The sequence below is a fragment of the Terriglobia bacterium genome, from assembly GCA_020072845.1.
Classification (GTDB): Bacteria; Acidobacteriota; Terriglobia; order Terriglobales; family Acidobacteriaceae; genus JAIQGF01.
Genome location: JAIQGF010000011.1, coordinates 171,050 through 228,720, shown reverse-complemented (window position 1 = coordinate 228,720; position 57,671 = coordinate 171,050). Strand labels below are relative to the sequence as shown.

Sequence of the window (57,671 nt, the reverse complement as noted above, 5' to 3'; positions counted from 1 at the left end):
CTTTGGATATCTGAAGAAGATAACGCCCGGGCTTAATAATGCGGCAAAGGGCACTCCGTTCATACTTCTAACAGATCTGGACTTAGGGAATTGCGCACCGGACCTACTCGCCGAGTGGCTAAAAGTACCGAGGCACCCAAACTTTCTTTTCCGTGTGGCGGTTCGGGAGGTCGAAGCTTGGGTGCTGGCGGACAGGCGCGGGTTTGCTAAGTATGTCTCGGTCAGGCAGGCGGCCGTTCCCGAAAGCGTTGATGACCTGCCCGATCCCAAGGAAAAGTTGTTGGCAATCGCGGCGAAATCCCGAAAACGAGAGCTGAAGATAGATTTGCTTCCGCGGAAAGGAAGTACCAGCAAGATCGGTCCAAACTACAACGGCCGATTAACGCATTATGTACATACAAATTGGGATGTTCGCGTGGCAGAGCAGCATTCTCCCAGCTTGGCGCGCGCGATGCGCGCCCTGCGCACCTTCACCCCTGTCTGGTAATTTCTGCTGCATTCGTCGTATCGAGCGAATCGACAAAATTAGACTCGCATCCGCTTTGGATGCTTTGCTGCATCTCCGCTACGTCCTCCTGCGGAATTGAACCCCTGAACGCTAGAAACGCCTGCGGGCTGCTGCGATCGTTTCTTGGGACCTGGCCGGTCGGCTGCGCGTTTATTGCACTCCACACCGTCATAGCGGATACCCTCAGCGGCTGAAGCCGTCTAGTCTTCTGGCCTGAGTGGCACGGCTGATGCCGTGCCCTTCCCAGTGCTGTCTCGCAACAACGTGCGCTACATTACCGGCAGCGTCGGCTCCCCGTTGTCCACCTCTTCCTTCGGGATCACCACCGCCGCTGCCACCTTGTCGTCGGAATCCAGTTGCAGCAACCGCACCCCCTGGGTCGAGCGCCCGGCTTCGCGGATCTGGTTGGTCGCGATGCGGATGATCTTGCCGTACTGCGAAATCACCATCGCTTCGCTCTGGTCGCTGACCAGCAGAATCCCCACCACCTTGCCGTTCCGCGCCGTGGTCTTGACGTTGATCACGCCCTTCCCGCCGCGCGTCTGCAGGCGATACTCGTCCACCCCGGTGCGCTTGCCGTAGCCCATCTCCGTGATCGACAGGATCAGGTTCGGCGTCGGTTCGGCTTCCCCACTCTCGTCCTTGCCGTTTTTCTTGCCGCCGTCCACCCGCGCTTCGCTCTTCGGCGTCACCGCCATGCCGACGATGTAATCGCCCTTATCCAGGTCCATGCCGCGCACGCCGTACGCCGGACGTCCCATCGGCCGCACGTCTTCTTCGCCGAAGCGGATCGCCATGCCTTCGTGCGACGCCAGGAAGATGATCTGGAAACCGTCGGTCACCGCCGCCGCCACCAGTTCATCGCCCTTGTCAATTCCGATGGCGATGATGCCGCGCGACATCACGTTGCTGAAGTCCTTCAGCGGCGTCTTCTTCACCGTGCCGTTCCGCGTGGCGAAGAAGATGTGCTTGCCTTCTTCCTCCAAGTCACGCACCGGCACGATCGTGCGCACGCTCTCGCCCGGCTGCAGCGCCACCAGGTTGCCGATGTGCTTGCCCTTGCCGGCGGCGCCCACGTCGGGCACCTCGTATACCTTCAGCCAGTACACCCGCCCGGTGTTAGTGAAAATCAGCAGGTAGGCGTGCGTCGAGGCGATGAACAGGTGCTCGACAAAATCCTCCTCGCGCGTCTTCATCCCGGTGCGGCCCTGTCCGCCGCGGCGTTGTGAGCGGTAGGTGGTGAGCACCGTGCGCTTCAGGTAGCCGCCGTGCGAGACCGTGACCGCCACCTGCTCGTCCACGATCAGGTCTTCGAGCTGGATTTCGGCGGCTTCGTCCACGATCTGCGTGCGCCGCTCGTCGCCGAACTTCTTCTTGACCTCCTCCATCTCCTTCACGATCACGCCGCGCAGCTTCTTTTCCGAGGCGAGAATCGTTTCGTACTCCCCAATCCGGTCGCGGACTTCCTTCAGCTCGTTCACCACTTCGTCGATGGAGAGCCGCGTCAGGCGGTGCAATTGCAGTTCCAGGATGGCTTCGGCTTGCTTGGCGTCGAAGCCCCTCTCCGGCTTGTTGCGCCCCACCGACACACTCGATTTCTTGCCGCTGACGTTGACCTCGATCGCCTTGCCGCCGAAGTACGCCACCAAATTCTCGCGCGCCTCGGTGCGGTTGCCGCTGCCACGGATAATCGCGATCACGTTGTCCAGGTGGTCGATTGCGAGTTGGTAGCCCTCCAGGATGTGCTCGCGGTCTTTTGCTTTGCCCAGCAAATACGCGGTGCGGCGCCGCACCACGTCAATGCGGTGATCGATGAAGTGCTGGATCGCCTGCACCAGCCCCATCTCCTTCGGTTGTCCGTTGACCACCGCCAGGAAGATCATGCTGAAACTGTCCTGCATCTGGGTGTGCTTGTAGAGCTGGTTGAGCACGATCTGGGGCTCGGCCCCGCGCTTCAGCTCGATCACGATCCGCATCCCGTCGCGATCGCTTTCGTCGCGGATGTCGCTGACGTCGTCTATGGTCTTGTTGTTGACCAGATCGGCGATGCGCTCGATCAAGGTGCGCTTGTTTACCTGGTAGGGAATTTCGGTGACGATGATCGCCTGGCGATCCTTCTCTATCTTGTCTATCTTCGCCCTTGCCCGCATCATGAAACGCCCGCGCCCGCTCTGGTACGCCGCCTTGATTCCGCTGCGACCGTGGATGATGCCGTAGGTCGGGAAATCGGGGCCCTTCACGAACTCCATCACGTCGTCGAGGGTAGCGTTGGGTTTGTTCACCAGCATGATGCAGGCGTCCACGATCTCCGTCAGATTGTGCGGCGGGATGTTGGTCGCCATGCCCACCGCAATTCCATTCGACCCATTCACCAGCAGGTTGGGGACGGTCGTCGGCAGCACCACCGGCTCCACCGTGGTGTCGTCGAAGTTGGGGACGAAGTCCACCGTCTCTTTGTCGATGTCGGTGAGCATTTCCTCGCCGAACGCCGTCATCCGGCACTCGGTGTACCGGTAGGCCGCCGCCGGGTCGCCGTCCACCGAACCGAAGTTGCCCTGCCCGTCCACCAGCCGGTAGCGCATGGAAAACGGCTGCGCCATGCGCACCAGCGCGTCGTACAGCGCGACGTCGCCGTGCGGGTGATATTTGCCCAGGCACTCGCCCACCACCTTGGCGCACTTCACGTGCTTGCGGTTCGAGAGCAGGCCCATGTCGTGCATCGCGTACAGGATGCGGCGATGCACCGGCTTCAGCCCATCGCGAATGTCGGGCAGCGCGCGCCCGATGATCACCGACATCGAGTAGTCGAGATACGACCGCCGCATCTCCTCTTCAATGTTGATCGGCTGGATGTTGCCGCCCGGACCTTGCGGCCCGCCGCCGTCCGGTGCTAGTGGAAGTTGGGGATTCTGTTCGTCTGCCATGAATTAGTTCTCAGCTTTCAGCTTCAGCCTGTGTGGCACGGGTCTTCGACCCGTGTTTTCGCAGGGGCTGGAAAGGGTGGGTCAGAGACCCGCGCCATACAAGCTAACCTTCTTAATTTGCAGGAAGTTACGCCCAAGAAGAGCACGACTCATTATAGCAGAATTGAGCGCGGTTGCCCCACCCTTATGTCGCCTGCGGAAGCCTGCCCCGAAGCGGACCCAGGTGGCGACATAGGGTGGGGATTTTCCGTAAGCACGCCTACTCCATCTTCACCCACGACGGCACGCTAAACTCCACCCCGCGATCGTCATTCGCCTTGATCGTCGCCTTCAAATTCAGCTCCGCCAGCGGAATCTTGTGCGCCACAAACGCGCCCAGGTCGTACAGCGTTGGCCCCACGATGGCATAGTTCTTGACCTCTTGCTCGTGGCCGTCGAGGTACACCAGCACCACCGGTATCTGCTCCCGTGCATCTGCCGGAGACTGATCATCCGCGACTGTCGGCGGGTTCGCGTAGTGCGACGAATCGTGCACACGCTCGCTGGTGGCGCGATGTTCGAAGATCGTGGGCGCGGGCGGATCGGGTTCCGCTTCCGCCTCCGGCTCAGGTTCGGCTGCCACCGCCACCGGGTACGCGTAAGGCACGTAAATCGGGTAATAGGCGCCCGCGTTGTTATTTCGATGCCGCTTCGGGCGCAGGTTCGCCGGCCCGCCATTGTACGCGCCGGGAAAGTAAAACCCGCTGGTAAACCGGTTCTGCGTGCAGCCGGAACACGGTGTCGAGTAGCCGTTCGGGCCCAGCGAGGTCACGCTCGCCGGAGGTCCGGGATTATAGCTCCGCCCCGGCGCCATCGAAGTCACCGACGCCGGTGCTCCCCGAATCTGCCCCATCGCCGGCAACACCAGCACCAGCACGACCACTGCCGCTATGTACCATGCCCGTTTCATATGCCTAGCATAGTCCCGTTACTTCGCTGCTGCACGCGCTGGCTCCGATTCATCCCAATGTTCCGTATCAAATCGGAACCCGATTACTCTCACTCACAACTCAAACTCGTATGGTGCCCCACATCTGCCCGTCTTTGGCAGATGTGGGTCGTCTCGGGTCTCCCGACTCATACAGGCCACCGGAGCGGCAGTCTCGAAACAGGAGGCCCACCGCCGCCCCGATGACCCGGCCCTTACTCTTGAAAACCCGCATGGGAGCGGGGAGTTGCGAAGATTGGTAATTTGGCAATCTGGTAATTTCCCGGTCGTGCATTCGGATCGCGTCGTCCGGGTTCAAATTACCAAGTTACCCAATTGCCAAATTACGAAATCCTCGCCAGCCCCGCCACGCTGAACGCCGCGTGCGCCGCCAGGATCCCGGTCAGGATGCCTGTCACCAGGCTCCCATACGAGGTTTCCAGCAGGTCGGCAAAGACCCCGGCGATGAACACGAAGGCGAACGGCAGCGACGCGACAAACAGATCGTAGCCGCCCAGATGCGGCATGGTGATTCCCAGCACGATCAACACGCCGAACGACACCAGCGGCGCCGTCACCCCGAAGAACCGCGGACGTTTCCATACCGCGTACCCGATCAACGCTACTGCCAGCGCCGCCAGCACGCCCGGCATGCGCAGGAAGAACACCGCCAGCAAGTTGTAGGTCAGCTTGCGCCCGAGCAGCCGCGGCGCGAAGTCGGCCGCCCGCAACCCGCGTACCGCAGCCGCCATGGCGGGCACGTCAAAGCCATAAGCGGCCAGGAGCAGGACCAACGCCACCGCGCACGCCACCGCCACAATCGCCCCTGCTGCCCCTGTTCGCTCCGGTACCAGGTACAGCATGAACCCCAGCGCCAGCAGTGCTACCGCGGCCAGCGCCAGGTGCGATCCCACCGCCAGCGCCATCGCCAGCCCCAGCAGCCCGATCCGTTTCCAGTTCCAGAGCACCACCTCGCGCGGCGCGTACAGCGTGTGCGACACGGCAATCGCCGTAAACACCATGCCGAACGCCCCCCACGCCGCCACGATCGCCGGTTGGATCGCTGCCGCCCGCATGATGATCGCCGGCGAAAAAGCGTACAGCGCGAGCGCAATGTATCCGCCCGCATTGCCGTACAGCCGCCGCGCCACGTACCACAGCGACGCTCCCAGCAGCACGCCGATGGCGATGAACGGCAGGCGCGCGCGCCACCGCCACGACCGCGGATGCGGATAGAAGAACGGTGTTGCCCCCGGAAACCGTGTGGCACGGTTCTGTGTGGCACGGGTCTGTGTGGCACGGGTCTCCGACCCGTGATTGTCTAACCCCTCCCCGATCCTGATCCCTGATCCAATCAACGGCGCCGCCGCCAGTACCGGAATGATCGGCGAGCGCGCCGCTTCCGCCGCGAACACGTGCTGGTGAAACAGCGTTTGCCCGCGCTCGATTTGCGCCAGCTCCATCTCGCGCATCGGAGAGTGCACCGCCAGCCACAAGCATTGCGCCAAGAATGCAGCCAGTAGCGCTCCTGCAATGATCTGGGGAATTCCCACCGGCGATCCCAGCACGACCACGTACTCGCGCCTTCGCCCTGCTGCGGCGTCTGCGGTCTCGGTGTCAGGAACGGGCGCGGGGGTGGGGCCAGAGGACATCAAACGCTTTGTATCACGCTGGCGAGTGGCGAATGAAGAAGTAAGAAGTCAGAAGTAAGAAGTCAGAACAGAATTTGACGAATTCCTCATTCTGACTTCTTAATTCTTACTTCTCACTTCTCTCCTCACGAGGTGTGATCGTGAATGATCTGCCACCCACCGGGAAACTTGCGAAGTATAAGCGTAAACATCCCGCCCGGCTCCTCCCCATTCTTCATCTTCAAGCGCCAATGCCCGCGCACGAATGCGGCGTCAGGCGCAAGCATTTCCACGCGCAGATCGAAGAAATCCAGTTTCCCCATTTCCTTTCCTTCACCCTGATATTTCTTCCGATAGCGCTCCAGCGTCGGCTGCCACCCGCGCGTCTCGGTGGTGCCGGAGATGAACGACAACTCCGGCGACTTCCAGTACCCCGCCATGAATCCCTCCAGGTCGCCGCGGTTCCACGCATCCACCTGCTGGGCGAGCAGCGCACGGATAGCGGATTTTCCTGCCTCGGCCGCGTTCTGCGCTAACGCGGCGCTCGACGTGAAAAGCAGGGCCACGACGAGTGTCACTATGACCGGACTGAAGGATCTGCGCATTTCTTTCTCCGTGCCGGAGCCTGCCCCGAGCGCAGCCGAGGGGTGTCTCCGTGGTGAGTTCCTATTCCACTCCAAAGAATTTCTCCACGTCCGCCATCTGTGTCGTCCTGCGATATTTCGGCAGACTCTCCAGGAATACCTTGCCGTACTGCTTCTTCAATATCCGGTTATCCATCAATGCCAGCAGGCCGCGGTCGTCGAGCGAGCGGATCAGCCGCCCGAATCCCTGCTTCAGCGTGATCACCGCCGCCGGCACCTGGTAATCGAAAAACGCGTTTCCGCCCGCCGCATCAATCGCCCGGATGCGCGCCGCCACCACCGGATCGTTCGGCACCGCGAACGGCAGCCGGTCGATGATCACGCAGCTCAACTGCTCGCCTTGCACGTCCACGCCCTGCCAGAACGATGCCGTCGCGAACAGCACCGCGTTCGGCGTACTGCGGAACTCCTCCAGCAGCGCGTTCTTCGGCGCCTGCCCCTGGATCATCACCGGGTACGCCAGTTCGCCCAGCAGCCGGTCATGGATTTCGTGCATCTGCGCGTAGCTGGTGAACAGGCAGAAGGCGCGCCCCTGCGTGATCTCCAGCAGACGCCGGATGCGCTCCGCCGCTTTCGCCGTGAACTCCGGCACGCGCGGATCGGGCAGGTCCGGCGGGATGTACAGCATGGCTTGCGACTCGTAATCGAAGTGCGACGGCACCACCAGCTCGCGCGCGTGCTCCAGCCCCAGCCGCTTGCGCGTGTATTCGAACCCGTTGCTCACCGCCAGCGTTGCCGAGGTCAGCACCGACGTTTCCAGCTTGTCGAACAGGTACTGGCGCAGGATTTGCGACACATCAATCGGCGTCGCTTGCAGGAAGACATGCTGCCGACCTTGCGTGGCTCGTGCACGCGGTTGCCCCACCCTTATCGCCTCCCGGGTTTGGAGGCGATAGGGTGGGGATTTTTCCTTGCGGCTCCGCGTCGAGAAACCTGCACCCCTCCGCTCGATCCAGAACACCGTGTTCTTGTCCTGGTTCTCCATCACGAACCCGAGTTGCACCTGCAATTCCTGCGCCCGCCGCGCCAGCATGTGCAGCTCGTCGGGCTTGTTCTTCACCGCTTGCAGCTCCGCCTGCAACCTGCCCAGCGCCCGCATCACAGCCTGGTACTCGTCCCCGTTCTCTTCCAGGAACTCGGGCCGGTTCTCAAACGCAAACCTTCCCTCTCCCGCCGGCAGCAGCGCGAAAAATCTCTGCGCGTGCTCGCGAACTCCCGCCGTGGCCTGCAACAGCTTCCCCGACGCCAGTTGCGCCTTCTGCAACGTCCCGTCCACGTCGCGCGCCAGCTCCTCGAACCGCGGCGTGCTCACGCTCACCCCGAAATAGTTCGCGGCCACGTCCTCCAGCTCATGCGCCTCGTCGAAGATCACCGCCGCGCAATCCGGCAGGATGCCGGCATCCGCTTCGCCCTCGGTCGCCATCTTGATCGCCAGGTCGGCGAAAAACAGATGGTGATTGACGATGATGATGTCGCTCTCCGCCGCCTTGCGATGCATCTCGGTGATGAAGCAGCGGTCGAACTGCTGGCATTTCTGCCCGATGCACGCCTCCGCGCGCGCATCCAGCTTCGGCCACAACTGGCTCGATTCCGCAATCTTCACCAGCTCCGAGCGGTCGCCCGTCGGCGTCGTCTTCTCCCACTCCGCGATCGCCCGGTATTGCTCGATCTCCTCCAGCCCGCTCAGCACCGGCTGGTCGGTCAGGTCGTAGAGCTTTTTGCGGCACAGGTAATTGTTCCGCCCCTTCATGTAGCAGACTTTGAGTTGGCCAATGTGCTGTGCGAGAAACGGAACATCTTTATAGAAGAGCTGTTCCTGGAGGGTCTTCGTGCCGGTAGAAATAATGACGCGCTTGCCCGAGCGGATCACCGGCAGCAGGTACGCCAGCGTTTTGCCGGTGCCCGTCCCGGCCTCGACAATCAGGTGACGCCGTTCCTCCAGCGCCTTGGCCACCTCTTCCGCCATCTGCAACTGCCCGCGGCGGAACTCGTACGCCGGATGCGTCTTCGACAGCAGCCCGCCGGGCGCAAAAAAGCTGTATAGCGAGCCCGAAGCAGCGGTTTGTGCGGGTTGGGAAGATGTGGACACAGGTCAAGAGAACGGAATCCTTATAATAGCTGTTAGGGCATTTGTAATTTGCAATTTGTAATTGGTACTTTTGCGGCGGTTGCCCCACCCTTATCTCGCCCGGTGAAGCCTGTCCTGAACGCAACCGAAGGGGCGAGATAGGGTGGGGATTTCCACCAGCAATTACAAATTACCAATTACAAATTACAAATCCGTGTCCAATTCCTCCCAATCCGCGACTCACGTATCCACCCTGGCCATCGTTGGCCGCCCCAACGTCGGCAAGTCCACGCTGTTTAACAAGCTCATCGGACGCCGCCGCGCTATCGTGACCGACGAGCCCGGCATCACCCGCGACCGTCTCTACGGCGAAACCGAGTGGAGCGGACGCCGCCTCCGCGTCATCGACACCGGCGGCATCATTCCCGATGACAAGGAACACATCCCGGCGGAGATTTTTCGCCAGGCCCGCGTTGCCCTCGACGAAGCCGACGCCATCGTCATGGTCGTGGACGGCCGCTCCGAACTCACCGCCCCCGACATCGAACTCGCCCGCCTGCTCATCCGCGGCGGCAAGCCGTTGTTCCTCGCCGTCAACAAGGTGGACACGCCCAAGCTCGAGCCCTATGCCGAAGAATTCCGCAGCCTCGGCATCCGCAACCTCTTCCCCATTTCCGCCGAGCACGGCCTCAACGTCGCCGACCTGCTCGACGCTGTCATGCAAGCCATCCCCGAGACCGTGTGGCCCGGGTCTCCTCCCCGGGATGGCGGGTCAGAGACCCGCCCCCACACAGAAGACACCGCCATCGAAGGCCAGCCCGCCGAACCCGTGGACGAAGGTGGTCGCTCGGAGGACGCGCGTGCACAGCGCGAGACCCGCGTCGCCATCATCGGACACCCCAACGTCGGCAAGTCCACCCTGCTCAACGCGCTCACCTCCACCGACCGCGCCATCGTCTCCCCCACTCCCGGCACCACCCGCGACGCGGTGGACGAACTGGTGGAACGCGGCGGCCACGCTTACCGCTTCATTGACACCGCCGGCATCCGCCGCAAGGGCAAGACCAGCCTGGTCGCGGAAAAACTTTCCGTCGTGATGGCGCGCCAGCATCTCGAGCAAGCCGACATCGCCCTGCTTGTCATTGATGCTGCCGAGGGCGTCGCCGCGCTCGATGCCAATATCGCCGGCTACGCCCACGAGAGCGGACGCTCCGTCATCATCGTGGTCAACAAGTGGGACCTGATCGCCAAGAGAAAAGAAGATGAGGCGACCCGCCGCGCCACCACGCGCCACCACGGCGGCGTCAAATTTCACCGCGGCAGCATGAATGCCCGCATCGCCGCCCGCGCCGGCAGCGGCAACGGTCACAAGCCCGCCGACCGCCGTCTCTACGAGGAAGAACTCCGCCAGCAACTCAAGTTCCTCGACTACGCCCCCGTGGTCTTCGTCTCCGCCAAGTCCGGCAAAGACGTGGACAAAATTTTCGAACTCGTCGCCCAGGTCTCCGCCGAGCGCCGCAAGCGCATTCCCACCGCCGCCATCAACCGCTTCGTGCAGAGCGTTGATTTTGACCGTGCCTCCGTCCCCCACTCCCGCCGCGTCAAAATCCTGTATATGACCCAGGCCAGCGCCTCGCCCCCGACCTTCGTGCTCTTCACCGACCGCGCCGTCAAGCTCCACTTCTCCTTCGAACGTTTCCTGGAGAACCAGCTTCGCCGCGCCTTCGGCTTCGTCGGCACCCCCATCCGCATCAAAACCCGCGCCCGTTCTTAGCCACAGAGGACACAGAGGATAACCCGCCACAGATTTACACGGATGGACCCGGATCAGAAAAGACAAGAAAATCCGATCCGCGAGAATCCGCGGCAATCCGTGGTTTGCTTTTTCCGCCCCCTCCGTGTCCTCTGTGGTTAAATCATTCCTGCATGGCAGACACCAAACCCATCCGCCTTACCGAACACGTCAAAGCTGCGGGTTGAGCGTCCAAGCTGAGTCCGGCGGCGCTGGACGCGGTGCTTGGGAGATTAGCCCGGCAACAGGACCCCAACGTTCTGGTCGGCTTCGACAAAGCCGACGACGCCGGCGTGTACAAAATTTCTCCTGACCTCGCCCTCGTCCAGACCGTGGATTTTTTCACCCCCGTCGTCGACGACCCTTACACCTTCGGCCAGATCGCCGCCACCAACTCGCTCAGCGACGTCTACGCCATGGGCGGACGCCCCCTCAACGCCCTCACCCTGGTCTGCTTTCCCGACAAGGGCGATCTCGACATCCTCGAGCAGATTCTCGCCGGCGGTCTCAGCAAGATGGTGGAAGCGGACTGCACTATCGTTGGCGGCCACTCCATTCGCGACGAGGAACTCAAGTTCGGCTACGCCGTCACCGGTACCATCCATCCCGGCCACGTCCTCGCCAACTCCGGCGCCCGCCCCGGCGACAAGCTCATCTTCACCAAGGCCCTGGGCACCGGCGTCATCTCCACCGCAATTAAGAAGGGCAAAGCCGAGCAAAGCTGGATTTCCGCCGCCACCGTTTCCATGACCACGCTGAACAAGACCGCTTCTGAAGTAATCACCGAATTCAACGCCGTCGACCGTCGACCGTCGACCGTCGACTCTGCCATCGACCATCGACCAACGGCCATCGACTCCCTCACCGACATCACCGGCTTCGGCCTCATCGGACACGCCCGCGAAATGGCCCTCGCCAGCGACGTCTCGCTCCGCCTCCGAGCCTCCGCCGTTCCCCTTCTCCCCGGCGCGCTCGATTGTGTCCGTGCCGGCTTCATTCCCGGAGGCCTGAAGAACAACCGCGACTTCGCCGAATGTGCCGCCGAATTTGACGCCGCCATCTCCGAAGACGTCCGCACCCTGCTCTTCGACCCGCAAACCGCCGGCGGCCTGCTCATCTCCGTCGCCGCCGATTCCGCTGGCGACCTCCTCGCCGCCCTGCGCGCAAAAAAAATCCCCGCCGCCCTCATCGGCGAGGTCCTGCCCCGCACCAAACCACTGATCTCTGTTCTTCCCTAATTTCTATTGAGTGTCATCCTGAGCGAGGTCCAACGCGCCCCGCTTTTGGGCGCGTTGCGGTGGAATGCACGTGCGGCGAGTTTTTCAATCGACAATCGACAATCGGCAATGCTTTTGCTCTATCCTCTCTCAAACGCGTGCTTCTTCTCCAACTCCTCCCGCGCCATCCGCGCCTGCTCTTCCATCTCGCTTCCCCGCGCCATCAGCGCCGGCGTGGCCTCAGCGTATTCTCCCGTAACCCGCAGCTCCGGCAACGCCCGCGCCATCGCCACCAGGTGCTCCGGCGTGGTGTCCAGGTACTGTGCGTCCGCCGCATCCGCAACTAGCACCCGCGACGCGCCCAGCTTGGTCGCCCAATAAACCTTGCGCAGCAGCAGCGACGCCCTCTCCTCGTCCTGCGCCTCGCCGAACGCCCACTGGTTGCGTTTGAAGTCGTAGGCCCGGCTGCCGAACGCTACCGGCGCCCGCTTCGGCGTCTTCAGAAACTCGATTTCCTTGCGGTCCACCGCCTTGCGCACCGTGTTGATCGCCGGCGCCTCCACGTCCTTTGGCTCCAGCGACGGCAGCACCTCGCGCACCGTCACCGTCAATTGCAATGCGACCAGCGCGTGCACATCCGCGCTCCCTGGCGCGCCGGAGCACAGCGACACCGTGCCCTGCAGCACGTAAAAGTCCGCCCCCGACTGCGACGGGCGAACCGGCCAGTTCAGTTCCATCCTCAGCGGCAGCCCCATCCTGGTCACATACACTGGTTTGTCTTGGCTTTCCATGCGCGACGTATTCTACCGTGCCAACAAAAAAAACCCGGCTTTCGCCGAGCTTCTCCCCCAAGAAAATCTGCACTCTTACGCCACTTCTTCCGTCCCCAGCGCTTTCAGCACGTGCCGGATGCGATCCACCCGCGCCGCGTCGTCCCCGGTTCCCTTCACGAACTCCATCCCGTAGGTATAACCGCGCCGGTTGCGGATGATGGTGCGCGCGATCAGCGGCTCGCCGCGATAGGGCGGCGTAAAGCTGATCTCCACTTCTTCCCCGATCCCCAACTCCGCTCCCGCAAACACTGCGATTCCGCCCTCATTCAGGTCGGTTCCCCGGCCGTCTATGTACACCGTCTTGTTCGGTTTCTTCACGATCACCGTCACCGGAACCCGGATCTTCAGCCGCGGCCAGCGTCGCATTGTCGTGTATGCCGCTGCCGCTGCCCCGAATGCGATTTCGGAATGCGCCATGGCTCTCCTGTGACGTTCCCTGCCTATCGCCGAAGTTATCCTTCTCTTCTTCCACCGGCAAGTTACTGAAGTCCGAGCCCGTCCGGGGATGACCAGATCACCCGATCCCCCGATCTCTCATCCCCCCAGCGCCCTGGTCAGCGTCGCCGCCCGGTCACCGGCATCGCGGATCCGCATCGCCGACATGCGCACCGACGGGTCCAGTTCTTCTTTCATCAGGATCAGGTCGGCGTGCCCGATCACCACTTCCAGGGCGTTGCGGAACTCATGCACGAATTTCTCGATCAGATCGTCGCGCGCCGCCTCCACCGCATTCGCCTCAAGGTTTACCTCGGTTCGGCGATGGCCATTGGTGGTCAGCAGCCGGTAGGTGGTAAACGTCGCCGCCAGCTCGGACTCCTCCAGCGAGGTCTTCGCCTCCGGCACGCGCGCGATAAATCCGCCGCACAGCATGGTCGCCGCCGCATCGCCCGTGATCTGCCGCGGCAGTGCCATCCGCACCTCCACCGGCGCGAACAAGTCCATCGGCGCCTGCCCGCGGAACAGCATCCCGCCGGCACTGATGTCCTTCGTCACCCCGCGGTACCAGTGGAACGCCCCCGCGTACCGGTAGCGCATCGGCAATTCCAGTGGAAACCGCTGCAACCGCGCCGGCCCGTAGTCCACTCTCTGGCCCGTTGCCTGGCCCATGTGCCCTCCTCCCCGGGTGCCGCGCGCCCAGGCGCATTCACGGCCCCTCGCGAACCCCCTGCTTACGGCGCTTAGTCTTGCTGCTTGCTAGGATGAGCCGAAGTATCGCCTCGCGACACTTACGGAAGGACACCGACTGCGGTTCGCACTCGCGCTCCACGGATGGCACACAAATATTGAGGAATAGGCACGGATGGCGCGCCAGGACTTGGAGAAGAAACACGCGTTCGAGAGTCTGGGTGAGAACTCAATTTCGTAGACAGCAGTGGTCGAAATGGCCAGCTCTACAGCGCCGGAGGCGCGGAATTCGTTAGCCCACCGCCAGCTCTACAGCGCCGGAGGCGCGGAATTCGTTAGCCCAGCGCCAGCTCTACAGCCGCGGAGCGGCGGAATTCGTTAGCCCAGCGCCAGCTCTACAGCGCCGGAGGCGCGGAATTCGTTAGCCCACCGCCAGCTCTACAGCGCCGGAGGCGCGGAATTCGTTAGCCCAGCGCCAGCTCTACAGCGCCGGAGGCGCGGAATTCGTTAGCCCACCGCGGCAGCGGTGGGAATGCGAAGACAATGACGGTGAGCGCCAGCGGCGCGGCACAGTTCTCACACAGACTCCGGAGAGAGGCTGGTACACCCGCCGGACTGCCCGCCCGCTCCCGCGCGCAACCCTATTTCTTGGGACTTTCAGACATGCTGTGCAGCCAGTCCGCGATGGGCTCGGGATTCACTGGCGGCAGCTCCTCGCGGTCAAGCGCACTGCGCACACAGCGCTCCGCCGCAGCGACCAGGTGAAAATACTCCGAGGCGCCGCATTGCGGCGCGGGCGGTTGTCGTCTTCTCATTGGCTACTGCTTTCTCCCCAGCAGACCGCTGCTCAACCCCACATCAGAGCGCGGCCTCTACAACCAGTGAACAAAGCGTAGCCGACGCCACCGGCCTGCGTCCAACGCATATTTTCTGTTGGCAAAATCGGAATTCTAAGACTTCGATCGAATGGCGGATGCTGATGCTGGCCATTGCAACCGTGGCGGCCAGTGGGTAAGATCGGCGCCGAATTTGAAGTCAAGAAGGAGATTTCGGCCTAATATTGCAGCCTGAGTTCTGCCCCCATGATCGACCAGATCATCTCTCACTACCGCATCGTCGAGAAGCTCGGCGGCGGGGGCATGGGCGTGGTCTACAAGGCTGAGGACACCGCGCTTGGCCGCTTCGTCGCCCTCAAATTCCTGCCCGAGGACGTAGCTCAAGACCCGCAATCGCTCGAACGTTTCCGCCGCGAAGCACGCGCCGCTTCCGCCCTGAACCACCCCAACATCTGCACCATCTACGAAATCGGCAAGCACGATGATCATTCCTTCATTGCCATGGAGCATCTGGAGGGCGTGACCCTGAAGCATCGTATCGGCGGAAAGTCGGTCGAGGTCGACGTCCTGCTTAGTCTGGCGATTGAAATCGCCGACGCTCTGGACGCGGCCCACGCCAAGGGGATCGTTCATCGCGACATCAAGCCCGCCAACATCTTTGTCACCAAGCGCGGCCACGCAAAGGTGCTTGATTTCGGGCTGGCAAAGGTCGTGGTCACAGGCGGTTCTTCGAGCAACCTTGGGCCTCGTCACACACAGCCGGGTTCCGTGGACGCCGAGCCTCTGACCAGTCCCGGCACCATGCTGGGAACGGTGGCTTATATGTCGCCGGAGCAGGTACGTGCCAGAGAACTGGATGCGCGTACCGACTTGTTCTCCTTTGGGGCAGTGCTGTACGAGATGGCGACCGGCGATTTGCCGTTTCACGGGGAAAGTCCGGCGATGATCTGTGAAGCCATCGTGAACCGCGCCCCGGTGGCGGTGGTTCGGTTGAATCACGACGTGCCGCCCAAGCTGGAAGACATCATCAACAAGGCTCTGGAGAAAGACCGCAATCTGCGGTATCAGAGTGCGGCGGAGATGCGCGCCGACCTGCAACGGCTCAAGCGCGATACGGAATCCGGGCTGCTGGCAACACCGCCGGCTGAATTGCCCGCCCGAAAAGGCGCCAGCGGTACGCTTCCCTTGGCGTCCATGGCCGTGCCGTCATCCGATTCCGGGTCCAGCCACACTCTGGAGATGGCGCACGTCCTGTTCACCGACATCGTGGCTTATTCCCGCCTTCCTATGGATCAGCAGCAGCAGGCGCTGCTTCACCTGCAGGAAGCGGTCCGCCAAACCCATGAATTCGCTCGCGCCCAAGCCGGCGATCAGCTCATTCGACTTCCAACCGGCGATGGCATGGCGCTGGTTTTTCTGGGCGACGTGGAAGCCCCCGTGCGCTGCGCGCTGGAACTGCACCGCATCCTGCGGCGCTGGCCGGAGATCAAGTTGCGCATGGGGATTCATACCGGGCCCGTGTATCGAGTCGAGGACATCAATGCCGCTCACAACGTGGCCGGGGGTGGCATCAACACCGCGCAACGTGTCATGGACTGCGGCGATGGCGGGCACATCCTGGTCTCTAAATCCGTAGGAGATGTGCTCGAGCAGGTGAGCACGTGGAAGACGGCCTTGCATGATCTAGGAGAGGCCGAGGTCAAGCATGGAGTCCGCATCCATCTGTATAACTTGTACACGGAGGACGCCGGCAATCCGGAGCTGCCGCAGAAGCTCCGCACCGCCCAGACGACGGCCGCCACGGCGCGTTCCCGGTCGAAGCGGAAGAAGCTGTCGCTGGGAGTCGCGGTGACGGGATTGATTGCCGTGCTGGTGGTGGGTGGGCTTATCTACTACCGGCACTCGCGGCCAATGTTCACCAAGACAGCTCCCGGCTCTCCGGAGCCGAGCGCACCAGTAAACCAGGTCCAGACACAACAAAAGACGCTCGCAACGCCGCGGAAAGACAGAAAGGAAAATCCGCAGCCTGTTGCCTCGCCGGTGACGGACGCGCGCAGCAAGCCGCCTGACTCGACAACGCCATCGCCAGCCGGCACTCGTGCCTCTGGCGATTCGGGAGGGCAAATCCCGAAGCAGATTCCGCTGAATGCGGCGCCACCTGCTGCCCCACCGACGATTGCAGCTTTTGAAGCTGTGCCGGCGCCTGGCGAGCCGTGTGCGGTGATTCTGCGTTGGACCGTGAAAGGGGCCGCCCGTGCTTCCATCGAGCCCGCCCTTGGCCAGGTTAGTGCTGCCTCGGGTTACAAGGTCGTGCGCCCTCTGCAACCCACCCGGTATTTGCTTAAGGCAGAAGGCCCGGGGGGCACGGTAAGCCAAGGTGTCACGGTTTCGATTAGCAACGCCACGAAATCTAGCTGTAGGCAGTAACCGTACGCGGGACAACGCGGGACTCTGCCCGCGGGCTCAGCAGTTCGTGTTCGCTCCAATCATTCGGCCATGGGGAGCACGCTCCCCATCCGACGCGCCAGCGGCAAGCGTTTTGAACTCCCGAAGCGGCACTTTTGTCCTCCATAACGAATGGGGCGCGGAAATTCCACACTGAGTCATGAGATCAGGCTAGCAGGCTGTTGAAAATCTTCCATTGACACTCGTTTTGAAGGGGCGCGGCGGAACCTGTCCCGAGCGGAGCCGAGGGAGCCGCGCCGAACAAGCCCCTTAATTGTGTCATTCCGAGCGGGCTTCAGCCCGCGAGGAACCTGCTGTTCTGAGTTTTTCAGCAGCCTGCTAGGAAGTCCTTACTGAAGGGAGCACTGGGAGCGGGTTACAGTTTACCGCTGCGTTGGTTGCACAAGTGCTGGTAAGTCATATCTATAAGTGCTTAAGCCCAAATAGGGTTACCGGACTCGTTTCGGGAAGTCCGCCACATAACAAGGTTTCAAAGCATACTTTCGGGTGTATAGTGTCGCCACCTATTTCTAGGTATGTAGGCTGCACAAGATCTTCCATCTGGCCTCCTCCACTTGGTAGCGGCCGTACATGTTCGCCATCGGCCCTGGGTTTCCCGAGTTCAGGCCCCCTAAAAGAAACTCCAAGAAATTTGTGGAAAGTTGCCGGCGGGCGCGTTTATGTCAGCAGAAGCGCCAATTCGGCGGGAGCGCTCGGACGACGAACTCGTCCGCGAATTCCGCCTGCATGGCGACCAGGAATGCCTTTCGTGTGCTCTTCGATCGCCGAAGCAATAACGCTCCGGGCCAAGTTTATGGAATTCATGTGCAGCTTACGTCCTTGTCAGTCAAATGCGAAAAAAAGTTCTGGTGGTAGGAGGGTGCGATGAGCTTCGCCAATCTAAGACATAAGATGCTAGGCACAATTTGCGTAGTGGTTCTGCTGATGGTCCCGGTGCTCGCCGGTGCGCAAAAGGACAACAAGAAAACAAATCCGCCGCCGAGCAGGCCCGCGCCGGCGGCCAGGCCCGCGCCAGCGGCCAGGCCCGCGCCACAACGGCCGGCGACGAACACGAACCGGCCGCCCTCAGGCATGTCGGGACAACGTCCGGCAACCGGTGGAACATACACAAGGCAAGCGCCCTCAGGAACCCGAACGCCGACACGATCTCGAACGACGACAGGACCCCGGACGACGACAGGACCCCGAACGACGACAGGACCCCGAACGCCAACAGGAACCCGGACGACGACGGGACCCCGAACGACGACAGGACCCCGGACGACGACGGGACCCCGAACGACGACGGGACCCCGAACGACGACAGCAGCCCGAACGCCGATTCGCACGAACCGCCTCGTCGGTGGGCACAATGTTGGGTACGACCACAGCGGCAGAGTCAGAACCATCCAGACCCGCGGTGGCGCGCGCGTCTATCGCGGGGTCCACGGCGACCGCCGCGTCGTTCGTGAGTTGCCGGGAGGCCGCCGCGTGGTCTACGCGGGACGGAACTACGGCCACATGGAGCGCAATTACGTGCGCGGCTACAGAATGCGCACGTATTACGAACACGGGCATTACCGCGCCGTTGTGTATCGCCCCTATTCCTGGCACGGACGGCCGTATTACGTGTACGCCCCCTACCGTTACTACCGCCCGGCTTATTACGGGTGGGCGTTCAACCCGTGGGCAAGGCCGGTTTATTACCGCTGGGGATGGGCCGGCGATCCCTGGTATCCCTACTACGGATACTACTTCGCGCCCGCGCCCTTCTATTCGGGAGCCAATCTCTGGCTGACGGATTTCATCATCGCGGAAAACCTGCGCATGGCCTTCGACGCCCAGCAGAGCGAGGGTGGGGCGCCAGTCGCCCGCCTGGCGCCGGCAAATCCAGACGAGGTGCGGCTCTCTCCCGAAGTCAAGCAGATGATCGCCGAGGAAGTGAAGCAGCAACTAGACGCGGAAAAAGCTGCGTCAGCTCGGACGTCACCGGCAGGTTCGCCTGCTACCCCCACCGATGCCGTGCCGCCGGCTCTTGATCCTGGACACACGGTGTTCGTGGTGGCCAGCAACCTCGATGTGGCTACCCCTGAAGGCGACGAGTGCGCGCTCACCCCGGGAGACGTGATCAGCCGCATCGACGACACTCCGGGCAGCGACGACAAAGTCCAGGTGCGCGTCACCAGCAGTAAAGAAGGCGATTGCGCCACCGGATCCAAGCCGGCGGTTGCGGTCGCGGACTTGCAGGATATGCACAACCGCTTCCGCGAGCAGCTCGATGCCGGGCTCCAGCAGCTCGCTGCCAACCAGGGCAAGAATGGGCTCCCGGCCGCGCCCGACACCAGCACTTCAGCCGCCGCCGACGTGCCCACGCCCGAGCCGGACAAGGACGTGCAGGCCCAATTGCAGGGTCTGCAGAAAGACGCCGACGACGCCGAGCAAGACGTCAAACAAAACTCTTCCTCCACCCCGACGGGAGGCGGAACCTAAGCACACCGCCGGGGCGGCAAGCCGCTCCGGCGTTCTCGGTCTGACTCGGGTCTTTCAGCACCTTGCAGGAGGATGCTTATGAGGCGGGGAGCCGCTGCCGCAATTCATGCTCTAACCCTGTTAATGCTCTGGGTTTCGACGATGCCGTTGTTCGCGCAGGCTCCCAAGCCGCCCTCGCTGAAGGAACAGCTCGAGGCCCAGTTCCCAACGGACCAGGTCCTCACGATTCAGAAGGAAGGAATTCTTGGGGTTGTGCTAGCCAGCAGCAAGACTTGCCCTGCCAAATACCAGGACGGCAAACTCAGTCCCCCGGATGCTTCCTGCACAGCTCCGCTCAAGGACTCGTCCCGGCCTCTCCCGGTGGGGCAGAAGGTTAATCCCGCAAAGATCGACGTCGACCTGGGCAGAGAGAGAATCTCATTCCGGATTATCGAGTGCGCCTCCTGCAACAAAGGCAGTGAATCGTCGCCCTACAAATCTCAGATCGACTTCCAGTTCGCCAAGGGTTACCTCGAAAAAGCCGGCGTCTCCCAGATCGAAGACACCATCGCCGAGGTCCTCGCCTTTGACGCCGGCGCCGACCAGCAAGCGCAACCAGCTCCCGACTCCCAGACGGCACCCGGGCAACCGGGCGAAGCTGCCAGTGATGTGCTCACCAACAGCGATGTTGTGAAGATGGCGAGGGTAAAGCTCGCAGACTCGATCATCATCAGCAAAATCAAGGCTTCGGCTTGCAACTTCGATACCAGCGTTGACGCCCTGGTGAAGCTGAAAGAAGCCGGAGTCAGTGATCCTGTGATCCAGGCGATGAACGATGCCCAAGCGGCTGCCCAAGCTCCGCCGGCCGAGTCCGCCGCCGCTCCCTCCCCCGAACCCCAGCAGGGCGAGGCGCCGGCCCCCGCTCCAGCGCCCGGACAGGTGACCTTTTCCGTCCGTCATCGCCACCGCCTCATGGACCAGAATTGGAACATTATTGATTATTACTGCTCAGGGACTTTGTCCGTTTCCGCGGATGGCACGGTCACCTATGATTGCACGCAAACCGAGGACCCGAGGGGCCGCTGCGAGCATTTGTCTTTCCCTCCCGGCGCCTTGAAGGAGGCCAAAGTCGGCTCCGGTGGCAACCTTCACCTGGCCAGCAAGAAGCAAGGCAACTTCGATCTCTACGGCAATGCCGACGATATCAAGCAGGCCCAGGCGGCGATTGCTCCTCTAGTCCAAAAATGACGGAGTAGCGAGTTTTTGGCGCTCCACAATCCACTAGGATTGTCATTCCGACCCTGAGCGAGGGCAGCGAGCCGAAGGGGAGGAATTCCGTAGTGCATTCCACCCTGCTGAGCGAGGCTCAGGGCAAGTGGAGCTCCAGCTTCGCGATGGCCGCAGGAGACACGACAACGACGCCGGACTGCTGTAACTCTTTGCCGGACTTCTTGCCGGTGACGACGACCGTGTGTGGGCCGGGAGCAATCTGCCGTATCGACCACGTGGGCCCAGTCATGGTTCCGTAGTCCGTTCCGTCGACATTGATCGATAGTGGCTGTTCTGAATTGCCAGGATTGTCAACATTCACGACTAGAGAGCCCGGTCGAGAAGCTTGAAGCTGCGCGTTCGTGGTTTTTTCAAGATCAGCGAGGTTGCTCTGGAACTCGACTACCCACTGCTGGGTCTCCTGGCTGACCATTTTCATCACCCGGGAGCTGAAATCCTTAGCCATCTGTAGGAACTCATCAATCTGAGCTGGTGTCGGGCTCGCTCCCCCGATCTTCGACATCGCGCGCGCCCAATCAATTTGGAAACCATAGAGGTCATCCTGAATGGACTGCGCAGTAGATATGTAACGAACCCAACCCGTCGAAAAGCCGAAAAACTTATCGAGAGCAAGGCATGCGGCAGCCGCGCCTAACGCTACATATCCCCATTTGTCTAACCCCAACTTGGCCACAGCCGGCAGGCTAGTGATTAGCGGTATAAGACCACCCGCTGTCGCTAGCCCGATTGCCATCAGCCGCAAAAAACGCGAAGCCATTGCTTTGGGTCGCTTTTCCCGAAGGTACCAATTCACAGCGGCTTGCGCCTGCTTTTCGACAGACGATCTAACTTTGTTCACCGAAGTCGCAGCCTCGCTCGCCGTCCATGAGAGCTCGTCGACCGATATGACTTCAATGTCTGGTCCCGCTGAAGCCTCAGCTTTTGCGTTCATGGTAACCACCTCGCGATGCTCCGAAGAGAGACGACCGAGTGAGCAGCCCGAACGTCTCCATGGCAGCCCACAAAGTCCCCGTAAGTTTCATGCACCGTAACACCATTGCTCGACGGACCCGTCCTGAAAAACGGTCTTGTTCTGTTTTCGGAACATGATCCACCGTTTCCCGCGGGTGGCCCAACCTTTCGCCCCCTGAAGCCTGCCCTGAGCGCAGTCGAAGGGGCGAAGGGTGGGATCGGGCGACCCTTACCCCGTCCCCCTTGATTCCGAAACGGACTCCCCTCGCGCATCTCCCTCGCCACGAATCACGCTGATCATCGCGTGGAACAACATCCCTCGTTCCCGCCACGCCCGCCGCTCAAATCGGCCCCAACTCGCCCACAAGTGGACCAAAACACCCGAGAGTTCAGCTCGCAAATTGAATCACAGACCATCCAACCGAATCGGATGAGCATGAGCGATTCAACCGCGCCCCACTTACCTTCCGGCGTCCGTGCCATCGCGGTGCTGTTTGCGCTCTGCGGAATCTACCTGGGAATCGCCGGCCTGCTGATACTGCTCCGGCCGGGCGTGATCTCGATGCGGCGCACCTCTGCTCTTCGGGACTGGAACTTTCCGGCGCCTCGTAGGGACGGCACGAACCCTAGAAACCTCTCCGCCACCCGCCTTACTCAGTGCTAAACTCCGCCCCAAACATGTTGAGGCGCTTGCGCGGCGTCTGAGCCGCGCGCCGAAATCCTGAGCGAAGCGAAGGACCTCTTGCTCCACATTGCCATTAAGCCCGCCGACAAGCTCATCAAGGGCTACTACGACGTCCTCGGCGGCCTCGGTCAGCTCAACTTCGACCACGAAGGCGCCGTCCGCACCGCCTTTCACGACGTGCTAGCCGGCTACGGCAAGAAACTGCATTGGACGCTCGTTGACGAGTACCCGATGAAGGGCCGCCAGGGCCGGATCGCGATTGACGGCGCCCTCCTCGACGAATGGAAACAGCGCCATGGCTTCTGGGAAGCCAAGGACATCCACGACCAACTCGAACGCGAGATCCGCAAGAAGATCGAGCAGGGATATCCAACCACCAACACAATCTTCCAAATGCCCGAGCGCGCCATCCTCTACCAGAAGGGCGTACCGAAAGGGCTCAACGAAGACATACGCGATGCCAAGAACCTTGTCGAACTGCTAAGGAACTTTTTCGAATACCGCGAGCCCGACCACGAGGAATGGGACTCCGCCGTCGCCGAGTTCAAGCTTCGCATCCCCGAACTTGCCGAGCGCGCCAAACAGCTCATTGACGCCGAGCACAAATCCAACCGCGCCTTCCGCGACAGCTTCGAGGCCTTCTACGCCCTCTGCCGCCAGGCGATCAATCCCAACCTGACTCGGGATGCGGTCGAGAAGATGCTCATCCAGCACTTGCTCACCGAGCGCATCTTCCGCCGCGTCTTCCACGCCGAGGAGTTCCGCAGCCGCAACGTCATTGCCGCCGAAATCGAGAAGGTCATCACCTCCATGACCTCCCGCCAATTCTCGCGCGACCAGTTCCTCTCCGACCTCGACCGCTTCTACAAGGCCATCGAGCGCGCCGCCGAAGACAAGGACGACTACTCCGAAAAGCAGGCCTTCCTCAACACCGTCTACGAGCGCTTCTTCCAGGGCTACTCGCCCAAGGAAGCCGATACCCACGGCATCGTCTATACCCCGCAGCCCATCGTGGACTTCATGGTCCGCTCCGTCGAGGACATCCTCAAAAAGGAATTCGGCCGGTCGCTGGCCGACCATAACGTCCACATCCTCGACCCCTTCGTCGGCACCGGCAACTTCATCACGCGGGTCATGCGCCAGATCGCCGAAACCGACAAGGGTGCCCTCCCCTACAAGTACGAGCACGAACTCCACTGCAACGAGGTCATGCTGCTGCCCTACTACATCGCCAGCATGAACATCGAGCACGAGTACCTCGCCCAGACCGGCGAGTACAAGCCCTTCGACGGCATCTGCCTCGTGGACACGTTCGAGCTTGCCGAACCCGAACAGGGCGGCCTGGAGTTCATGACGGAAGAGAACACCGAGCGCGTCAAGCGCCAGAAGCAAGCGCCGATCTTCGTCATCATCGGCAATCCGCCGTACAACTCCAAGCAACTGGATGAAAGCGATGAGAACAAGAATAGGAAATACCCTGCCGTAGATGATCGGATAGCAGCTACATACACCGCGGGTTCCATCGCAACGCTTCGAAATAAATTAAGTGATCCGTATGTGCGAGCAGTGCGGTGGGCCACCGACAGACTCCCAAATCAGGGCCTAATCGCATTTATAACGAATAACAGCTTCCTAGACCAGATCGCATTTGACGGAATGCGCAAGCACCTCGCTACAGATTTCAGCTCCATCTACATGTTAGATCTAGGCGGCAATGTCCGTAAGAACCCCAAGTTGTCAGGAAGCACTCACAACGTATTCGGCATACAAATTGGCGTAGTTGTCTCATTATTCGTTAGAAATGTTCGTCGGACAGACGGACGCTGCCAGTTGCACTATGCTTCAGCGGATGAATGGTGGACTAAGGAACAGAAATACAGGTTCATGGACTCTGCTGTTCGGCCTTCTTCGATCGAGTGGCATCCCCTAGTTCCCGACAAGAAGAATTCCTGGCTCGCCTGTGACCACGACCAGACATATCAGGGATGGCCGCCGCTCGGTGACAAAGCGGTTAAAAGGGCGGCAGGCGGGACAAACACGCTCTTTGAGCTATTCTCGCTAGGTGTCGTTACGAGTCGCGATGCATACGCTTACAACTTCGACCGCGACGCGCTGAAGAGAAGCGTGACGCATCTTGTCGAACACTATTCCGCTTCGTTGGATCGTTTTCGTCGGAATCGTGATTTACCGGAAAGCGTCTTATTTGACATAAGTGACACGTCAATAAAATGGACGCGCCAAGTAAAGGCCGCATTGCGGCGCGGCGCAGAGACAAGCGTCACGCCGGAAGCATTTAGACGTGCCATCTACCGGCCATTTACAAAAACCTCATTGTACTTCGATGATTTTTGGAACGAAGAACAGTACAAATTTCGGAGCATCTTCCCCACCGAATCAACCGAAAAAACGAACCTAGCGATCTGTGGAACTGGTCCGGGCGCGGAGCGTCCATTTGCCTCAATGATGGTCAACGTCATTCCAGACCTGAACTTCTATGGGCCCGGCACAGTTCCTCAGTGGTTCCCGTTCTACAAGTTTTCCGAAGACGGCTCCAGCCGCCGCGAGAACATCACCGACTGGGCCCTCCAACAATTCCGCTCCCACTACCACGACCCCTCCATCTCCAAGTGGGACATCTTCCACTACGTTTACGCCGTCCTCCACCACCCCGAGTACCGCTCCCGCTACGCCGCCAACCTCAAACGCGAACTTCCCCGGATTCCTTTTCTTTCCTCCGCGTCCTCTGCGTCCTCCGCGACAAAGGTTTTTCGTTCCTTCGTCGACGCCGGCAAACGACTCGCCGAACTCCACGTCCACTACGAACAGCAACCCGAATACCCGCTCGAAAAACTCTGGAAGCCCACCGCCAATCTCGACTACCGCGTCACCAAGATGCGCCTCGCGAACAAAGACAAATCCATCCTCTTCTACAACGAGGCCCTCACCCTCAAAGGCATTCCCCTGGAAACCTGCGAATACCGCCTCGGCAATCGCTCCGCCCTGGAATGGGTTATTGACCAGTACCAGGTCTCCACCGACAAGCGCTCCGGCATCACCAACGACCCCAACCGTGCCGACGACCGCGAATACATCCTTCGCCTCATCGGCCAGGTCATCACCGTCAGCCTTGAAACCGTCCAGATCGTCAAATCCCTTCCCGAGTTCGTGATTGCCGACTCCACCGCCGCCACCGGCGCTTGATCTAAGAACTGTGGGCCCTTTCCTCCGCGTCCTCAGCGTCCTCTGCGACAGAGGTATTCCGGTCTTTCCCAAATTGAATCACAGACCGTCGAACCGAATCGGATGAGCATGAGCGATTCAACCGCGACCCACTTCCCCTCCGGCGTCCGTGCCATCGCGGTGCTGTTTGCGCTCTGCGGAATCTACCTGGGAATCGCCGGCCTGCTGATACTGCTCCGACCGGGCGTGATCTCGATGGCCGCCGGCGCACCTCTGCTCTTCGGACTGGAACTCTCCGGTGCCTACATGTTTCTGCTGATCGCCCTCGTCGCGATCGCGATAGCCTGGGGTCTCATGCGGCGCATCAACCTGGTCCGGCGCGCGGCCATGTTGGTTGCCATCGCCGGCATCGTGATGCTGGTGCCGCCCGTCTCAGCCGCGGCCGCCATGGTGCAACCCGGAGCGTTGATCTTGGGCGGCCTGGGAATCATCGTGCGCGTGATCATCGCCTGGCATTTGTCGCGCGCAGAAACGGCGCAAGCGTTCCGTGCCCGCCCTGGCCCCTAGAGCAGTTCCATGGCTGACATACCTCAGTGTCATCCCGAGCGAGGAAAGGGCTCCCGCGCGCTTTTGTAACCGGGGTCCCCGGCACGCCTGCTGGAGCCTGCCCTGAGCGCAGTCGAAGCGGCGTGCTGGGGTGGTCGTGCGCGGGACACCCGAGTCGAGGGATCTCGGGTTTGTGTTGACAGCCACACCGACTCGGGAAGCGCTCTAGCTCCCCAAATCGTCAATCTTCAATCTGCAATCTTCCAATTCCGCCCGTTTCCCTGGCGCATCTCCCTCGCTACGAATCACACTGATCATCGCGTGGAACAACATCCCCATTCCCAGCCGCCCAGCGGCCCAATTCCCTGCCGTATTCACGCCGCAGTGGTCCAAACACACCAAAGGCGCGGCCCTCGCCGCGCCCGCTCGCTGACTAAATAGTCTTTTCTGGGAAGGGCACGGCTTCAGCCGTGCCGCTCACACCGCGAGAATACTGGGCTTTAGCCCCTGAGGGATTAACCTCCGCCGCCCAGATCGCCCTGATTTCGCCACCTCGTCCCCCAGCCGTCCCCGTCAATTTCCTGAAGCCTGAAGCCTGAAGCCCGAAGCCCGTAGCCTATCTTCCCAGCGCTTCCACGATCCGGTCGAAGTCCTCCAGCGTCTTGTACTCGATCACCACTTTACCTTTTCCATTCTTATCCTGGATCTTCACCCGGCATCCCAGCCGTTGCTCCAGGTCCATCCGCGCCGCCCGCACGTTGGGGTCTTCCGGCTTCTTCTGCCGCTCCTTCGATTCCTTCTCGCTCACCGGCCCCAGCCACACCAGGTGACTCACCAACTCTTCCGTCTGCCGCACCGACAGCCCGTCGCGCACCACCTTTTGCGCTGCCGCCGACAGCACCGTCGCGTCCTCCAGCGACATCAGCGACTTGGCATGGCTGAAACTCAAGTCGTGATGCGCCAGCGACGTCCTCACCTCCGGCGGCAGCTTCAGCAGTCGCAGCAGGTTGCTCACCGTCGTGCGGTCCTTCCCTGTCCGCTTCGACATCTCGTCCTGGGTCAAACCGAACTCTCTCCCCAGCCGGTCAAACGCGGACGCCATCTCCATGCAGTCCAGGTCTTCGCGCTGCAGGTTCTCGATCAGCGCCATCTCCATCGCCTGCTGGTTCGACACCTGGCGCACGATCGCCGGCACCGTCGCGCGTCCCGCCCGCCTCGACGCCAGCCATCTCCGCTCTCCCGCGATGATCTGGTACCTGATCTGCGATGTGGCGCGGGCGTCTAAGCCTGCCCTGAGCGAAGCCGAAGGGCCCGCGTCTGCAAGTGTTGGAGCGTGCTCGCCCTCGCCCGTGAGCGCGTTGATCGGTTGCCCCACCCTTATCTCGCCCGGGAGAGCCTGCCCCGAAGCGTAGTGAGGGGGCGAGATAGGGTGGGGATTTTCTCCGTTCCCGCCATCGACCATCGACCGCGGACCATCGACTGTTTGGCCATCGACCATCGACCGTTGACCATCGACTGTTTGGCCATCGACCATCGACCGTGAGCCTGTCCCGAGCGCAGCGAGGGAACCGTCGACCCGGGAAATATATCGTATTACGATAGGTTGCAGCACGCCCTGCGCCCGGATCGATTGCGTCAGCTCTTCCAGCGCCGCTTCGTCCTGCCGCCGCCGCGGCTGGTACGGGCTGGGCTCGATCTCCTCCAGCCGGATCTCCTGCACCCTCTCCCCCGGCGCCAGGTCAATCTCGGCCACGGGCGCCGCAACTACCGCCGGCGCCGCCACCGCTGCTGCCGACACTGCCGGCGTGAAAGTCCGCGCCGTCGGAATCAGCGACTCCAGTCCCCTGCCCAGAGCTCTCTTCTTTTCTTGGATCATGCTCAACCTTTACTTAACTTCAGCGTTAACCGCAGCCACGTCCTGCTCAGCATTCGCCGCCGCCGGCTCTGTACGCACCGCTGGCGGCTCCGAACTCGCGACTCGCACCTCGGAACTCATCCCGCGCCTCATCAACTCCTTCGCCAGCCGGAGGTACGCCTCCGCCCCGCGCGAGCGCAGGTCATACAGCAGCGCCGGCTTGCCGTAGCTCGGCGCCTCCGCCAGCTTCACGTTGCGCGGTATCGTGGTCGCACACATCTTGTCGCCAAAAAAGTTTGTCAGCTCCGCCGCCACCTGCTGCGCCAGGTTGGTGCGGTCGTCGTACATGGTGAGCACGACGCCTTCAACCTCCAGCGACGGGTTCAGGTTCTCGCGGATGCGCGCGATGGTGTCCAGCAACTCGCTAATGCCTTCCAGCGCGAAGTACTCGGCCTGCATCGGGATGAGCACCGTGTCGGCCGCGACCAGGGCGTTGAGCGTGAGCAGGTCCAGCGCCGGCGGGCAGTCCAGAACCACGAAGCGATAGCGGTCGCGAACGCCATCCAGCGCCTGGCGCAAGCGAAACTCGCGCTGGTCCATCTCCACCAGCTCCAAGTTGGCGCCAATCAGGTTCTTGTGCGATGGCACCAGCCATAGCTGGGCAAGCTCGGTGGGCTGGATGGCGGCGTCGAGTGCGACCTCCCCGGTGAGCAGGTGATAGACGTTGGGGCGATCCGGGTCGCGCGCCAGACCAAGGCCGCTAGTGGTGTTGGCCTGCGGGTCACAGTCCACGATGAGCGTATCAACCTCGGCGGCGGCCAAGGATGCTGCCAGATTGATGGCGGTGGTGGTCTTGCCCACGCCACCTTTCTGGTTGGCTACAGCGATGACACGTCCCATGGGATTAAGCGGAGAGCTCGCGTGGTCAAGAGTACGACGGGCGTGGCTGGCACGCAATCTCGAAATGGTCTTCCACAGATGTTCTACGTGGAACAATTGTGGAAAAGTCTTGGAGGCGTGTTGATAACCGGGTGGGGATGGAAGTTTTCCACAGATGTTCTACGTAGAACAATTGTGCAAATCTCAAATTGAGACAGCAGCGGTAGAGCGCTTGGTCCACTTATTAACTATTATTGGCGATTTTTCGACAGTTTAAAGCCATGAAACAGGTAGTTTGTTCCACCGATTTACTGGCTTGGTTCGTAGCTGATGCAATTCGGGCAGGGAATCGACGTCAATCGGGGCTAGAATGGCGGCCACGATGGGAACGACAGCGTCCGTAGCACACACGAAGTCGGAAAGCGCACGCGCGGGAGCGATGCCGGCGAGATTGGTGTCGCTGGACGTGTTTCGCGGGATGACGATCGCGGGCATGATCCTGGTGAACAATGCCGGGAACTGGAACGCGGTGTACTGGCCGCTGGACCACGCCAAGTGGCACGGGTGGACGCCGACCGACCTGATCTTTCCCTTCTTCTTGTTTATTGTGGGCGTGTCCATGGTGCTGTCGTTCGAGGCGCGGCGGCGGCGCGGGGCGACGAGCGGCGAACTGCTGCGGCATGTGGTGCAGCGCAGCGCGATTATTTTTGCCATCGGGTTAGCGCTGGCGTTCTGGGGAAGGTCGTTTAACCTGCACACGGTAAGAATCTACGGAGTGCTGCAGCGCATCGCGGTGGTCTACCTGGTGGCGTCGGCGATTGTGCTGTATTGCGGCCGGCGGGCGCGGGCGGGGATCGCGGCGGGGCTGCTGCTTGGGTATTGGCTGCTGATGACGCGGGTGCCGGGATTCGATCTGACGATGGATGGAAACCTGGCGGGATTTGTTGACCGTAAGCTCCTGTACGAACATTTGTGGATCGCGCACCGCTTCGATCCGGAGGGGTTGCTGAGCACGATCCCGGCGGTGGTGACGACGCTGATTGGAGTGTTCACCGGGGAGTGGTTGAGCCAGGAAAATCGGGTGATCGGACGATCGGGTGATCGGATGATCGGTGAAGAAAATCCCCACCCTATCGCTCCAAACCCGGGAGCGATAAGGGTGGGGCAACCGGGGTCAGCTTCAGTTCAGAAGGTCCAGGGGATGGTGGTGGCAGGGGCGGTGTTGATGGTGGTGGGCGAAGTGTGGGGGCGGTGGTTTCCGATCAACAAGAATATGTGGACGAGCTCGTACGTGCTGTTCACCGGCGGGTTCGCGCTGGCGGCGCTGGCACTTTGCTACTGGATGGTGGAAATCCGAGGATGGCGGAGGTGGGGCGCGCCGTTTGTCTGGTATGGAAGCAACGCCATCACGGTGTACGCGGCGTCGGACGCGCTGGCGGAATTCAGCGTCAAGCACTACGTGCGGCCGGGGGTGACGTACAAGGCGTGGGTGTATGGGACGGTGTTTGCGCCCTTGGCGGGGGCGGAGAATGCGTCGGTGATGTATGCATCCGCCTATGTAATAACTTTCATGGTGCTGGCGTGGGTTATGTATCGGAACAAGGTATTTATCAAAATCTAGCTCTTAGCTATCAGCTATCAGCTCTCAGCTTGCCCGGTTTGGACCACTTGTTACATTCGTGATTCGTGACGTCGGTGGTGCGGGATGAATCGGGCGGTGGCGGCGATTTGGGAGTTTCCCACCTGAGGGTCGATTTTCTGAACAGTTTAGGTACGCCGCGCTGAGTTTCGAGGTGTTTTCGCGGCGCGGTGGACCACGGTTGGCGAGCTTGGTTCAACGGGAGTGCGTGAGTTGGTGGTGTGCAGCGGGGGCGAGGGCGCCCGCTGCAGCCGCGATTTCGCTCGGTTCGGGAGCAGCCCCGGCGAGGGCCTGCAACAAACGCATTGCAGCCGAGTGGCCGCTTGTCACATACTCGACGGAGCCAAGAAAATCAATGTCAGCAACAGCGAGTCCCCCCGAAGACACCGGCAAGCCCACGACCGCCACAATCATTTATCCGGGAGCCCCCGGCAGAGCGAGTATCGAGCTTCGTATTTTGCCAGATGGCTCGAACGAAGCGTACTTGGTGCCGTCCGGCGCGGCTCCGATTCCCACAGGGATCTCCCTGATAGCGGACAAAGGTAAGTATTACATCAACTGCCGAAAGCGCAAGAAGCGCATTCTCTTCAAGCCGGAAGAGGTCGTTCGTCAGAAGGTGCTGGGAATGCTAATTGATGATTTCGGTTACCCGGAGGACCATATCGAGCTTGAAGTGGGCGTTCAGATGGGGAGTTCTATCCACGAGAAGCCTGCTGACATCATCGTGTATGGCGATTCGTCGAAGTCGCAAGCGTGGCTGATTGTCGAAACGAAGAAGCCGAATCGCAAAGACGGCGTAGAGCAACTGAAGTCCTACATGAATCCCACGGGAGCGCCGTTTCGGTACTGGACGAATGGTCTGGATGAGAAATTCTTGCTCCGCACGGGGACGAATGATTTCAGCAAACCAATCTGGCGGCTACCCCGACACGGCGAAGTTCTGGATGACCTTGATGAACCGCTGACCCGAGACAAGTTGACTCCCGTGCGGGACCTTTACTCAGTTTTCAAGGACCTCGAACAAGAGATTCTTTCGCATCAGACCGTTGACACATTTAATGAGATTTTCAAGGTTGTATTCGCCAAGCTCTACGATGAGCGGGTGAATCTTTACAGTGCCACGGCGGAAGCGAAATTCCGCATCGGTCTTACCGAAGGCAGTGCATCAGTCGCTGTGAAAGTTCGCAAATTGTTCGGTGAAGCCATGCGAAAGTGGAAGGACGTTTACAGCGAGAACGACGGCATTAGTTTGAATGAGGACAACATCGCGTACTGTGTTAAGGCACTCCAACCCTTTCATTTAATCCGGTCCGGTGATGTCTTAGGCGTCGCTTTCGAGCTTCTGGTCAATCAGGAGATGAAAGGCGACATGGGGCAATACTTCACACCAAGGCAAGTAGTGGACATGATGGTGAGGATGATGGCCCCAAAACTGGACGAATCGGTGTGTGACCCCGCTTGTGGTTCCGGGGGTTTTCTCATCTACGGCATGCGTGAGGTGTTTCGATTTATTGACCGTCACTGGGACGATGCGGATGATAGAGCGGAACAGCGGAAAGATTACGCCCAAGAAAAGCTGTTCGGCATGGACAATGATTCCCGTTTGGTGCGGGTCGCCAAGGCGTACATGATTATGGAAAACGACGGGCGGTCAGGCATTCACTACGCAGATTCCCTCGACTATGGCGGGCTGGGGTGGGACAGGTCGTTGAAGTCTTGCATCGTGGGTCGGTCATTAAAAGCATCTGAGGCAAACGGCACAAGATTGGTGACGACCCGCCTTCCGAACGACGGGGTGGATATCATCCTAACGAATCCGCCCTTTGCTGGCGCAATCAAGTCACCTTCAACTTTGAGCCAATACGAACTCGCAACAGGTGGTGGAGAGAACTTTGAAAAGAGCGTCGTCCGCGCAATTCTTTTCTTGGAACGCTGTCTCGACATGCTGAGACCAGGCGGGCGTATGGCAATTGTGCTTCCGCAGGGATTGTTCAATAACATCACGGACCAGTACGTGCGCACTTTTGTAGATAAACACGCTAGGGTGCTTGCCGTGGTCGGTTGTCATCCATACACATTCAAGCCGTTTACGTTGGCGAAGACTTCGATCTTGTTTCTTCAGAAATGGCACGAAGGGGAGTATCTTGAGAATTATTCCATCTTTACAGCCGTATCGATTCGTCCAGGCAAGACGAAACTCGGGCGACCTCAATATCTGAAGGACGGCGTAACGCTTGACTGCGATATGGACCAAATCGCTGATGCGTTCTTAGCGTGGGCAAAGAAGCAAAAGCTGTCATACGCCAAGTAGGGAAGCGATGGAAGTCAATATCATTCAAAAAGCTGACTTCGGCCCGAAAGGCCCGTTTGCCCGTCTCGATGCTGAATACGTGTGGAAGTCTTGGTGGGACGTAGAGAAGGTAGTCCGAGGTATTGACGGCTGGCCCCTCATCGAGCTTGTGTCGGAATACAACGGGCCGACGCTGAATGATGGTTTCTGCAGTGAAGACGCAGTCGTCGGGTACGTTGACATTGACTCCATTGATACAGCAGATGGTCTTGCCTATGCAGACGACCTTCTTTACGGGGACCGTCCTTCACGAGCAAAGTATCAATTACGGGAAAGCGATTTGCTCGTTTCCAACGTGCGTCCGAATCGGGGAGCCATCAGTTTGGTCGGTACGCTTCGCGCGGGAGCTTTGGCAAGCTCGGGGTTTAGCCTCTTACGCGACAAAGAACTGAAGAATGCCCCTCAAGCCTACCTGTTTGCGTTTCTTAAATCGTCATTTGGCAGAACACAAATGAAGCGCCGCTGCCGTGGCTCAATGTATCCAGCGGTCTCGTTCGATGATTTGCTTGATGTGTGGGTGCCCAAGCCGCCTGACAAGCTGCTTTACAACGTGTGCGAGTCTGTAAAGCGAGGCGTCTCTCTTCAGACCCGATTTTTTCAGCTCGTCGAGAAACAAGCTCAGGTGTTGGGGGATTTTCTAGCTCCGTTCGGTCACCCGCCGAGTCCCTTGGACGGTGATGTCACCAAAGCTAACTGGACACAGATTGAGAAGAGTGACGTAGATGGCGCGGAAAGATTCGATGCTGAGTTTTTCAGGCATGAATACGGAACCTTCGACAAGAAGCTGCAGTCTTCAAGTCCCACTTTCCTCTTGCGCGACTACTACAAACTTTCGCCCGGTCGTGGCTTGGGGAACGGTAACGAATTGATTCCCTTTGTCAAACAAGGTGTTTTGACGAATGCAGGTGTGAATTGGTCGGCTGTGTCCTATGAGCAGGGTACCGTCAAGCCTTTTGGCGATGTTCGGGCTGGCGACATTCTGCTAGCTTGCACAGCCCACGAAGTTTATTACGTTGGTCGCAAGGTGGATTTCGTGAGAGACGTACCAGAAAAAATTCGAAAGATGAATGCGGCAGTTGCTGATTTGATGGTGATTCGCTCACGCCCTGAGAAGCCGGAGGGTCTTTACGGTTCGTTTATTGCTGCGTTCTTGCGGTCACCCGCTGGCTTGCATCAGGTTCAACGGTGCATCAGAGGATTGAGAGGCGGGCATGTTTACAAGGATGACCTATCAAGGTACGTTCGAGTGCCATTGCCTAAACAGCCTTGGTTAGATGCTTTTGAGGAGCGAGCCTCCGATTATGAATCCGTTCGGGCGGAAGCGAAGCGAGAGATTGGCAGCGCGTGTGGGACAGTTGAAGAGTGGCTTTCCCGGGAAGTACACCTGAACCTCTAGTGCCACGAGCCCCGGCGAGGGCGCCGAACGCTAAGGCCCGATACACACATTTTTTCTGCTACCTGAAACCGGTTGCCAAAGTCTTACGTATAGCAAAAGGAAAACCGATACGGCATTGAGGGAGATCCATGCGAAGAGTGAATGCGGTGGTAGGGGTGGTGCTGCTGACGGTGATAATGCTGGCGGGAGCGGCGGTGGCGCAGAGCGCGCCGAAGTCGGACCTGGAAGCGCGGCGCAAGGCGCTGAACGAGCTGCTGACGGAGCAGTGGGAATACAACCTGCGGACGTCGCCGGAGTTCGCCACCATCCTGGGCGACAAGCGCTACAACGACAAGCTGAGCGACTTCTCGCAGAAGGCGATCGACGCCGAGCTGGCGCAGACGAAGCAGTTCCTGGCGCAGTTCGAGGCGATTGACACCACCGGCTTTCCCGAGCAGGAGGCGCTGAACAAGGCACTGATGGTGCGTCAACTGCGGCGGGAGGTGGAGGGCGAACGCTTCAAGGGTTGGGAGATGCCGGTGAACCAGGGCTCCGGCATTCACATTCTGATACCGCAGTTCGTCACCCTGTTGCCGTTCACCAACGTGAAGGATTACGAAGACTACATCGCGCGCATGAAGCAGGCGCCGCGGGTGTTCGACGAAACCATGGTGCAGATGCGCAACGGCATGCGGGACGGGCTGATGCCGCCGAAGTTCCTGCTGGAGAAGGTGGTGACGCAAGCGCAGGCGATCGCCGACATGCCGGCGGAGAAGACGCCGTTCGCGCAGCCAGTGGAGAAATTCCCGGCGGAGATCGGCGAGGCGGACCAGAAGCGCCTGCGCGACGCGGTGCTGGAACAGGTGAGGGTGTCGGTGCTGCCGTCGTACGTGAAATTCGCCAGGTTCGTGAAAGAGGAGTACGCGCCCAAGGGAAGAAGCGAGCCGGGCGTGTGGTCGCTGCCCGACGGGGCGGCGCGGTACGCGTTCGCAGTGAAGCAAGTGACCACCACGACGATGACGCCGGAGGAGATTCACCAGCTCGGGCTGAGGCAGGTGGCGGAGATCGAGACGCAGATGCTGGCCATCGCCAAAAAGCTCGGGTACGCGGACATCAAGAGCCTGAACGCGGCGATGGACAACGATCCCAAACTGCACGAGCGGCTGTACGCGCACTCGCGGCAGCAGATCGTGGATTTGTACCGCAAAGACATCGACCAGATGTGGGAGGAGCTGCCCAAACTGTTCGGGCGGCTGCCCAAGGCAAAGCTGGAGGTCAGGCCGATCGAGGAATTCCGGGAGAAGGAGGCGTCAACGCACTACAACCCGGGCACGCCGGACGGCTCGCGTCCCGGGCACGTGATGGTCAACACGGGGGACTTTGAGCACCGCAAGCTGATCTCGGTGGAATCCACGGCGTATCACGAGGGCGTGCCGGGGCATCACATGCAGATCTCGATCGCGCAGGAGATGCCGAGCCTGCCGCCGTTCCGCCAGCATGCGCACTTTACCGCATATGTGGAGGGATGGGCGCTGTACTCGGAGAAGCTGGGGAAGGAAGTCGGATTCTACCAGGATCCGTACAGCGATTACGGGCGGCTGCAGGACGAGATGCTGCGCGCCATCCGGCTGGTGGTGGACACCGGCTTCCACTACAAGAAGTGGACGCGGCAGCAGGTGGTGGACTTCTTCCACGCCCATTCGGCGGTGGACGAGCCGGACGTGCAGAGCGAAACCGATCGCTACATGGCGTGGCCGGGACAGGCGCTGGGATACAAGATCGGGCAGTTGAAGATCCTGGAGCTGCGGGAGCGGGCGCGCAAAGAGTTGGGCGAGAAGTTCGATGTGCGCGGATTCCACGACGAAGTGCTGGGCGCGGGCGCGTTGCCGCTGGACGTGCTGGAGACGCGGGTGAATGGGTGGATCGCGGAACAGAAGGGAACGGCGAAGGCGGGTTCGCAATGACGTGTTCAGTCGTCCCTACGGGACTTCAGTTGGTCGCGTCTGTAACCCGGCACTGAAGTGCCGGGCTATTTTCGGTTGTGCCTACGGCACATGAATGGCGCCGGCGCTGATGTTGGCAACCCGCCAAGGCACCTGCGACGCCGTCTTGATTTCGGCACGCCTACGATGAGACGTTTCCAGGTCAAAGAAAACCTAGATTCCTCGCTGCGCTCGGAATGACAATTCTTGTGTTTCGGAATGACAATCTTTATCAATGAGCAACCGTTACGCCGAGTTGCCGACGAGCAACACGCGTTGCGAGGATGCGGGGATGGGCACGGGGTCGGACCAGGTGAGGGCGCCGACGAGGGCGCGCGCGGGTTCGACCTGGGCGGCGCCAATGAGCAGGGCGAGGCGACGGCTGGCGGCAGGGAACTGCTGGAGGAGTTTGACGGCGGTGGGGAGAATCTGGTGGAAACGTTCGACGGCGCGCAGGGTGACGGTCACCGAATTTGTAATTTGCAATTTGTAATTTGCAATCTGGCCGGCGTAGGCCTCGGCGCGAATGGCGCGGACTTCTACGCCGGTGAGTTGGAGGGCGCGGACGACCTCGCGCAGAAACGTGGCTTTGCGCTGGTTGGATTCCAGCAGCGTCGTACTGAGCGCGGGCGCCCAGATCTTGATGGGGAGGCCGGGGAAACCGGGGCCGGAACCGATATCCAGCAGGTGCCAGTCGCCAGTCGCCAGGCTGCAGAACGGATACAAATGGCGGGCGGCAAAGAGGGATTCGCCGAAGTGGCGAGTGACGATCTGTTCGGGATCGCGGACGGCGGTGAGGTTGATGCGCGCGTTCCAGCGCAGGAGGAGGTCGAGATAGCCGGCGAACTGCGCCAGTTGCGAGTCGCTGAGGGAAGCGCCGCCGAGAAACGGGGAGAGCAGGGCGGCGATGCGGGCGGGTTGCATTGCGATCAGTTTCGAGTTTCGGGTGGGGAAAAGGCAAGCAAGTTCAGCCGCGCGCAAGGCCGGAAAAGCATTTCCGATTGTTGATTGTCGATTGTCGATTTCGGGTAAAGATGCGGGTGAGGGCCATGCGTGCCTTGAATGGTATAGGGGTCCTTCGACTTCGCTCAGGGCAGGCTGCAGCGGCGACGCCTCGCTCAGGATGACCGGCCAATAATTCTTGCGGCGCGCTCCAGTTTCACTGGCCGGGTTCGATCAAGCCGCCGTGGCAGACGCCGCACTGGCGCTGGCCTTTGATGCCGTTGAGGCGCGATTCGACGGTGGCGGCGGTGTGGCCGGCACTGGCGGACAGGCGCTGCTGGTAGCGCGCGGCATGCAATTGCCACTTCTGCAGTTCCGCCTGGAGCGCCTGGCGCGTAGCGGGATTGGCGACGGCGGGCAGAAGGTTCTCGACGCGCTCGATGCTGGCGCGCAGTTCGATGAGGTCGGCGCGGTCCGCCTCCAGTTGGGCGGAGGTGGAGAAGCGGAAGCTGCCGGGGCGTCCGCCGGCAAGATCCTGCGGCACCGGAGACCATTGCGAAGTCACGCGGACCGGGAACAGCAAAATGAGGAGCAGGATGAGAAGCAGGAGAGCAGCCTTGGCCTTCATGGCGTCACCTCGGCTGAGTACGGGAAAATTGTAGGCCGATTGCGGGCGGGCGGCGCGGTGGAATCGGGCGCGATGGAGGAGCGGTTTCAAGATGGGAAAAAGCAAATGTCAGCCACAGAGGACACCGAGGAAGAAGCACAAATGCATTGCCGATTGTCGGTTGACGATTCCGCAAAGCCGGGCGAGAGCAATGGGAAACTGCGCAGGGTCAGCCACAGGTTTCAGTTTCTGGGCTGGTTGCATTGCAATTGGCGGGAAAAATAAAGGCCGGCGCGAAGCCGGCCTTCATGATTCGAGCAGATCCGTTCGAGCAAAAAAGACGAACTAACTTTTCTTGGGGGCGATGGAATCCTTGACCGCCTTGGCGAGATAAAACTTCGCGGTGGTCTTGGCCGCGATTTTGATTGGCTCGCCAGTTTGGGGATTGCGGCCCATGCGCGCCTTGCGCTGCACCTTCTTCAAGCGTCCCAGGCCGGGCAGAACGAACAGGCCATTCTTCTTGGTCTCCTTCACCGCGGTCTCAGCCAGTGTCTCCAGGAAAGCGGCTGCGGTCTTGTTGTTGGTGCCGACCTTCTCGGCCACGTGGCGTACAAGCTGCGTCTTGGTCATGCCAGCCATGCATCCTCCTTAGTAACTTGAGTCCGAATTCGCAACTCAGCAGCGGCCATGGTACAACAGGGTCCGCGTACTTGAGAAGCGCGGAAGCCTGATTTTATGCGGGTTTCTGGCATCAAGCTGTGGAAAACCTGCGAAAAACGGGCATTCTGCGCGCCTTGGGGGTGAAAGGCAAGCGGAAAGCGCGTTTTGGCGCAGGTGAGTTCCCGTTTTGAACCAGGATTGGTCGCGGAGGACGCAGAGGACGCGGAGGGAAAAAAGGCAGAATCATTGCCGATTGTCGATTTCAAGCAGATGTGGGGCGGCGTCGGAGGAAGAACCTAACCGCGGATTTGCGCGGATGAACGCGGATCTGACAAATTGAAAGGGAAATGCATTGCCGATTGCCGATTGTTGATTGTCGATTTCAAGGAATCGCTTGACGATGATCAAGTCGCCTTTGTTCCTCTGTGTCCTCTGTGGCTAATCCCGCGAATGCGATAATGAAAGCGTGAGCTGCGCGATTTGTCATGAACGAAAAGAGAAGCGCTTTTGCCCGGCGGTGCACGACCGCATCTGCCCCATCTGCTGCGGCACCGAGCGCGAGGTGACGCTGGATTGTCCCAGCGAGTGTCCCTACCTGCAGCAGGCACGCAAGAATGAAAACGTGAATCATCTGCGCGAGTTGGACCGCGAGGCGTTGATGCCGCAGGTGGAGGTGGCGGAGACGTTTCTCTACGAGCGCGAGCCGCTGATGGGCGGGATGAGCTTCGCCATTGTGCTGGCGGCGCGGCGCGATCCCGCTTCGCGGGACCGCGATGTGATCCAGGCGCTGACCGCGATGGCCAAGACGTACGAGACGCAGGTGAGTTCGGGGCTGATCTACGAACAGCCGACCACCAGCCCGATGCAGCACGCCATTGCCGCGGAGATTTCCAAGATGCTGCAGGAGTTTCGCAAAACCGAAGAGCAGAACCGCGGCTACTCGACGCTGAAGGACGGCGAGGTGCTGAAGGCGCTGGTGTTCACGCTGCGGCTGGCGCTGGGAAGAACGTCGGGACGGCCGAAATCGAAAGCGTTCCTCGATTTCCTGTTTGCCAATTTTCCGGAGAAGCCGGTGGCGGGGGCGGCGGAGGGCAGCAGGATTATTTTGCCGTAGGGGGCGTCGACCCTGCGAGGTTCGGGGTGAACGGTTGTCAACAATTAGTGCCCGCGAACGCTTCTCTTTTTGCCGTTGAGCCGGCGCCCCGACTCGGACGCACGTCCCGGGCCTTTTCTGTCCCGATAGAACCGGGTCATCTCCTTCCGAAGCAGGGCATTCGCCTTGGTTTGATAGCCCGGTCCATCTCGTTTGAGCCACGCGAGTACGTCGGCGTCGAGCCGCATGGTGACGGGCCTCTTGACCGGCCTGTACATTGCCCCGCGCATCGCCCGGCTGAGTTGCTCGTCGATCAGTTGGGGAATGTCGGACAAATCAATCTGGTCGTCCGCTATCGCCGCAATGGCGTCGAGTTCTTTTTGGCGCTGTTTATTGGTCAGCTTCCTCATAGTATGTCCGCTCCCGGGGGGTGGCTTTTCGAGCTGAAATGATGCGGGTGACTTCCTCGCCGTGTTCATCCCGGGTCGTATGAACGACCACCACAATCACGAGATTTTCCAGGCGGCCAATCGTCCACAATCGCTCCTCACGCTGAACCGTCAGGTCTGGAATTGTCAGACAGAACGGGTCCGTGAACACTTCCTTTGCCAACGCGAATGAGATGCCATGCTTCTTGCGATTTAAGCGGCTCTTGTTCTCATCCCATGCGAACCGCATGATCGGCCTTCTCCCCAAGCAAGCCTAGCTTCATACGTACTGATATGTCAAGACACAATTGTACGTACTCATTTGCCGATGCAGAAGGTGGAGAAGATGAGGTTGAGGATGTCGTCGGTGGTGGTGGCGCCGGTGATTTCGTCGAGCGGGCGGAGCGCGCCGTAAAGGTCGAGCAGAAGCATTTCGTGCGGGGTGTTGCTCTCGACCGCGCGGGTGGCGGCGGCGAGCGCGGTGAGGGAGTCCTCGACCAGCTTTTGCTGGCGGAGGTTGGTGAGGAAGGCGGTTTCCTGCTGGGGAGCGCCGCCGCTCATCCGCTGCAGGATTTCGGCACGCAGCTCGGCGATGCCGGTACCCGTGAGCGCGGAGGTGGGCAACATCGGGTGATCCGGCGATCGGGTGATCGGGTGATCTTGGACGTCGACGGTCGACGGTCGACGGTCGACCAGATCGGATTTGTTGGCCACCACGATGGCAGTGCGCCCGCTGACCTGTTCGATCAGTTCGCGGTCTTCGCGGGTGAGGGGCTGGGAGGCGTCGGTGACGACGAGCACGAGGTCGGCGTCGGCGAGGGCCTCCCAAGATTTGCGGATGCCGATGGATTCGGCTTCGGCTTCGGCTTCATTCTGCGCCTGGCGGATGCCGGCGGTGTCCACCAGGTGAACGGGGATGCCGCCGATGGCCACGGTTTCGGTGACCAAATCGCGCGTGGTGCCGGGCGCGGCGGTCACGATGGCGCGCTCGCGCTCCACCAGCCGGTTGAACAGCGAAGACTTGCCGACGTTGGGGCGGCCGACGATGGCGAGCGTCAGGCCTTCATGCACCAGCTTGCCGTAGGCGAAGGAGCGGCAGAGCTCGCGCAGGGGAGCGGCGACCGAGTCGATACCGGCGAAGATCTGCGGGCCGGGCATGACGGAGACGTCGTCTTCGGCGAAGTCCACGCCGGCTTCAAGGGTGGCAATCAACTCGACCAACTTCTGCTTGATGGGCGCGAGGCGGTGGGAGAGCGCGCCGCCGAGCTGCTGCGCCGCAACGCGCGCCTGGTAGAGGGTTTGCGAGTCAATCAGGTCGCGCACGGCTTCGGCCTGGGTAAGGTCGAGGCGGCCGTTGAGGAAGGCGCGCATGGTGAACTCGCCGGGGTCGGCGAGGCGGGCGCCGCGGGCCAGGGCGAGCTCGACAATATGTCGTAACACGACAGGTGAGCCGTGGGCGGAGATTTCGACAATGTCGTCGGTGGTGTAGGAGTGCGGCTTCTGGAAGAAGGTGACTACCACTTCGTCGATGCGTTGTTGCGTGCCGGGCTCGATGAGCTCGCCGAAGAGGGCGCGGTTGGGTTCCAGGTCGCTCCTGAGGCGCAGCAGGGGCGCGGCGATGGAACGGGCATCGGGGCCGGCGAGGCGGACCACGCCCAGCCCGCCGCGGCCGGGCGGAGTGGAGATGGCGACGATGGTGTCGTCTAAATGCAAGTTTCTAGTTTCGAGTTTCTAGTTTCCAGTTGCAAGCGAGTTGTGAAGCAGTACCGAGTACTTAGTACCGAGTACCGAGCAAACGCAAGGTCGGTGAAGTGTTGCAGGCGCCGGCGACGGCGACCCAAGCAGTCATCAGCCCACATATGTGAGTACAAGGGTAGGGGTACTTCGACTCGGCATCGCAAAAAGCGGCGATGCCTCGCTCAGGATGACATCACATGAATTCGTTTGCTCTGCGTTGATCCGCGTTCATCAGCGAAACTATCTTCGGCGGCCGAAGCGGGGCGGGGCGGCGGGGCGGGCCTTGTAGTCCTTGGGGTAGAGGACGACGTGGCGGAAGGCGGCTTCGCCGGCGCTTTCGGTGCGCAGGTCGGCATGGTCGCGGAGGGCGAGGTGGACGATGCGGCGCTCGCGCGAGGTCATGGGGCCGAATTCGTAGGGTGCACCGCTCTTGCGGACGCGCTCGGCGGCAACATCGGCGGCGAGGCGCAGTTCCTGGATGCGCATGGCGCGGAATCCGCGGCAATCGAAGCTGACGCGGTCGTGCTCCTCGCGGCCGAGGCGCAGCATTTCCAGGGCAAGGTGCTCGAGCGAGCGCAGCAGTTCGCCGCCGCGCTCCAACAGCAGGTCGCTGTCGGGACCGGAAAGTTCGACCAGGATGTCGGGGCGCTCCCAGTCGCGCTCCTCGGGCAGGGGCGGGTCCACGGTGATGCGGTACTTCAGCTTGAATCCGCCCTTGACGATGGTGGCGCGGAGAAAGCCTTCAATTTTTTTGGCGGAGACGACTTTGTCCGCGAGGGGCATGGTGAATGTTTTAACACGGTCGACGGTCGATGGTCGATGGCCGATGGCCTCCGCTCAAGCCGGAGGCTTGTTCGCGCCGTCCCTACGGTGTCTGCGTCATAGCCGTGCCGCGCCGCTGGCGCTCACGCTTTTCGCTTTTTGGTCCACTTTACCCAGCGCTGCCGCGCTGGGCTAACGAATTTCGCCGCTCCGCGGCTGGTTTCGGTTCGCTTTTGGACCACTGCAACGCGCGAAATCGAGCTATGACACAGACACCTACGGGACTCCGATCGAAAACAATCAGCGTACCCAGGACTGGCGTCCTGGGCTACCGGCGTGCGCCCCTGCGGGGCTGCGATCGCGGTGATCCTAAGGGCGCAAGCGACCCGCGCAACGAGATATCGACAAAGTGAGAACCTCCAGCAACATGCTTAGTCCGATGCCGAGCTACCAAGCTCCCAGCTACGGACTACGTCTTTGCGGGCAGGCCCTTCTTGCGGGCGCGTTTTTCGGCTTCGGCGCGCATTTCCCGGCCGAAGTGCGTGTTGTTCATCCACACCTGCTGGATGATCGAGACCACGTTGCCCATCACCCAGTAGGTGCACAGTCCCGAAGGTAAGTTCCAGGAGATGAAGCCGAGCATCACCGGCATCATCAGGGTCATGACTTTTTGCTGCGCCGGATCCATGCCGGCCTGCGGCGTCATCTTCTGCACCACCAGCGTGGTGACGACGATGAGGACGGGCAGAATGAATTTCGGGTCGGGCGCAGAAAGGTCGTGCAGCCAGAGAAACTGCGCGTGCCGCAACTCGATGGCGCTGCCCAGCATGGAATAGAAGGCCACCAGGAAGGGGAACTGGATGAGCATGGGAATGCAGCCGCCCATGGGGCTGGCGCCCTCGCGCTTGAAGAGCGCGGCAATCTCCTGGTTCATCTCCTGCTTGCGCGGATCGCGCATGGAGAACTTTTCGTACTTCTTCTTGATGGCGTTGACCTGGGGCTGGAGCTTCTGCATCTTCAGCGCCGACTTCATGCTGGTGAGCCGGAGCGGGAAGACCACGATGTTGATGATGACGGTGAGGATGATGATCGACCATCCCCAGTTGGCGACCCAGTGGTGGTAGGTCCAGCGCAACCACAGGAAGAGGGGCTTGGCGATGAAGCCGAGATAGGTGCCGAAGTCCACTACGCTTTCCAGCGTGGTGGATTGCTGGCCGGGCAGCGCGGCAGCCTTGACGGACTGCAGCACGTCGAGGTTCTTCGGTCCGGCGAAGAGGCGCTCGCTGGTGGCGCCGGTCGCACTGCCGACGGCGGCGCCGACCACCTCTTGCTTGATTTTGTCGCCTTCGGGCTTGGCGGGGTCCTTGGGAATTTCGATCGCGTTGCGCAGCGTGACCAGGACGGCGGTCTTGGGATCTTCCGGCAAGAAAACGGCGGCGAAATACTGGTCGGCGGCAGTGGCCCAGGCGAAGGGACCGTTGAAGGTGGCGCCGCTGCTGATTTTCTTGATGGCCTGGCGCACGACTTTCTCGCCGCCGTGCCAGTTGGCCTCGCCGGCGTAGAGATCAACGGTCGCCGAGGCGTAGGAGGCGGGCGTGGCCTGATCGCCGAAGCCGGCGGGCCATGCAGGAAACGCGCGCACCGGCTGGCCGTTCTGCGTGACCGCGGTATCGATCTTCACCACGTAGGAGTGGTCGAAGTGGAAGCTCTTGCGGACGGTGATGTCGGCATCGGAATACTCGAAGCTGATGTCGGCGGGCGCGTGCAGGGTGGCGGCGCTGCTGCTGACGTAGAGCGCAGAAGCGAGTTTCTTGCGCAGCGCTTCGTCGTAGGTCCACAGGGAGAGCGGATAACCGAACTGCTGCGCGGCGGCCTCATGCACGAGTTCGAGCGGGCGGCCGTGCTCGTCGTGGTACTTCTTCAGCACCCACGACTTGACCTGCGCGCCGCGGTTGGTGAAAACGATTTTGTAGAGATCGTTCTCAATCACCGACTCCTGCTCAGCGGCGGCCTGACGGGTGGCAGCCGGTGCGGCAGGCTTGGCCTTGGCCTTGGCCTTGGCAGCCGGCGCCGCGGCGGGAGGCGCCGGCGCAGGGGTGGCGGCGGGCTGGGTGACGGCCGGCTTCTGCTCGGGCGCAGGCTGCTGCGGCTTGAGGTACTTCATCAGCAGCGGCTGCGAGATCAGCAGGACGGCGAAGGTGAGGACGAAGACGAGCAGGAGACGGCGCTCCATGCCGGGATCCTGCTGCGGGTTTTGCATGTTTCCGTTCAAATGATTTCCGATCCAAATTTTCAGTCGTCCCTACGGGACTTGGGGCCGGATGGTGCCAGCAACCCGGCACTGAAGTGCCGGGCTATTGTCATTGCATCCCTCCGGGATGCGTGTGTCGCGTCGTGCACGGAATGCGTGTGTCGCATCATTCAGAAATGCAAACCGTGTCGCAACATTCAGTCGCGTTATGAATGCCGGGTCATGCAACGTCGCATCCGGCGGTACGGGATCGTAGCCGCCGCGTGAAAACGGGTGACAACGGAGCAGGCGCCAGGCGGCAAGCATCGCGCCTTTTGCAGAGCCGTGACGTGCGACGGCTTCGTGGGCGTATTGCGAGCAGGTGGGCACATAGCGGCACGCCGGCAGCAGCAACGGCGAGAGGAGCCGCTGGTAGAGCCGGATTGTCAGCAACAGTGCGCGCTTCATGTCAGGAGTACCGAGTACTTAGTACCGAGTACCGAGACCCACATCTGCCAAAAGCGGGCAGGTGTGGGGCACCAAAACAATTTGAGCCAACGATTTCAAAATCATTTCAGGCGCGCGATTCCCGGCCGGCAATTACTTCGAAAGCGCGCGCGACCTCGTCGTGCAAAACGGAAAACTCCGCCACCAGGGCCGACTTCTTGGGGTTGATGACCACGTCAACCGCCAGCGCCAGCGATGCCAGATGGTGCCGCACCGCCTCGCGCAAGCGGCGCTTGATGCGATTGCGCTGGACGGCGCCGCCGAGCACGCGGCCGACGGTGAAGCCGACGCGCGGCCCAGCGCCGTCATCCTCTTCACGGCGCAGGTAGAACACCGTCATGTGGGCGGCGAAATGGCGGCGGCCCTGCTTGTACACCCGTTGAAAATCCGCGTGGCGCAACAGCTTCGAAGCCTTGGGAAACCGCGGCGCAAGCTTGCGACTCATGCGGCGAAAAGCCTGGGCGGAAGAACACGGGTCAGAGACCCGTGCCACACTTTCATCCCGTGCCCCATCTTCCCGGTCCGGCGGCGCACACCTGCGCACGGCTTCGAACAAAGAAGTTTCGGCGCGTGATGCGGAAGAATGGGACAGGGCTTTCACCGCGACATGAGGCGGCAGGATGCCGCGCTACTCCCGGAATCCGGGCTTCACCGAGACACGCTTGCGACCCTTGGCGCGCCGGCGCGAGAGCACCGCTTGTCCGCTCTTGGTTTTCATCCGGCTACGAAATCCGTGCGTCTTGGAGCGGCGACGCCGGTTGGGCTGGAACGTGCGCTTCGGCATGAAATGATCTACAGCTCCTCAGTCGAGAGAATAATGCTAGGGCCAATCGAGGAGTATATCTGACGCGAGCGGTCACTGGCTAGCAGTGGCGAGTCGCGAGTCGGGGGCGAAATCAAAATTTGATCTCGTCGAAAGTGACTTCTCACAACTCAGGACTCGCAACTCAACTGCACCAGGGCTGCGTCATAACCGATTGAATACTTGACATGTCGTGCCGAGTTGATTCAATTTCGCCCGGTTCTTTTTTCACGCGCGTGAACAATTCAGACACGAAGAATTTTTTCGTGCTAGTATTCGGCGCAGCCAACAAGAGAAGCGAAGTGCCCTGAAAGAGTGCAATTGCGGGCCTTTTCGCGAGGCCCGTCACTCCCGAACCGAGCAGTCAAACGACTCTCAGCGCATCGCCCGCGCCACGGCGGCATTGAGCTACGGGCGGGAGTGACCAAAGAAAAATCCGCGGCCTGTAAAAGGCCCGAGCCAAGGCGTACACCGGATGTCGCCCGCGAAATCCGGTGAGAGATTGGAATGGCCATGTCCGTGACGTCAGCTACCGCCGCCGTGAATCCGTGGATGCGCATCCTGGATGCGCTAGAAAAGAAAATCAACCGGCACTCCTACGATACCTGGCTGAAGCCGACGCGCTTCAGCCATTCCGACGCCCACACGCTGTTCGTACTGGTGCCGAACAAAGAATTCGGAGAAATGGCGGAACGGTACGTCGATCTGATCCTGGAGGCGATCGACGTTTTGGGGCTGGAGTTTCAGGATGTGGAATTTGTGACCGGAGCGACGCAAGCGCCGGCGGCGCCATCGGCGGCAGCCAACACCCCGGTGCGGCACGACGGGGGATTCTCGGCGCAGGCACCGTCGGTGTCCGTTTCGGCTCCGGCGGCGGCCGGCGGCAAAGTGCAGCAGCAGCGCTTCGATTGGGACAGCGCCGCGCAATTGAACCCACGCTACACGTTCGATGGGTTCGTCTGTGGCGCCGGCAACCAGTTCGCGCACGCGGCGGCGCAGGCGGTGGCGGAAAACCCATCAAAGGCCTACAACCCGCTGTTCCTGTACGGCGGCGTGGGCATGGGCAAGACGCACCTGATGCAGGCCATCGGACACGAGGTGAAGAAGCGGCAGCCGCAGATGTCGATCTGTTACTTGTCGAGCGAGCGATTCACCAACGAGATGATCAACTCGCTGCGCTACGACAAGATGACCAGCTTCCGCGACAAGTTCCGCACGGTGGACGTGCTGCTGATCGACGATATCCAGTTCCTGGCGCAAAAGGAGCGGACGCAGGAAGAGTTCTTCCACACCTTCAATGCGCTGCACGAGTCGATGCGGCAGATCGTGATCGCCAGCGACCGTCCGCCGAAAGAGCTGGCGGAGATCGAGGACCGGCTGAGGTCGCGCTTCGAATGGGGGCTGATCGCCGACATCCAGCCGCCCGACCTGGAGACCAAGGTCGCCATCCTGCAGAAGAAATCGGAATCGGAGCGGGTGCAGTTGCCGACCGACGTGGCGCTGTTCATCGCGAGCAACATCCGGTCGAATGTGCGCGAGCTGGAAGGCGCGCTGATCCGGCTGATCGCGCACTCGTCGCTGATCGGGCAGGAGATCACGCTGCCGTACGCGCAGCAGGTACTGAAGAATTTCATCGATTCGCAGCAGCGCAAGGTGACCATCGATTCCATCCAGAAGGCGGTGGCGGAGCAGTTCGGGCTGCGGCTGGCGGAGATCAAGGCGAAGAACAACTCGCGCGCCATCGTGTACCCGCGGCAGATCGCCATGTACCTGGCCAAGCACATGACGGACTCGTCGCTGCCCGAAATCGGGCGGCAGTTCGGCGGCAAGCACCACACCACGGTGCTGCACTCGATCGACAAGATTGAAACCGTGCGCAAGAACGACAAAGACCTGAACCGGATGCTGAACAAGCTGACGGAGACGCTGGGGGGATGAGGAAGCGGGGAGGTTGATTATCGGCACGGCGAGCAGCCGTGCTTTTTTTGTGAGTTACGGCCTCGTGCATCAGTAGAGCCCGATGTAGCGCCCCGCTGGGGCTCGCTGCGTTCGTTTGGGTGCGTTTCCATCGCTGCCGCGGTAGGCTAACGAAAATTGCCGCTCCGCGGCTGTAGCGACCGCCGTGAGAAAAAGTGGGAAAAGGCGGCAGCTGGTAAGAACAAGAGAGCGGCAGTGTCCAGAGATCGTAACGAGGGCTGCGGAAAAAGGAGTGGCGTAGAAAGCCCATGAATTGCGGTTCAGGTCGAATTTTCCACCTCGTGATGCAGTATTCCGCAGGCGAACCTGTGGATGGAATGTGGAGACTGTGCAAGGCGGGGAGTAATTTCAGGGGAGGGTCCGGTTATGCTGTGTCAAGCACAATCAGATACCCTTATGAACAGGGTCGCGAAAACGGCTAAGTGGCGGTTCCAAAGTGAGTTGGACGGATTCTCCACATTTCCGGGCAGAACGGCTTCTACTGCTGTTTTATTGATTTTTCTTTTGATATAAGTAAGTCCATAGAAGTAGGCGTGGAAGCAGTACCCGACAGCGCATCCCAGCCGCGCGGTATCGGGCAGATCGCAAATGGGCTACCCATCACGCGCAACCACAGTGCGCGCCGGGAATCCCGCCGGGAGGTCACGGAAAGTGACGGAGACAACTGCAACGCGCGTTTCGGAGGTCCCTGAAGTCAAAGGGGGCGCCATGGAAATCACGGTCAGCAAATCGGACCTGCTGAAGGAACTGACGGCGACCCAGGGCGTGGTGGAGCGCAAAACTACGATTCCCATCCTGTCAAATTTCCTGTTCGAGGCTGCCGGCGACCGCCTGTCCATCACGGCGACGGACCTGGACCTGAGCTTGCGTACCGGCTGCCCGGCCAAGGTCAAGAAAGAAGGTGCGTGCACGATTCCGGCGCGGCGCCTATTCGATTACGTCAAGCTGCTGGGGGACGGCGAAATCACCATCAAGCTGCTGGAGAACCACTGGGTGAACCTGCGCCTGAGCCGGTCGAACACGAAAATGGTCGGCATGGCGCGGTCGAATTTTCCCAGCCTGCCAGCGTTTCCCACCACGACGGCGTACAAGCTGCCGTCGCCGATACTGCACCGGATGATTGCCAAGACCATCTTCGCGATCTCCAACGAAGAGTCGCGTTACACGCTGAACGGCGCGCTGCTGGTGCTGAAGCCGGAGGCGATGATCATGGTGGCTACCGACGGCCACCGCCTGGCGCACATCGAGAACAGCAAGGCGCGGTTCACGGGAGTGTCGGGCGAGCTGCGGATCCTGGTGCCGAAAAAGGCGATGGGCGAACTGAATTCGCTGCTCAACGATTACGACGGCGAATTCGTGGAGTTCGCCAAGGACGAGTCCACGCTGTTCTTCCGCCTGGGCGACCGGCTGCTGACCTCGCGCCAACTCACCGGGCAATTCCCCAACTACGAAGCGGTGCTGCCGCGTGACAACAACAAGACGGTTTCGGTGGCGACCGATGCGATCTCGGCGGCCATCCAGCGCGTGGCACAGTTTGCCGACGAGCGCAGCGGCGCCATCCGGCTGCGCCTGGACAAGGGCGAGATCAAGGTGTCGTCATCGTCGAGCGACGCCGGCGAGTCAGAAGATTCGATTGAGACCAGCTACCAGGGCGAGGCGCTCACCATCGGGTTCAACAGCCAGTACCTGCTGGATTTCTTCAAGGCTGCCGGGTCGAGCGAAGTGCGATTCGAATTCAAGGACCCGCAGTCGGCGGGACAGTTGCGCCCGGAAGAGCCGGCGGACAGCGACTTCAAGTACCGCTATATCGTGATGCCGATGAGGATCTGAGGAATCGAAGGATTGAAAACTTCCTGAAACCCAAAATGGGGCGAGCCGATCGCCCCATTCATTTTTGTGTGCAGACGGCGCACCCGCGGCAGCAGTATTATTTTGGGCTTCATTTGCGACCGGGGAACAAGGAGTGAGTTATGCGCAATCTTCCCGTTCTGTGTTGCTGCCTGGCGTTGGCGTGCGGAGTGGCGGTCGCACAGGGCCTGTCGCCGAAAGCGGGCGCAGTCTCCGGGGGCCTGTACACCAACCTGTACTTCGGCATGAACTACAAGCTGCCGGCGGATTGGACGGTGTCATTCGTCGCCACGGAGGGCGTGTGCGAACGCGAGTGCGTGCTGCTGGACGCGCGCGCGCCGGAGGAGAAATCGCGGCGGGCCGTGACCGTGACCGCCGAACTGCTGTCGGCGGCCGGCAGCCCGGAGCAGGCCTCCCTGGCGGGCAAGGCGCTGGAGGAGATGGGGGCAAAGAAAGTGGCGCCGGTGAAAGAGATATTCATCGCCGGGCGCAAGGCCTATCGCGCCGACTACAGCTCGAAGTTGGTCGCCGGCGAGGTGTACTACACCATCGTCGTGCTGCCTGCCAAGGATTACGCGCTGGTATTCTCGTTCAGCTCCGAATCGCGAAAACACCTGGACGTGATGGTGAATGAGCTGCCGAAAGCGATCAACTTCGTCGGCCAAAGCTAAGGAGGCGAAACATGAAGGGCTTCAAGCAATTCCTGTTGCGCGGCAACGTGGTGGACCTGGCGGTGGCGGTGGTGATCGGCGCAGCGTTCGGCGCGGTGGTGACGGCGTTCGTCAAAGACCTGCTGACGCCGCTGATCGCCGCCATTGCCGGCAAGCCGGATTTCTCCGCCTTCTACTTCGACGTGAACGGCAGCCGCTTCCTGTACGGCGATTTCGTGAACGCGGCGGTGGCGTTCCTGCTGGTGTCGGCGGCGGTGTACTTTTTTGTCGTGCTGCCGATCAACACGCTGATCCAGCGCTATCGCAAGGCGCCGGCGCCGGCGGATCCGACGACCAAGAAGTGTCCCGAATGCCTGAGCGAGATTCCGATGGCGGCCAGGCGGTGCGCGTTCTGCACGACGGTGGTGGGGAGCGCAGCCGGCTCCTGAGGCCGACAATGGGCATTAGGGCAGCCGACGGTTGCCGCGCCGAATTTGATTCCGAAATTGGGATGTTCCGAATCTAGAACAAAGGCGATTCGCCGGGGCGGAGTTCTCAGCTCCGGATTACCATGACCCCTTATGCTGACCTCATCCGCAGCAAGCGCCCGTGTGTTCCGACTCGCTGGGCGCGCCATGTCTACCGCAGGCGCATTTTTTCTGCTGTCCGTCTGGGTCTTGGGCCAGACCAAGCCGTCTACAACGGCCAGCGCGGGCCCCGACTATTCCCAGGAGCCGTCCATCGCCGAGAGCATCGTGTCTCGCTTCGCCTTTGAAGACGATGGGACGGGAACGCAGGAGTCGACCGTACGCTTGCGGATCCAAACCGGCGCCGGCGTTCAGCAATGGGGACTGCTGTCCTTCGCTTACCTGAAAGCGAACGACACAGTTGAGATCGCCTACGTGCGCGTGCGCAAGCCGGACGGCACGGTGGTGATCACGCCGCCGGAGAATTTCCAGGATATGGAGTCGGACGTCTCGCGCATAGCGCCCATGTACAGCGACCTGCGACAGAAGCACGTTGCCGTCAAAGGCCTCAGCCCGGGGGACGTTCTCGAGTACCGCATGCTGTCGCGCACGCACACGCCGCAGGTGCCGGGGCAGTTCTGGCTGAGCTACAACTTCACAACCGAGGGTATTGTGCTGGACGAACAGTTGGAAGTCAGCGTCCCGCGCACACGCGAAGTGAAGATCAAGAGCGCGGATGCGCAACCGAGCATTCGCGAGGAAGGCGCACGCCGGTTCTACACCTGGAAGACGAACAAGCTGCGGCGTAAGACGGACGAGGAAAAGCGCAAGGAGAGCAAGAAGGACGCACCGCCGCCGTCGGTACAGTTGACGAGTTTCCGCTCCTGGGAAGAACTCGGCAAGTGGTACGGCGGTTTGCAAAGTGATCGAGTCGTGCCGACCGCCGAAGTACGCGCTAAGGCGGCCGAGCTGACGCGTACAGCGGTCACGGAGATGGACAAGGTCCGAGCCATTTACCAGTACGTCTCCACCGAGTTTCGGTACATTGGGATCAATTTCGGCGCCGGTCGATACCAGCCGCATGCCGCGGGCGATGTCCTCTCTAACCAGTATGGCGACTGCAAAGACAAGCACACGCTGCTGGCGTCGCTGCTGCGGGCGGTCGGCATCACCGCCCAGCCGGTGCTGGTGAATTCGTCACGCAAGATTGACGAGGACGTACCCTCGCCGGTGCAGTTCGACCACGTGGTTAGCCGGGTGATCGTGGGCAAGGAAGTGGTCTGGCTGGACACCACGCCGGAAGTAGCACCGTTCGGCCTGCTGCTGTACGGTCTGCGCGACAAGCGTGCTTTGCTGGTCGGCGACAAGCCGGAACTGGTGAGGACTCCGGCGGACACCCCGGTGCGCGACCGCGACGAATTCAGCTTTGAGGGCAAGCTAGGCGACGACGGCGTGCTCAACGGCGCCATCCGCCGCGTGTCGCGCGGGGATGCGGAAGTCATCTTCCGCCTGGCTTTCCGGCGCACGCCCCAGCCGCAATGGAAGGAGTTGCTGCAGGGCATTTCCTACGCCAGCGGGTTCCTGGGGACGGTGGACAACGTGAAGGTCAGCTCGCCGGTTGCCACCGACGAGCCCTTTACCATGACCTACACCTACAACCGCACGGATTATGCCGACTGGGCGAACCATCGCATCCTGGCCGCCTTGCCGGGAATGGGCCTACCCAGCGTGCGCCAGGAAGATGAAAAATCCGTGGACCCGCTGCAACTGGGGCCGCCCAGCGAATTCCACTACACCTCGAAGATGGAGATGCCGCCCAGCTACACGCCCGACGTACGCGCCGACGTCGACCTGAGCAACGACTGGGCCGAGTACCACGCGCATTCCCAGTTAAAGGATGGCGTGCTGCTGGTCGATCGCGTGCTCCAGATCAAGAAAAACGAGGTGCCGCCCGCCAAACGCGACGAGTGGAAAAAGTTCGTCAAGGCGGTGGAGGATGATACCGGGCAGTACATTGTCCTGACGGCGAAGAATGAGAAGCCCGCCGCGAGAGAGAACGCCCCGACAGCTTTCCTGGCCGACCGTGATCCGGAAGCGGTGCGGCTGTTCCAGCAACTGATCATGGCTTTTCAGCGCCAAGACTTCCAGGGCGTGGAAGAATTGGCCCGCAGGATACTCAGCATCGATCCGAAGTTTCCGCGGGCGTGGGCCGCTATTGGCGTCGCCCAATCCGCCATGCACCACACCGACGAAGCCCTGCAAGCATTTCAAAAGGAAGCGGAAGTTAACCCGAGTGACGCGGCCGTTTATCGGCAGATCGCGCAGACGCTCATATGGATGGGCAGACGCAAAGACGCCATCGAAGTCTGGCGCAAGCTGCTGAAAATTGCCCCGGATGATGCCGATGCCGCCGACCGCCTCAGTGGTGCGTTGATGGCAGACAAACAATACGCGGAGGCCATACGCGTCCTGGAACCGGTATTAAAGGAACACCCGCAAAGTGCCGATCTGCTGCAAAATCTTGGGACCGCGTACATGCGCTCGGGCGAGGTGGAGAAAGGCGTCGCTGCGTTGAAGCAGGCGCTGGATCTGCAACCGTCGCCTCTGATGAGGAACAATCTGGCCTACGAATTGGTTGAGCGCAACCTCGACCTTGATTTGGCGGAGCAACTGGCGGTCAAGGCGGTGCAGGAGCAAAGTGAGGTGACAGATCTCACCAGACTCGAACACCTGACCCTGCAGGGTGCTCAACGCACATCCTCGCTCGGCAGCTATTGGGATACTCTGGGCTGGGTTTACTTCCGCCGGGGCGACCTCACCAAAGCCGAAGAGTACCTGCGCGCCGCATGGGACCTGCTGCAAGCGCCCACTGTCGGAGACCACCTTGGCCAACTCTACGAAAAGCAGGGAAAACATGCCGCAGCCGCGAAGATGTACGCCCAGGCATTGAAATCTACTGTCCCGACCGGGTTTGGGGATCCCGCGGGAAAAAGCGACATTCAGGCCCGTCTCCGCCGCGCCGCCGGGAGCGAGGCGGAGGCCGCGCTGGCCATGAAGGAGGCTCCCGAGGCGCTCAGCCGCGCGCGCACCGTCCATCTGCCGAGAATCGAGAAGAGCGGTGGGAGCGCGGAATTCTTTGTGCTGGTCTCCACTGGCGGCAAGATTGAAGAAGTGAAGTTCATCTCCGGCAACGAAGCCTTCCGTGCAGCGGAAGACGCACTCCGCAATGCCTTGGCCGGCAAGATGAATCCGCACGCACCGCTCAACGCGCCGGTGAAGCTGGTGCGCCGCGGAATCGTTGTCTGCGCGACCGCGGGCACAGGTTGTGACATAGCCTTGATGACGCCGGACACAGTGCGGTCCGTGAATTGAGCACTCCATCATGTCGTAGAACGATATAATCGCGTTCCGGCTGCTTCGGGAATCCGGCTTGCGTCCCGCACCACCCAAAGATCGACGTTGTAAGTGACGCTTCCTCAGTGGCTTAGGGCCCTCCCATCACCCCCGAATTCGCCCCGGTTTGTGGTAAAATTGCTAGTGGTCGGGCGGCGACTAAGTGCGATTAAATTCAATAGTTTGACGTGATTTTTGGCGGCCGGGCGTGCAGCGCGCGCAGCACTCGAAGTGCGCCCAGAAAAGCAGATTCCTCGCGGGCTGAAGCCCGCTCGGAATGACAAACGAACACGGCGCAGAGCGGCACGACTGAAGTCGTGCCCTGATACATCGCAATGCTTGATACATCGCAGTGCTTGATGCATCGCAGTGCTTGATGCATCGCACGGCGCAATTCCGGGAGATCAATGGCGAGCAAAGAGAACGTGAGCGTGGCGGCGGCAGCCGAGGCGAAAGCAGAAACGAAAAACGGAAAAGTGAACGCTAGCGTCACCAGCAACGGTAAGGCCACCAACGGTCAGGCGAAGCGGGTAACAGCGACGATGAGCGCCAACACAGAATCATTGCCGAGTGTCTCTTCGTCCAGCGACTACACCGCCGACTCCATCAAGGTGTTGGGCGGCATGGAAGCGGTGCGCAAGCGCCCAGCCATGTACATCGGATCAACGGGCGAGCTGGGCCTGCATCACCTGGTGTACGAAGTGGTGGACAACTCGGTGGACGAAGCGCTGGCCGGCTACGCCGACAAAGTTGACGTCACCATCCACATCGATAATTCCGTCACCGTGGTTGATAACGGCCGCGGCATTCCTGTCGGCGACATGGATATTGACGGCGAAAAAATTTCTGCGGCGCAAGTGGTCATGACGACGCTGCACGCGGGGGGCAAGTTCGATTCCTCGACGTACAAGGTTTCCGGGGGATTGCACGGCGTGGGCGTGAGCTGCGTGAATGCGCTCAGCGAAGAGCTCGATCTGGAAATCTGGCGCCCGGATGAAGGTACCTTCGAGCAGAGCTATTCCCGCGGCGAGCCGACAACCAAGCTGAAGAAAACCGGCAGCGCGGGAAAGAAGCGCGGCACCAAGGTCCGTTTCACGCCGGACAAGGGAATCTTCACCGTTACCGAGTACAACTTCGACACGCTGGCGCAGCGGCTGCGCGAGCTGGCGTTCCTGAACAAGGGCCTGGTGATCACGCTCACCGACGAGCGCACCACGGATGCCAAGAGCGGCGAAAACAAGCGGCTGGAATTCAAGTACACCGGCGGCATCGCGGAATTCGTCAAGCACCTGAACAAAGGCAAAGCGGTGCTGCACGAGCGGCCCATCTACATGGAAGCGGAGCGCGACGCCGTCGCCATGGAGATCGCGCTGCAGTACAACGACGGCTACTCGGAAAACGTGTTCAGCTTCGCCAACAACATCAACACCGTGGACGGCGGCTCGCACCTCTCGGGCTTCCGCACGTCGCTGACGCGCACCATCAACTACGCCGGGCAGCAACTGGGGCTGTTCAAGGACGTCAAGGAAAACCTGACGGGCGACGACGTGCGCGAAGGGCTGGTGGCGGTGATCAGCGTCAAGCTGTCGCAGCCGCAGTTTGAAGGGCAGACCAAGGGCAAACTGAATTCCGATATCGCCGGCACCGTGCAGGCATTCGTCAACGAACGCCTGGGCGCGTTCTTCGAGCAGAACCCGCCGGTGGCACGCAAGATCATCAACAAGGCGATCGAGGCGGCGCGCGCGCGCGAGGCTGCCCGCAAGGCGCGCGATCTGACCCGCCGCAAGGGAGCGCTGGACGGCGGCGGGCTGCCGGGCAAGCTGGCCGACTGCTCCGAGCGCATGCCGGAACGCTGCGAACTGTTCCTGGTGGAGGGCGAAAGCGCCGGCGGCACGGCCAAGCAGGGACGAGACCGGCGTTTCCAGGCGATCCTGCCGCTGAAGGGCAAGATCCTCAACGTGGAAAAAGCGCGCTACGACAAGATGCTGGGGCACGAGGAAATCCGCGCCATGATCACGGCGCTGGGCACCAGCATCGGCAAGGACGACTTCGATCCCGCGAAGCTGCGCTACGGCAAGATCATCCTGATGACCGACGCCGACGTGGACGGCTCGCACATCCGCACCCTGCTGCTCACGTTCTTCTTCCGCCACATGAACGAGCTGATCAAGCGCGGCAACGTGTTCATCGCGCAGCCGCCGCTGTACGGGATCAAGAAAGGGAAGGCGACGCAGTACATCAAGGACGACCGCGAGTTCGTGCGGGTGATGGTGAAGCGCGCCTCGGAAGGGATCGTGGTGCGTTACGGGGAAGGCGCGGCGCGGCTGGAAGGGGCGCCGCTGACGCGGTTCATCACCACGCTGAACGAATACATCGGCTTCCTCGACAAAGTCAGCCGGCGGCTGCGCAGCGAGAAAGTGGCGGAAGTAGTGGCGCGGCTCGATCTGGCCAAGCGCGCCGACTTTGAAGGCGCCAAGGACGCGCCGCCGAAGAAGATCAAGGACCTGGAACGCGAGCTGAAGAAGATCGCGAAAGAAGAAGAGTTCAAGAGCGTGGAGTCGAAGTTCGACGACGAGCACAACCTGTGGGAAGGGCACTTCGTCAACGCGCAGGGCGCCGAACATGTGATCGGGTGGGAGCTGGCGGCTACGCCCGAGTACCGCCAGATGATGGCCAAGTACAAGCAGATCGAAGGCTACATGGAGCCGCCGTTCGTGATCGAGTTCAAGACGCGCGAAACGGCCGCGAACGGCAACAAGGAAGAAGACCTCAGCGACACCGAAAAAGCCGAGCTGGAAAAAGCGGAGAAGAAGGCGCCCAAGGCCGCGGCCCGCCGCAAGGGTCCGGAGCTGGAGCCGGTGGAGAAGCAGACCGTCCGGGAGTTGTTCGATTACGTGCTCAACGAGGGCAAGAAAGATTTCACGGTGCAGCGCTACAAAGGCCTGGGCGAAATGAGCGCCGAGCAGTTGTGGCAGACCACCATGGACCCGGAACGGCGCACGCTGCTGGCGGTGAAAGCGGAAGATATCGAGGCGTGCGAGGCGATCTTCACCACGCTGATGGGCGAAGACGTGGAGGCGCGGCGGAAGTTCATCGAAGAGAATGCGCTGGATGTGAAGAATTTGGATATTTAGTCTTCGGTCGTCAGTCTTCAGTCGTCAGGGGCGGGAGCGTTCCCGCCCTGAATTTTTTTGCAGGGAAAAAGTGCTGAGGTTTAAGGGGTTCGGAGGCTGGTCACCGGCTGGGGTGAGTTTGCGCACAGACGAAATCTTTAGAGCGACTATCTTTCTTGGATGTGGAGCCTTAAAGGACAAATCAAGCTTATTGAACTGGAGTGGAAAAATGAGTGGATTCAAGCAGTTCCTGCTTAGAGGAAA

45 protein-coding genes (2 of these 45 running past the window's edge) are annotated in these 57,671 nt (G+C 60.9%); 20 read left to right on the top strand and 25 right to left on the bottom strand.

Annotation, left to right across the window (positions count from 1 at the left end; genetic code table 11):
* Positions 1-487, top strand: the 3' portion of a protein-coding gene (locus tag LAN70_12495) for a DUF4276 family protein (GenBank protein MBZ5511975.1). Its footprint begins 119 nt before the window's first position; 487 of the gene's 606 nt are visible here — the last part of the coding sequence; its start codon lies off the left edge, out of view; its stop codon occupies positions 485-487.
* A 290-nt stretch (positions 488-777) separates the two neighbouring features.
* Here LAN70_12495 and gyrA read toward each other — a convergent pair whose 3' ends face one another.
* The 5 genes from gyrA to LAN70_12470 all read right to left on the bottom strand — a co-directional run bounded on the left by gyrA (position 778) and on the right by LAN70_12470 (position 8,763).
* Positions 778-3,432, bottom strand: a complete 2,655-nt coding sequence (gene gyrA / locus LAN70_12490) for a DNA gyrase subunit A (GenBank protein MBZ5511974.1) — start codon at positions 3,430-3,432, stop codon at positions 778-780.
* 259 nt (positions 3,433-3,691) lie between these two features.
* Positions 3,692-4,381 (bottom strand): hypothetical protein, encoded by a 690-nt coding sequence (locus LAN70_12485; GenBank protein MBZ5511973.1) that lies wholly within the window; start codon positions 4,379-4,381, stop codon positions 3,692-3,694.
* Positions 4,382-4,743: 362 nt separating this feature from the next.
* The gene (locus tag LAN70_12480; protein ID MBZ5511972.1) at positions 4,744-6,051 is read right to left on the bottom strand and encodes a hypothetical protein; all 1,308 of its coding nucleotides are present in this window, start codon (positions 6,049-6,051) and stop codon (positions 4,744-4,746) included.
* Positions 6,052-6,176: 125 nt separating this feature from the next.
* Positions 6,177-6,635, bottom strand: a complete 459-nt coding sequence (locus tag LAN70_12475; GenBank protein MBZ5511971.1) for a nuclear transport factor 2 family protein — start codon at positions 6,633-6,635, stop codon at positions 6,177-6,179.
* 61 nt (positions 6,636-6,696) lie between these two features.
* A complete protein-coding gene (locus LAN70_12470; GenBank protein MBZ5511970.1) occupies positions 6,697-8,763 on the bottom strand; it encodes an ATP-dependent DNA helicase in 2,067 nt (688 codons plus the stop codon).
* 142 nt (positions 8,764-8,905) lie between these two features.
* Here LAN70_12470 and der point away from each other — a divergent pair, with 142 nt between their 5' ends.
* Together der and selD are read left to right on the top strand one after the other, a co-directional pair.
* Positions 8,906-10,516 carry a ribosome biogenesis GTPase Der gene (gene der, locus LAN70_12465; protein MBZ5511969.1) on the top strand — a complete coding sequence of 537 codons (1,611 nt, stop codon included), beginning with the start codon at positions 8,906-8,908 and terminating at the stop codon, positions 10,514-10,516.
* A 152-nt stretch (positions 10,517-10,668) separates the two neighbouring features.
* A complete protein-coding gene (gene selD, locus LAN70_12460) occupies positions 10,669-11,772 on the top strand; it encodes a selenide, water dikinase SelD (protein MBZ5511968.1) in 1,104 nt (367 codons plus the stop codon).
* A gap of 119 nt (positions 11,773-11,891) precedes the next feature.
* Here selD and LAN70_12455 read toward each other — a convergent pair whose 3' ends face one another.
* From LAN70_12455 to LAN70_12440, 4 genes are all read right to left on the bottom strand, one after another.
* Complete coding sequence (locus LAN70_12455; protein ID MBZ5511967.1) at positions 11,892-12,542, bottom strand: hypothetical protein; 651 nt, start codon at positions 12,540-12,542, stop codon at positions 11,892-11,894.
* Between the two features lie 75 nt (positions 12,543-12,617).
* Positions 12,618-13,001 carry a PilZ domain-containing protein gene (locus tag LAN70_12450; protein MBZ5511966.1) on the bottom strand — a complete coding sequence of 128 codons (384 nt, stop codon included), beginning with the start codon at positions 12,999-13,001 and terminating at the stop codon, positions 12,618-12,620.
* 117 nt (positions 13,002-13,118) lie between these two features.
* On the bottom strand, positions 13,119-13,691 hold the full coding sequence (locus LAN70_12445) for a PilZ domain-containing protein (GenBank protein MBZ5511965.1): 573 nt from the start codon (positions 13,689-13,691) through the stop codon (positions 13,119-13,121).
* A gap of 659 nt (positions 13,692-14,350) precedes the next feature.
* A complete protein-coding gene (locus LAN70_12440) occupies positions 14,351-14,524 on the bottom strand; it encodes a hypothetical protein (GenBank protein ID MBZ5511964.1) in 174 nt (57 codons plus the stop codon).
* Between the two features lie 267 nt (positions 14,525-14,791).
* Between LAN70_12440 and LAN70_12435 the strand changes: the two genes are divergently transcribed.
* The 3 genes from LAN70_12435 (at position 14,792) to LAN70_12425 (ending at position 20,707) form a co-directional block, all read left to right on the top strand.
* A complete protein-coding gene (locus tag LAN70_12435) occupies positions 14,792-16,972 on the top strand; it encodes a protein kinase (GenBank protein MBZ5511963.1) in 2,181 nt (726 codons plus the stop codon).
* Between the two features lie 1,509 nt (positions 16,973-18,481).
* Positions 18,482-19,480: a hypothetical protein gene (locus LAN70_12430; GenBank protein MBZ5511962.1), complete on the top strand. Its 999-nt coding sequence runs from the start codon at positions 18,482-18,484 to the stop codon at positions 19,478-19,480.
* A gap of 141 nt (positions 19,481-19,621) precedes the next feature.
* Positions 19,622-20,707, top strand: coding sequence for a hypothetical protein (locus LAN70_12425; protein ID MBZ5511961.1), 1,086 nt, complete (start codon positions 19,622-19,624; stop codon positions 20,705-20,707).
* A 118-nt stretch (positions 20,708-20,825) separates the two neighbouring features.
* Here LAN70_12425 and LAN70_12420 read toward each other — a convergent pair whose 3' ends face one another.
* Positions 20,826-21,680 carry an SLATT domain-containing protein gene (locus LAN70_12420; protein ID MBZ5511960.1) on the bottom strand — a complete coding sequence of 285 codons (855 nt, stop codon included), beginning with the start codon at positions 21,678-21,680 and terminating at the stop codon, positions 20,826-20,828.
* A 762-nt stretch (positions 21,681-22,442) separates the two neighbouring features.
* Here LAN70_12420 and LAN70_12415 point away from each other — a divergent pair.
* Both LAN70_12415 and LAN70_12410 read left to right on the top strand, forming a co-directional pair.
* Positions 22,443-25,586 carry an N-6 DNA methylase gene (locus LAN70_12415; GenBank protein ID MBZ5511959.1) on the top strand — a complete coding sequence of 1,048 codons (3,144 nt, stop codon included), beginning with the start codon at positions 22,443-22,445 and terminating at the stop codon, positions 25,584-25,586.
* A gap of 108 nt (positions 25,587-25,694) precedes the next feature.
* Positions 25,695-26,132 (top strand): hypothetical protein, encoded by a 438-nt coding sequence (locus tag LAN70_12410; GenBank protein MBZ5511958.1) that lies wholly within the window; start codon positions 25,695-25,697, stop codon positions 26,130-26,132.
* A 595-nt stretch (positions 26,133-26,727) separates the two neighbouring features.
* Here the strand turns inward: LAN70_12410 and LAN70_12405 are convergent.
* On the bottom strand, positions 26,728-27,987 hold the full coding sequence (locus LAN70_12405) for a ParB/RepB/Spo0J family partition protein (protein MBZ5511957.1): 1,260 nt from the start codon (positions 27,985-27,987) through the stop codon (positions 26,728-26,730).
* 9 nt (positions 27,988-27,996) lie between these two features.
* Complete coding sequence (locus tag LAN70_12400) at positions 27,997-28,866, bottom strand: AAA family ATPase (protein ID MBZ5511956.1); 870 nt, start codon at positions 28,864-28,866, stop codon at positions 27,997-27,999.
* A gap of 418 nt (positions 28,867-29,284) precedes the next feature.
* On the opposite strand from LAN70_12400, the gene LAN70_12395 reads away from it, so the two are divergent.
* From LAN70_12395 to LAN70_12380, 4 genes are all read left to right on the top strand, one after another.
* Positions 29,285-30,466 carry a heparan-alpha-glucosaminide N-acetyltransferase domain-containing protein gene (locus LAN70_12395; protein ID MBZ5511955.1) on the top strand — a complete coding sequence of 394 codons (1,182 nt, stop codon included), beginning with the start codon at positions 29,285-29,287 and terminating at the stop codon, positions 30,464-30,466.
* Between the two features lie 373 nt (positions 30,467-30,839).
* Entirely contained in the window at positions 30,840-32,795 is a 1,956-nt protein-coding gene (locus LAN70_12390) for an N-6 DNA methylase (protein MBZ5511954.1), read from the top strand.
* A 7-nt stretch (positions 32,796-32,802) separates the two neighbouring features.
* The gene (locus LAN70_12385; protein ID MBZ5511953.1) at positions 32,803-34,230 is read left to right on the top strand and encodes a hypothetical protein; all 1,428 of its coding nucleotides are present in this window, start codon (positions 32,803-32,805) and stop codon (positions 34,228-34,230) included.
* Positions 34,231-34,358: 128 nt separating this feature from the next.
* Positions 34,359-36,173 (top strand): DUF885 family protein, encoded by a 1,815-nt coding sequence (locus LAN70_12380; protein MBZ5511952.1) that lies wholly within the window; start codon positions 34,359-34,361, stop codon positions 36,171-36,173.
* A 264-nt stretch (positions 36,174-36,437) separates the two neighbouring features.
* On the opposite strand, the gene rsmG is transcribed toward LAN70_12380, so the two are convergent.
* From rsmG to LAN70_12360, 4 genes are all read right to left on the bottom strand, one after another.
* Positions 36,438-37,115 carry a 16S rRNA (guanine(527)-N(7))-methyltransferase RsmG gene (gene rsmG, locus LAN70_12375; GenBank protein ID MBZ5511951.1) on the bottom strand — a complete coding sequence of 226 codons (678 nt, stop codon included), beginning with the start codon at positions 37,113-37,115 and terminating at the stop codon, positions 36,438-36,440.
* Between the two features lie 235 nt (positions 37,116-37,350).
* Entirely contained in the window at positions 37,351-37,761 is a 411-nt protein-coding gene (locus LAN70_12370; protein ID MBZ5511950.1) for a hypothetical protein, read from the bottom strand.
* Positions 37,762-38,085: 324 nt separating this feature from the next.
* Positions 38,086-38,379 (bottom strand): HU family DNA-binding protein, encoded by a 294-nt coding sequence (locus LAN70_12365; protein MBZ5511949.1) that lies wholly within the window; start codon positions 38,377-38,379, stop codon positions 38,086-38,088.
* A 264-nt stretch (positions 38,380-38,643) separates the two neighbouring features.
* On the bottom strand, positions 38,644-38,808 hold the full coding sequence (locus tag LAN70_12360) for a hypothetical protein (GenBank protein ID MBZ5511948.1): 165 nt from the start codon (positions 38,806-38,808) through the stop codon (positions 38,644-38,646).
* Between the two features lie 58 nt (positions 38,809-38,866).
* On the opposite strand from LAN70_12360, the gene LAN70_12355 reads away from it, so the two are divergent.
* On the top strand, positions 38,867-39,514 hold the full coding sequence (locus LAN70_12355; protein MBZ5511947.1) for a hypothetical protein: 648 nt from the start codon (positions 38,867-38,869) through the stop codon (positions 39,512-39,514).
* Between the two features lie 44 nt (positions 39,515-39,558).
* On the opposite strand, the gene LAN70_12350 is transcribed toward LAN70_12355, so the two are convergent.
* From LAN70_12350 to rpmH, 8 genes are all read right to left on the bottom strand, one after another.
* Positions 39,559-39,903, bottom strand: a complete 345-nt coding sequence (locus LAN70_12350) for a BrnA antitoxin family protein (GenBank protein ID MBZ5511946.1) — start codon at positions 39,901-39,903, stop codon at positions 39,559-39,561.
* Entirely contained in the window at positions 39,884-40,171 is a 288-nt protein-coding gene (locus LAN70_12345) for a BrnT family toxin (protein ID MBZ5511945.1), read from the bottom strand. The genes LAN70_12350 and LAN70_12345 overlap by 20 nt, the downstream gene beginning before the upstream one ends.
* Before the next feature lie 68 nt (positions 40,172-40,239).
* On the bottom strand, positions 40,240-41,634 hold the full coding sequence (mnmE, locus tag LAN70_12340; protein ID MBZ5511944.1) for a tRNA uridine-5-carboxymethylaminomethyl(34) synthesis GTPase MnmE: 1,395 nt from the start codon (positions 41,632-41,634) through the stop codon (positions 40,240-40,242).
* Positions 41,635-41,898: 264 nt separating this feature from the next.
* On the bottom strand, positions 41,899-42,441 hold the full coding sequence (locus LAN70_12335; GenBank protein MBZ5511943.1) for a single-stranded DNA-binding protein: 543 nt from the start codon (positions 42,439-42,441) through the stop codon (positions 41,899-41,901).
* Between the two features lie 448 nt (positions 42,442-42,889).
* Positions 42,890-44,680 (bottom strand): membrane protein insertase YidC, encoded by a 1,791-nt coding sequence (gene yidC / locus LAN70_12330; GenBank protein MBZ5511942.1) that lies wholly within the window; start codon positions 44,678-44,680, stop codon positions 42,890-42,892.
* 42 nt (positions 44,681-44,722) lie between these two features.
* A complete protein-coding gene (gene yidD, locus LAN70_12325) occupies positions 44,723-45,118 on the bottom strand; it encodes a membrane protein insertion efficiency factor YidD (protein MBZ5511941.1) in 396 nt (131 codons plus the stop codon).
* 106 nt (positions 45,119-45,224) lie between these two features.
* Positions 45,225-45,602, bottom strand: coding sequence for a ribonuclease P protein component (gene rnpA / locus LAN70_12320; GenBank protein MBZ5511940.1), 378 nt, complete (start codon positions 45,600-45,602; stop codon positions 45,225-45,227).
* Between the two features lie 183 nt (positions 45,603-45,785).
* Complete coding sequence (rpmH, locus tag LAN70_12315; GenBank protein ID MBZ5511939.1) at positions 45,786-45,941, bottom strand: 50S ribosomal protein L34; 156 nt, start codon at positions 45,939-45,941, stop codon at positions 45,786-45,788.
* A 531-nt stretch (positions 45,942-46,472) separates the two neighbouring features.
* On the opposite strand from rpmH, the gene dnaA reads away from it, so the two are divergent.
* The 5 genes from dnaA (at position 46,473) to LAN70_12290 (ending at position 54,273) form a co-directional block, all read left to right on the top strand.
* Positions 46,473-47,897, top strand: a complete 1,425-nt coding sequence (gene dnaA / locus LAN70_12310) for a chromosomal replication initiator protein DnaA (protein MBZ5511938.1) — start codon at positions 46,473-46,475, stop codon at positions 47,895-47,897.
* 747 nt (positions 47,898-48,644) lie between these two features.
* Positions 48,645-49,766, top strand: a complete 1,122-nt coding sequence (gene dnaN, locus LAN70_12305) for a DNA polymerase III subunit beta (GenBank protein ID MBZ5511937.1) — start codon at positions 48,645-48,647, stop codon at positions 49,764-49,766.
* Positions 49,767-49,906: 140 nt separating this feature from the next.
* Positions 49,907-50,455 carry a hypothetical protein gene (locus LAN70_12300; protein ID MBZ5511936.1) on the top strand — a complete coding sequence of 183 codons (549 nt, stop codon included), beginning with the start codon at positions 49,907-49,909 and terminating at the stop codon, positions 50,453-50,455.
* Positions 50,456-50,466: 11 nt separating this feature from the next.
* On the top strand, positions 50,467-50,883 hold the full coding sequence (mscL, locus tag LAN70_12295; protein ID MBZ5511935.1) for a large conductance mechanosensitive channel protein MscL: 417 nt from the start codon (positions 50,467-50,469) through the stop codon (positions 50,881-50,883).
* A 186-nt stretch (positions 50,884-51,069) separates the two neighbouring features.
* Positions 51,070-54,273, top strand: a complete 3,204-nt coding sequence (locus LAN70_12290; GenBank protein ID MBZ5511934.1) for a DUF3857 domain-containing protein — start codon at positions 51,070-51,072, stop codon at positions 54,271-54,273.
* Between the two features lie 196 nt (positions 54,274-54,469).
* On the opposite strand, the gene LAN70_12285 is transcribed toward LAN70_12290, so the two are convergent.
* Positions 54,470-54,793, bottom strand: coding sequence for a hypothetical protein (locus LAN70_12285; GenBank protein ID MBZ5511933.1), 324 nt, complete (start codon positions 54,791-54,793; stop codon positions 54,470-54,472).
* 43 nt (positions 54,794-54,836) lie between these two features.
* Here LAN70_12285 and gyrB point away from each other — a divergent pair, with 43 nt between their 5' ends.
* Complete coding sequence (gene gyrB / locus LAN70_12280; GenBank protein MBZ5511932.1) at positions 54,837-57,428, top strand: DNA topoisomerase (ATP-hydrolyzing) subunit B; 2,592 nt, start codon at positions 54,837-54,839, stop codon at positions 57,426-57,428.
* 118 nt (positions 57,429-57,546) lie between these two features.
* Positions 57,547-57,671, top strand: the beginning of a protein-coding gene (locus LAN70_12275) for a hypothetical protein (GenBank protein ID MBZ5511931.1). It continues 445 nt past the right edge of the window; only the first 125 of its 570 coding nucleotides appear in the window; its start codon is at positions 57,547-57,549; the stop codon falls past the right edge of the window.

What these genes read in the sequence shown, in the direction of transcription:
- gyrA (MBZ5511974.1), bottom strand. Translation starts at nt 3,432, where the DNA reads ATGGCAGACGAACAGAATCCCCAACTTCCACTAGCACCGGACGGCGGC.
- LAN70_12485 (MBZ5511973.1), bottom strand. Translation starts at nt 4,381, where the DNA reads ATGAAACGGGCATGGTACATAGCGGCAGTGGTCGTGCTGGTGCTGGTG.
- LAN70_12480 (MBZ5511972.1), bottom strand. Translation starts at nt 6,051, where the DNA reads ATGTCCTCTGGCCCCACCCCCGCGCCCGTTCCTGACACCGAGACCGCA.
- LAN70_12475 (MBZ5511971.1), bottom strand. Translation starts at nt 6,635, where the DNA reads ATGCGCAGATCCTTCAGTCCGGTCATAGTGACACTCGTCGTGGCCCTG.
- LAN70_12455 (MBZ5511967.1), bottom strand. Translation starts at nt 12,542, where the DNA reads ATGGAAAGCCAAGACAAACCAGTGTATGTGACCAGGATGGGGCTGCCG.
- LAN70_12450 (MBZ5511966.1), bottom strand. Translation starts at nt 13,001, where the DNA reads ATGGCGCATTCCGAAATCGCATTCGGGGCAGCGGCAGCGGCATACACG.
- LAN70_12445 (MBZ5511965.1), bottom strand. Translation starts at nt 13,691, where the DNA reads ATGGGCCAGGCAACGGGCCAGAGAGTGGACTACGGGCCGGCGCGGTTG.
- LAN70_12440 (MBZ5511964.1), bottom strand. Translation starts at nt 14,524, where the DNA reads ATGAGAAGACGACAACCGCCCGCGCCGCAATGCGGCGCCTCGGAGTAT.
- LAN70_12435 (MBZ5511963.1), top strand. Translation starts at nt 14,792, where the DNA reads ATGATCGACCAGATCATCTCTCACTACCGCATCGTCGAGAAGCTCGGC.
- LAN70_12425 (MBZ5511961.1), top strand. Translation starts at nt 19,622, where the DNA reads ATGCCGTTGTTCGCGCAGGCTCCCAAGCCGCCCTCGCTGAAGGAACAG.
- LAN70_12420 (MBZ5511960.1), bottom strand. Translation starts at nt 21,680, where the DNA reads ATGAACGCAAAAGCTGAGGCTTCAGCGGGACCAGACATTGAAGTCATA.
- LAN70_12410 (MBZ5511958.1), top strand. Translation starts at nt 25,695, where the DNA reads ATGAGCGATTCAACCGCGACCCACTTCCCCTCCGGCGTCCGTGCCATC.
- LAN70_12405 (MBZ5511957.1), bottom strand. Translation starts at nt 27,987, where the DNA reads ATGATCCAAGAAAAGAAGAGAGCTCTGGGCAGGGGACTGGAGTCGCTG.
- LAN70_12400 (MBZ5511956.1), bottom strand. Translation starts at nt 28,866, where the DNA reads ATGGGACGTGTCATCGCTGTAGCCAACCAGAAAGGTGGCGTGGGCAAG.
- LAN70_12395 (MBZ5511955.1), top strand. Translation starts at nt 29,285, where the DNA reads ATGCCGGCGAGATTGGTGTCGCTGGACGTGTTTCGCGGGATGACGATC.
- LAN70_12390 (MBZ5511954.1), top strand. Translation starts at nt 30,840, where the DNA reads ATGTCAGCAACAGCGAGTCCCCCCGAAGACACCGGCAAGCCCACGACC.
- LAN70_12385 (MBZ5511953.1), top strand. Translation starts at nt 32,803, where the DNA reads ATGGAAGTCAATATCATTCAAAAAGCTGACTTCGGCCCGAAAGGCCCG.
- LAN70_12380 (MBZ5511952.1), top strand. Translation starts at nt 34,359, where the DNA reads ATGCGAAGAGTGAATGCGGTGGTAGGGGTGGTGCTGCTGACGGTGATA.
- rsmG (MBZ5511951.1), bottom strand. Translation starts at nt 37,115, where the DNA reads ATGCAACCCGCCCGCATCGCCGCCCTGCTCTCCCCGTTTCTCGGCGGC.
- LAN70_12370 (MBZ5511950.1), bottom strand. Translation starts at nt 37,761, where the DNA reads ATGAAGGCCAAGGCTGCTCTCCTGCTTCTCATCCTGCTCCTCATTTTG.
- LAN70_12365 (MBZ5511949.1), bottom strand. Translation starts at nt 38,379, where the DNA reads ATGGCTGGCATGACCAAGACGCAGCTTGTACGCCACGTGGCCGAGAAG.
- LAN70_12350 (MBZ5511946.1), bottom strand. Translation starts at nt 39,903, where the DNA reads ATGAGGAAGCTGACCAATAAACAGCGCCAAAAAGAACTCGACGCCATT.
- LAN70_12345 (MBZ5511945.1), bottom strand. Translation starts at nt 40,171, where the DNA reads ATGCGGTTCGCATGGGATGAGAACAAGAGCCGCTTAAATCGCAAGAAG.
- LAN70_12335 (MBZ5511943.1), bottom strand. Translation starts at nt 42,441, where the DNA reads ATGCCCCTCGCGGACAAAGTCGTCTCCGCCAAAAAAATTGAAGGCTTT.
- yidC (MBZ5511942.1), bottom strand. Translation starts at nt 44,680, where the DNA reads ATGCAAAACCCGCAGCAGGATCCCGGCATGGAGCGCCGTCTCCTGCTC.
- yidD (MBZ5511941.1), bottom strand. Translation starts at nt 45,118, where the DNA reads ATGAAGCGCGCACTGTTGCTGACAATCCGGCTCTACCAGCGGCTCCTC.
- rnpA (MBZ5511940.1), bottom strand. Translation starts at nt 45,602, where the DNA reads ATGAGTCGCAAGCTTGCGCCGCGGTTTCCCAAGGCTTCGAAGCTGTTG.
- rpmH (MBZ5511939.1), bottom strand. Translation starts at nt 45,941, where the DNA reads ATGCCGAAGCGCACGTTCCAGCCCAACCGGCGTCGCCGCTCCAAGACG.
- dnaA (MBZ5511938.1), top strand. Translation starts at nt 46,473, where the DNA reads ATGTCCGTGACGTCAGCTACCGCCGCCGTGAATCCGTGGATGCGCATC.
- dnaN (MBZ5511937.1), top strand. Translation starts at nt 48,645, where the DNA reads ATGGAAATCACGGTCAGCAAATCGGACCTGCTGAAGGAACTGACGGCG.
- LAN70_12300 (MBZ5511936.1), top strand. Translation starts at nt 49,907, where the DNA reads ATGCGCAATCTTCCCGTTCTGTGTTGCTGCCTGGCGTTGGCGTGCGGA.
- mscL (MBZ5511935.1), top strand. Translation starts at nt 50,467, where the DNA reads ATGAAGGGCTTCAAGCAATTCCTGTTGCGCGGCAACGTGGTGGACCTG.
- LAN70_12290 (MBZ5511934.1), top strand. Translation starts at nt 51,070, where the DNA reads ATGTCTACCGCAGGCGCATTTTTTCTGCTGTCCGTCTGGGTCTTGGGC.
- gyrB (MBZ5511932.1), top strand. Translation starts at nt 54,837, where the DNA reads ATGAGCGCCAACACAGAATCATTGCCGAGTGTCTCTTCGTCCAGCGAC.